Genomic DNA, 57,671 nt, shown 5'->3' on the forward strand with positions numbered 1-57,671 from the left:
TATGACGAGAACGCGGTCTGGTTGAGCGACCTCAAGCCCGCCCTTGGTGCTACCCGGTTCCCCTTCGACACCTGACCTCGGCTGCCTCCATCTCCCGGGTGATCGTTGCCTGGTTTTGGTCGCTATAGCGACCAAAACCAGGCAACGATCACCGAGGCGGAGGTAGGTGATGTCCAGGGACATCACGGTCACGGGCAGGTCTTGTAACTCGTGAGCTGGCACTCCGGCTGGGGTCGTGCAGGGTGACCGATCGGAGTCGCGGGCAGCCATAAGGAGGCTTGTTGTTGCCTGGGCAGCCATAAGGAGGCTTGTTGTTGCCTGGGCGGCAGTAAGGAGGCTTATTGTTGCCTGGGCGGCAGTAAGGAGGCTTATTGCCGCCCAGCGCCGGCGGGCGACGTTTCAGTCTTCCAGGGCCTCGAAGTCGTGGAGGATGTCGCCGAGGATCTCGACCGTGCGGTCCGGCGGCTCGGCCTGGACGCACAGCCGCTCCATGGTGGCGGCGTAGTGGTCCACGTCTTCCTGCTTGTCGAGGTAGAGGGCGCTGGTCAACTGCTCGACGTAGACGACGTCGGGTAGATCTTGGTGCGGGAACCGCAGGATGCTGAATGGGCCACCGGCGGCGGCGTGGCCACCGAAGCGGAAGGGGATCATCTGGATCCGGATGTTGGGGAGCTTCGTGGCGTCGATGAGGTTCTGCAACTGCCCGCGCATCACCGAGGGCCCGCCGATCGGCCGGCGTAGGGCGGCCTCGTCGATGACACACCAGAGCTGTGGGGCGTCGTCGCGGTTGAGCAACTGCTGACGGGTCATCCGTAGGTTGACGCGGCGCCGGATCTCTTCGGCCGGGACATGGCTGTGTCCGAGCAGGATCACCGCGCGGGCGTAGTCCGGAGTCTGGAGGAGGCCGGGGATGAACTGGACCTCATAGGTCCGGATCAGGGAGGCGGCTGCCTCTAGGCCGAGGTAGGACTGGAACCAGCTGGGCAGGATGTCGCCGTCGCGGTGCCACCATCCGGGTGTGTTGGCCTCTCGGGCCAAGCCGAGGAGGGCAGCTCGCTCGTCGATGTCGTCGAGCCCGTACAGAGTGAGCAGATCTTCGACGTCGCGCTCTTTGAAGCCGACTCGGCCGAGTTCCATCCGGCTGATCTTGGACTCCGAGGCGCGGATCTCCCACCCAGCGGTTTCTCGGCTGATGCCTTCGGCCTCACGCAGCCGGCGGAGGTGTGCGCCCAGCATCATGCGCAATACAGTTGGCCCGCCCGAGGGGCCACGTTCTGGCGACGCCGTGATCACGGTGTGCCCCCAATGTACTCATTTGCCCTACAGTGGCCGTTTCGCCACTGACCCGGTCGCATTCTACGGTTCCACGAGCAGCAATGGAAAGAGCGACGGGTTCCGGCCTGTCGTGCCGTCCCGCGCTACCGGTGGGAGGTGAGCGGTGATCGTCGCTATTGGTGCACCAGGTTGTCGAAGTCTCCGCCCTTGGCGCCTTGGATGAAAGCCACGACCTCATCGAACGTATAGATCAAAGCTGGCCCGTGTGGGTCGCGTGAGTTTCTGAGTGCGATGCCGCCGCCCGGCAGCTCGGCCATCTCCACGCAGTTGCCACTCGGATTGCTGAAGCGGCTTTTCTGCCATATGGCCGTGGTCAGTTCGGCTGCGGGCATGCCGTTGTACGGCTGGGTCATCGAACCCACTCCCTGTTGTGGCGGTCAAGACCGCGACGTCGGGCGAGCCGTCTCGCGGCTCCGTCGCGCGATCACTGAGTCGTCTTCGATGCAAATGCACGTGCAGAAGAGGTTGCATCTGCACGCCATAGCGAGCATGATAGCGCACATGAACCTGCAAGGGGCGGGAACGCTCCGATCGGCTCCTCGATGGCATGTCGAATCCCCTCCATGCCAGCGAGTGAAGAGGCGGACGTGCCGTGGCGCGGCTGCCGGGATGCGAGTCCCGGCTGCGACGCGGTACGTACGCTTGATCGTTTCGGTCGGCTCTGCCAGTAACAACGGGGCATAACTATGGATATGGCTTCGTACGTCGCCATCGGCATGATCGTCGCGTTGTGGCTCGGCGCCGCCGCGTTCGCTCGGTCGCGCGCGACTCGTGACAGAAGGAGATTGAAGGACGCAGGTGCACGGCAGGGCACGGGCGTCGCAGCACTCACCGGATCCGACGAGATCCCCGAGGAGCTGCCGGCGTCCCGATGACACCGGCCCGGTACCGGCCAGGAGGCACTACTAAAGATCCCCGAGTTCGCCACCATCCCCCGGGTTGACGGGCTCGGCCGCGAGTTCCCGGCACGTCGTCGAGATCGATCAAGGAATCTCCGGCGAACCGGAGCCTCACGGCTCGGAGATCCATACTAGGGCTGGCCGCCGGCACCGGGCCGGCTGATGCTCTCCACCCCTACACTCATGGCAACCGCCGCCTCGTCCGCTATCAACCTGCGATCGACCGGGCGGGGCGGGACGTCATCGTCGCTTGGGGGTTCGGTGGTCACGTGGCAGGCGGCCAGGCTGCTCGGGCTCGCGCTACTCCTCGGCTCCTGCGCCACCAGCGCCGGCGGTAGCGACGCCGACGCCGAGTTCTCGGTGGCGATCTACGAACCCGACCACCTCACCCCGCACCGGATGGGCAGCGCTTACAACCCGATCGCGGCCCTGTACGCGCCGCTAGCCCGATTCGGTCCGGGCACCGAGCTGATCTATGTCCACGCCGACTCGATCACCAGCGACGACAACATCACCTGGACCATCCTCCTGCGTGACGGATGGACCTGGCACGACGGCACGCCGGTGGTCGCCCAGGACTACGCGAACGCCTGGAACGCCACCGCCTACGGCCCGAACGGCTGGCGGAACAATGGCCAGCTTGCCGTCATCGAGGGCTACGACGCTCTCAATCCGGCCAGCGGCGCACCGGCCACGACCACCATGACCGGTGTCCGCGTCGTCGACGACACCACCCTTGAGGTCCAGCTCACCCGCCCGGACAGTCAGTTCCCGTACCGGCTCACCCAGCCGGCTTTCTACCCGCTGCACCCCATGGCGTTCGACGACCCCGATGGATATGACGTGCGGCCGGTGGGCAACGGCCCGTTCCGAATGGACGGCGAGTGGAGCCCCAGCGAGGACATCTCGATGGTCCGCTTCGACGAATATCGCGGCGACGCGGCCCGCGCCGGCCGGCTCACCTTCCGGATCTATCCGGACGCCACCACCGCCTACACCGAGGCGATGGGTGATCAAGTCGACATCGTGCTGGTACCGCAGGAGAAACTGCGGCATGTGGAACGTGACTTCGGTGACCGGGTCGTCTCGTTCCAGGCGGTCCGCGTCGAATGGCTCGGCTTCCCGCTGTGGGACGACCGATTCCAGGACGTGCGAGTACGGCACGCGATCTCCATGGCGATCGACCGAGACGAGATCAACACCGCGCTCTTCGGCGGCGCCTACGAGCCGGCCAGTTCGCTGCACGGACCCAACACCATCGGGGGCGGAACCGAAGGACTATGTGGACGGCACTGCGAGTTCCATCCACGCGCGGCCAACCAGCTCCTGGCCCAGGCCGGCGGCTGGGACGGCCCGCTGGAGTTGTGGTATCCGGGCGACGTCGGTTACGACGACACCTACGAGGCCATAGCCAACCAGATCAGGCAGACCCTCGACGACGTCGACGACGTCCGGCTCCGTGCCTTGCCCGGGTTCGCGCCCTTCATCGAGAGCCTGGAGGAGCACACCGCGGACGGACCGTTCAGGGGCGCCTGGGGTTCGCTGTACCCCAGCATGCAGAACCAGTTGAGTGCGGTGTGGGCCTCCACGGGCGACGCCCGGGCGGCGACCGGCGGGTACACGAACCCTGGGGTGGACCGGCTGATCGCGGCCGGTGACGCGGCCGCCACAACCGAGGAGGCGGCCGAGCTGTACCGGCAGGCCGAAAGCCATATCATGACCGACTTTCCGGCCGCGCCGCTGTTCTACGCGACGTACACCTTCGCACACAGCGAGAACGTCACGAACGTCGTCATCGGGTTCGGCGAGATCGAACTCGCCGACGTCGAGGTGGTTGGAGCGCCGTAGCACGTGGGCGGTGCCGATTCTCGGGTATGTGGCTGGTATTCTCGCGGAGACCGACGTCCTTTAAATCCCGTCCCGTGAGGCGGGGAAGGGGGTCTAGACATTTATGTCTCGTGACCTGTCCGATTTCCGGACTGTCCTCAGCGAGGACGAGATCTCGCGGGCGTTGTCCCGCATGGCCCACGAGGTGGTCGAGCGCAACAAAGGCGCGGCCGACCTCGTCATTCTCGGCATTCCGTCCCGTGGTGTCCCGCTGGCTCAGCGGTTGGCCACCCGTATCGCGAGTGTCGAGAACGTCCCGATCCCGGTCGGTGCGCTCGATGTCACCATGTACCGCGACGATCTCCGGCTGCGACCAGCCCGGGCGCTGGAACGTACCGACATCCCGGCCGGTGGGGTCGATGGCCGGACCGTGGTCCTCGTCGACGACGTCCTGTACTCCGGGCGCACCATCCGCGCGGCGTTGACGGCGCTGGACGACATCGGCCGGCCCCACGCGGTCCGGCTCGCCGTACTGGTCGACCGCGGACACCGGGAGTTGCCCATCCGGGCCGATCATGTCGGGAAGAACCTCCCTACCTCGATGCGAGAGAACGTCAAGGTGCTTCTGGAGGAGGTGGACGGACGTGACTCCGTCCTGCTCGGCGACGTCTCGGCTACTCGAGCGGAGGGGACCCCATGATCCGTCACCTGCTGTCCACAGCCGACCTCTCGCGGGCTGACGCCCTGTTGATCCTCGATACCGCTGAGGAGATGGCACGTCTCACCGCGGGCCGGTCGGTGAAGAAACTGCCGACTCTCCGCGGCCGGACGGTGGTCAACCTCTTCTTCGAGGACTCCACCCGGACCCGCACGTCGTTCGAGGTCGCGGCCAAACGGTTGTCGGCGGACGTGGTGAACTTCTCGGCCAAAGGATCGAGCGTGTCCAAAGGGGAGAGTTTGAAGGACACCGCGTTGACCCTGGCCGCCATGGGCGCCGACGGTGTGGTGGTGCGCCACGCCGCCAGCGGCGCCGCGTACCGGCTGGCGACATCGGGCTGGATCGACGCCCGGGTCCTCAACGCCGGTGACGGCACCCACGAACACCCCACCCAGGCTTTGCTGGATGCCTTCACCATCCGCCGCCACCTCGGACCACTCGACGGCCGGCGGATCGTCATCGTCGGCGACGTCATCCACAGCCGGGTGGCGCGCAGCAACGTCGCTCTGCTGTCCACCCTCGGCGCCGACGTCGTCCTCGTGGCGCCGCCGACCCTGCTGCCGCTGGGGGTGGAGCAGTGGCCGGTCGAGGTGGCCTACGACCTCGACGGGGTACTCGCCGACGCCGACGCGGTGATGATGTTACGGGTGCAGCGGGAACGGATGAACGCGGCGTTCTTCCCGTCGGCCCGGGAGTACAGTCGCCGTTACGGCCTCGACGTCCGGCGATTCGCGCGGCTACCGGAGTCGGCCATCGTGCTGCATCCGGGGCCGATGAACCGGGGTATGGAGATCACCGCCGACGTCGCCGACAGTCCACGTTCGGTGATCGTCGAGCAGGTGTCCAACGGTGTATACGTCCGGATGGCGGCGCTGTACCTGATGCTGGCCGGGGCCGATGACGACGTCATGAGCGCGCAGGAGGGGGCCGCATGAGCGAGCACCAGACCACATTGATCACCGGCGCGCGGATACTCGGTGGTGAACCAGCCGACCTGTTGTTACGCGACGGCGTGATCGCCGGCGTGGGCCAGGGCCTGGACGATACCGGCGCGACGATCCTCGACGCCGCCGGGCTGGTGGTCCTGCCCGGACTGGTCGACCTGCACACCCACCTGCGCGAGCCGGGCCGGGAGGACGCCGAGACGGTCCTGACCGGCACCCAGGCGGCCGCGATGGGCGGTTTCACGGCGGTCCACGCCATGGCCAATACCGAACCGGTGGCCGACACGGCTGGAGTGGTCGAGCAGGTGTGGCGGCTCGGCCGCGAGGCCGGGTACGCGGACGTCCGTCCGGTGGGCGCGGTCACGGTGGGGTTGGCCGGGCAGCGGCTGGCCGAACTCGGCGCGATGGCCGACTCCGCGGCCGGGGTGCGGGTGTTCTCCGACGACGGTCACTGTGTGTCCGACGCCGTGCTGATGCGGCGGGCGCTGGAATACGTCAAGGCGTTCGACGGCGTCGTCGCCCAGCATGCTCAAGAACCCCGGTTGACCGAGGGCGCACAGATGAACGAGAGCGTACTGTCCGGGCAGCTCGGGCTACGCGGCTGGCCGTGTGTCGCCGAGGAGGCGATCATCGCCCGCGACATCCTGCTGGCCGCACACGTCGGCTCGCGGCTGCACATCTGCCACCTGTCCACTCAGGGATCGGTGGAGATCGTGCGGCTGGCCAAGCAGCGTGGGCTCCCGGTGACGGCCGAGGTCACCCCGCACCATCTGCTGCTCACCGAAGACCTCGTCGCGTCCTACGACGCCCGCTACAAGGTGAATCCACCGTTGCGCAGCGCCGACGACGTCGCCGCGGTGCGAGCGGGGCTGGCCGACGGCACCATCGACATCGTCGCCACCGACCACGCCCCACACCCGGTGGAAGACAAGGAGTGCGAGTGGGACGCCGCGGCGTTCGGCATGCTGGGTTTGGAGACGGCTATCTCCGTGGTTCAGCACACCATGGTCGATACCGGCCTGCTGAACTGGGCCGGGGTGGCGGAGCGGATGTCGTCCGCGCCGGCCCGGATCGGCCGGTGTGATACCGGCGACGACGCTCAGGGCCGCCCGCTGGCGGTGGGGGAGCCGGCCAACGTGGTGCTGGTCGACCCGTCGGCGTCGCGCACCGTCGATTCCACCGCGTCCGCCTCGCTGTCGCGGAATAATCCGTACGAAGGTATGAAGCTGCCGGGTGGGGTGGTGGCCACGTTCCTGCGTGGCCGGCCCACCGTCAGTGACGGGGCACTGGTGTGACCAACCGGTCCACCGCCGCGGGGAGGCGTGAGGCAGACATGAGCACCGGAGTGGCCGTAGCCATCCTCGGGGTTGTGCTGGTCGGGTCGTATCTGCTGATGTGGCGCGGCTGGCGGTCGCGGGCCCGGCGGCACGCGTCGCTACCGGACCTGCCCGGACCGCTGGCGGTGGCCGAACCCGTGTTCGGCCCGGTCGACGGCAGCTACCTGGGCACCACGACGGCCGGTGATTGGCTCGACCGGGTGGTGGCCCGCGGCCTTGGCCGACGCGGCGACGTGGCCGTCACGGTCACCGAGGCGGGGGTCACCCTCCGGCGGAGCACCGAACCCGACCTGGTGATCCCGGCGCCGGCGTTGCGGGCGGTCCGGATCGACCGGGCCGCGGCTGGTCGAGCGGTGCGCCGCCCCGAATACCTGATCATTACCTGGGCGCACGGTGACCACGAGCTCGACACCGCGTTGCGCCCCCACCATCAAGGCGACCTGACGAGGTTGCAGCCGGCTATCGCCGCGCTCGGTGCCCACCGAGCGCCGGAGCCGGACCTCTGAGAGTGACAAGAAAGTAGGACGTTGAATGACGACGCGTAACCCTGCGCTCCTCGTACTCGAGGACGGCCGGACATTTCGCGGCGAGTCGTACGGCGCACCCGGGGAGACCTTCGGTGAGGCGGTGTTCGCCACCGGCATGACTGGCTACCAGGAGACTCTGACCGACCCGTCGTACTACCAGCAGGTCGTGGTGCAAACGGCGCCCCACATCGGCAATACGGGGGTCAACGACGACGATCCGGAGTCCAGCCGCGTCTGGGTGGCCGGCTATGTCGTGCGCGACCCCGCCCGGCGGGCTTCGTCCTGGCGTGCTCGGCGGGGCCTGGAGGAAGAGCTGGCCGCCCAGGGCATCGTCGGGATCAGCGGGGTCGACACCAGGGCCCTGACCCGTCATCTCCGGGAACGCGGAGCCATGCGGGTGGGTATCTCCAGCTCCGAAACCGATCCGGAGGCGCTGCGCGAACGGGTGCTGGCCAGTCCGCCGATGGTCGGCGCCGACCTCGCCGGCGCGGTGTCCACCACCGAGCCGTACGTGGTGCCGGCCGACGGCGAGCGGCGGTTCACCGTCGCCGCCCTCGACCTCGGCATCAAGACGATGACGCCGCGCCGGATGGCCGAACGCGGCATCGAGGTCCATGTGCTGCCAGCGTCGTCGTCCATCGACGACGTGCTGGCCGTGCGGCCGGACGGGTTGTTCTTCTCCAACGGGCCGGGCGACCCGCAGACCGCCGACGGCCCGGTTCAGCTGCTCCGCGAGGCGCTGGGGCGGGACATCCCGTACTTCGGCATCTGTTTCGGCAACCAGGTGTTCGGCCGGGCGCTGGGCTTCGGCACGTACAAACTGGGCTACGGCCACCGCGGTATCAACCAGCCGGTGCAGGACCGCTCGACGGGCAAGGTGGAGGTCACCGCGCACAACCACGGTTTCGCGGTCGACGCACCGCTGGACCGGCCCACCGACACACCGTACGGACCGGCCGAGGTCAGCCACGTGTGCCTCAACGACGACGTGGTGGAGGGCTTGGCGTTGCGCGACGGCACCGGTGCGCTGAAGGCGTTCTCCGTGCAGTACCACCCGGAGGCGGCGGCCGGTCCGCATGACGCGGCGTACCTGTTCGACCGCTTCGTGACGTTGATGGAGCAGAGCGCAGCCACTGTGACGAGCCAGACCAACACCACGGACGGGGACCACTGATGCCGCGGCGCACTGATATTTCGAGCGTGCTGGTGATCGGCTCGGGGCCGATCGTCATTGGGCAGGCGTGTGAGTTCGACTACTCGGGTACCCAGGCGTGCCGGGTGCTACGGGCTGAGGGGCTGCGGGTGATCCTCGTGAACAGCAACCCGGCCACCATCATGACCGATCCGGATATCGCCGATGCCACGTATGTCGAGCCGATCACTGCTGAGTTCGTCGAGAAGGTGATCGCCGCTGAACGCCCGGATGCCCTGCTGGCGACGCTCGGTGGGCAGACCGCGTTGAACGCCGCGGTGGCGTTGCATGAGGCTGGGGTGTTGGAGCGGTACGGCGTCGAGCTGATCGGGGCGTCGATCGATGCGATCCAGCGGGGGGAGAACCGCGAGTCGTTCAAGCAGATCGTCGCCGACATCGGCGGTGAGACGGCGCGGTCGGCGATCTGCCACTCGATGGATGAGTGTGTGAAAGCGGTAGAAGACCTCGGTTATCCGGTGGTGGTCCGCCCGTCGTTCACCATGGGGGGCGCCGGTTCCGGGATGGCCTTCGACGAGGAAGACCTGCACCGGATCGCGGGTTCGGGGCTGGCGTTGTCGCCGACCACCGAGGTGCTCCTGGAGGAGTCGATCCTCGGGTGGAAGGAGTACGAGCTCGAGGTCATGCGCGACCGCGCGGACAACGTCGTCATCGTGTGTTCGATCGAGAACGTCGACCCGATGGGGGTTCACACGGGCGACTCCATCACCGTGGCGCCGGCGATGACGCTGACCGACCGTGAGTATCAGGTGATGCGGAACCAGGCGATCGACGTCATCCGCGCGGTGGGGGTCGATACGGGTGGCTGCAACATTCAGTTCGCCGTGGACCCGGCCACCGGGCGGGTGATCATCATCGAGATGAACCCGCGGGTGTCGCGTTCGTCGGCGCTGGCGTCGAAGGCTACTGGTTTCCCGATCGCGAAGATCGCGGCGAAGGTCGCTCTCGGATACACGCTGGACGAGATCCCCAACGACATCACCGGCGAAACGCCCGCGTCGTTCGAGCCGTCGCTGGACTACGTGGTGGTGAAGGTGCCGCGGTTCGCGTTCGAGAAGTTCCCGGCCGCCGACACCACGCTGACCACGCACATGAAGAGTGTGGGGGAGGTGATGGCCATCGGGCGGTGTTTCACCGAGGCGTTGCAGAAGGCGATGCGGTCGGTGGAGAAGTCCGGTGCGGCCTTCGACTTCACCTCCGATCCGGGGGAGCGGGGTGAGTTGCTGCGGCGGGTGGCTCGTCCTTATGACGGGCGGCTGCGCGACGTCGTTCTCGCGCTGCGGGCCGGGGCGAGCGTGGACCAGGTGTTTGAGGTGACCCGGATCGATCCGTGGTTCCTCGACCAGCTGGCGCTGTTGTGTGAGGTGGCCGACGAGGTCGGCGCCGTCGAGCACATCACACCGGAGCTGTTGCGGCTGGCCAAGCGGCACGGTTTCGCCGACGCCCAGCTGGCCGAGCTGCGGGGTTCCACACCGGACGTGATCCGGGGGGTGCGCGAGACGTTGGGGATCCGGCCGGTGTACAAGACGGTCGATACCTGTGCGGCCGAGTTCGCCGCCCGTACGCCGTATTACTACTCGTCGTACGATGAAGAGACCGAGGTGCTTCCGCGGGAGAAACCCGCGGTGATCATCCTGGGTAGTGGCCCGAACCGGATCGGGCAGGGGATCGAGTTCGACTACTCGTGTGTGCACGCGGCGATGGCGCTGGGTGAAGCCGGCTACGAGACGGTCATGGTCAACTGCAACCCGGAGACCGTCTCCACCGACTACGACACCTCCGACCGCCTCTACTTCGAGCCGTTGACCTTGGAGGACGTGCTGGAGGTGGTCCACGCCGAACGGCGGGCCGGTCCGGTAGCCGGGGTGATCGTGCAACTGGGCGGGCAGACACCGCTGGGCCTGGCGCGTGAACTGGAGGCGGCCGGGGTGCCGGTGGTGGGCACGTCGCCAGCGGCGATCGACTTGGCCGAAGACCGCGGTGCGTTCGGGCGGGTACTGCACGCGGCGGGGCTTCCGGCGCCGAAACATGGCACGGCGTCGTCGTACGAGGAAGCCCGCGCGATCGCGGCGGACATCGGATACCCGGTGCTGGTGCGGCCCTCCTACGTTTTGGGCGGGCGCGGCATGGAGATCGTGTACGACGACGCGTCGTTGTCGGACTACATCGCCCGCGCCACCGAGGCGTCGCCGGAACATCCGGTGCTGGTGGACCGGTTCCTCGACGATGCGGTGGAAATAGATGTAGATGCGCTCTACGACGGCTCGCAGCTGTACCTGGGTGGCGTGATGGAGCACATCGAGGAGGCTGGGATCCACTCCGGCGACTCCGCCTGCGCCCTGCCACCCACCACCCTCGGCCGCGACGAGCTGGTCCGCATCCGCGAGTCCACCGAAGCCATCGCCCGCGGCGTCGGTGTGCGTGGGCTGCTGAACGTGCAGTACGCGCTGGCCGGTGACGTCTTGTATGTCCTGGAAGCCAATCCGCGGGCGTCGCGGACGGTGCCGTTCGTGTCCAAGGCGACGGCCGCGCCGCTGGCCAAGGCCGCGGCCCGAGTGATGCTCGGAGCCACCATCGACGACCTGCGCGCCGAAGGGATCCTGCCGGCCGAGGGCGACTGCGTCGACCTCCCGGCCCGGGCGCCGGTGGCGGTGAAGGAAGCGGTCATGCCGTTCAACCGGTTCCGCACCCCCGATGGCCGCACGGTGGACACCCTGCTCGGCCCGGAGATGCGCTCCACCGGCGAGGTGATGGGGATCGACCAGCACTTCGGCACCGCTTTCGCGAAATCACAAGTGGCCGCGTTCGGTCCGCTGCCCACCACGGGCACCGTCTTCGTCTCTCTGGCCAACCGCGACAAACGCCACATGATCTTCCCGGTCAAACGGCTCGCCGACCTCGGCTTCACCATCCTGGCCACGGCCGGCACAGCCGACGTCCTGCGCCGCAACGGGGTCGAGGCGGACGTGGTCCGGAAACGGTGGGTTGGGCATGAACCCGACGGTTCGCCCACCATCATCGGCCGCATTCTGGCCGGCGACGTCGATCTGATCATCAACACCCCGAGTGGCACCACCACCGGCGGCAGCCCGCGCGCCGACGGCTACGAGATCCGCACCGCCGCCATCCAGGCCAATGTCCCCTGCGTCACCACCGTGCAAGGGCTGGCCGCCGCGGTCCAAGGCATCGAAGCGCTGCGGGCCGGCTCGATCGGCGTACGCTCACTACAGTCCTGGGCGGCCACGCTGGCCCAGCCTGCCTCGGACACCGCCCCATGACGCTGTACGAACGGATCTTCTCGTCGGCGCTGAGCCGAGTGGACGCCGAGCGGATCCACCACGCCGCGATGACGGGGATCCGCACCGCCACCACGGTACCGGGGGTTCGGCGACTGGTCTGGCGGCGCACCACCCCACGTCACCCAGCACTCGCCGTCGAGGCGCTCGGGCTGCGGTTCCCGGGCCGTCTCGGACTGGCCGCCGGTTTCGACAAGAACGCCGTGGGTATCGACGCGCTGGGTGCTTTGGGGTTCGCATTCGTCGAGGTGGGCACCGTCACCGGGCAGGCACAGCCGGGCAACCCGAGGCCGCGGCTGTTCCGGCTGGCCCGCGACCGCGCCATCGTCAACCGGATGGGATTCAACAACGACGGAGCGGCGGCCGTGGCGGCGCGGCTGGCCCGGCGCCGCCGTCGCCGGCGGTCGTTGCCGATCGTCGTCGGAGTGAACATCGGTAAGACCAAGGTGGTGCCGGACGCGGATGCGATCGCCGACTACGAGGCCAGCACCCGGCTGCTCGCTCCTTACGCCGATTACCTGGTGGTCAACGTCAGCTCACCGAACACTCCCGGACTGCGCGACCTGCAGGCGGTGGACCGGCTGCGCCCACTGCTGAGCGCGGTGCGCGTGCAGGCCGACGCGGCCACGGCCCGTCGGGTGCCGTTGCTGGTGAAGATCGCCCCCGATCTCGGTGACGACGACGTGCTGGCGGTGGCCGACCTGGTATTGGAGCTGGGCCTGGACGGTGTGGTGGCCACGAACACCACGATCTCGCGGGACGGTCTGTCGTCCGACCCAGCCGAGGTTGCGGCGGTGGGCGCGGGCGGACTGTCCGGTGCACCCGTCGCCAAACGGGCCCTGGAGGTGTTGTTGCTGCTGCGTAGCCGCTTCGACGAGGCGCGTGGGCGCGGCCGCCCGGAGGGTGAACCGGTGTTGATCTCGGTGGGCGGGATCGAGACGGCGAGAGACGCCTACGAGCGGCTACAGGCCGGAGCGACCCTGGTGCAGGCGTACACCGGGCTCATCTACGGTGGCCCGGCCTGGCCGGCGCGGTTGCAGCACGAACTCGCCCATCTGGTGGCCCACCATGAACCCACGCAACCCCGGTGATCGTTAGCGGATTTCGGCCCCCACCCCCGGTGATCGAAGTCAGGATCCGGTCGCGATAGCGACCGGATGTTGCTAACGATCACCGGGGGTGGGGGCCGAAATCCGCTAACGATCACCGGGGTTGCGTGGAGAACGAGAGGAGCGACGGAGACGATGGTGACGACATTCGGTACCCGGTTGCACGCCGCGATGGGGGAGCGGGGGCCGCTGTGCGTCGGCATCGACCCGCACGCCGCGCTGATGCGGGCCTGGGGGTTGACCGACGACGCCGACGGCCTGGAACGGTTCTGCCGGACGGTGGTCGAGGCGCTGGCTGGTGAGGTAGCGGTCCTCAAACCACAGTCGGCGTTCTTCGAGCGACACGGCTCAGCCGGCATGGGCGTGCTGGAGCGGGTGATCGCCGAGGCGCGGGCAGCTGGCGCGCTTGTGCTGCTGGACGTCAAACGCGGCGACATCGGCTCCACAGTTCAGGCGTATGCGGACGCGTACCTGAATCCTGCCTCGCCGTTGTGTGCCGACGCCGTCACGGCCACGCCGTTTCTGGGGTTCGAGTCGTTGCGGCCGCTGATCGACACCGCCCTCACCTATGGCAACGGTGTGTTCGTCCTCGCGCGGACATCGAACCCCGAAGGGCGCGAAGTGCAAGAGGCACGGGCGGCCGACGGGCGCAGCATCACCCGCGTCGTGCTGGACCACGTGCGGGCCGCCAATGCCGGGGCCGACCCGATGGGCAGCATCGGGTGCGTGTATGGAGCCACCACCACTCCGGACGGCACCGACCTCCGGGTCAATGGCCCCGTGCTCGCCCCCGGCATCGGTGCTCAGGGTGCCTCCGCGGCCGACCTGGCCGATCTGTTCGGACCTGCGATGTCGATGGTTGTGCCGTCGGTGTCGCGAGAAATCCTGCGCACCGGCCCCGACGCGGCCGCACTGCAAGACGCTGCACGTTTGATGAACCGCCAGGTCAGAAAGATGTCGATCAGGGATCGTAGCTGAACTGCCAGGGTGCGGCGCGACACGTCGCAGGAAAATAGGGTGTCGGTGCGTGCAGAAAGGGTGCGGACGGGTACGGTGGATCACGTTGCTGACCTGGTGGTTCAGCCGCTAGTGTCACGGATCGGAAGTCCGTGAGGCTAAGTTTCAATTGTTCGTCCGTTATCCGTTTCGACACAACAGAGGTGACCCGCTCGTGGCGCTCCCTAACTTGACTCCAGAACAGCGCGCGGCCGCTCTCGAGAAGGCTGCTGAGGCCCGCCGGGAGAGGGCCGAGGTCAAGAACCGACTGAAGAACGCTGGCGCCAAGCTCAGCGATATCCTGAAAGAAGGCGAGTCCAACGAGGTCATCGGCAAGATGAAGGTCTCCGCCCTGCTCGAGTCGCTGCCGGGTGTCGGCAAGGTTCGCGCTCGTCAGATCATGGAGGAGATCGGCATCGCCGAGACCCGCCGGGTTCGTGGCCTCGGTGCGAACCAGGTCGCTGCGCTCAACGAGCGCTTCAGCGGTTGAGCGGGGCCTCGCCCCACACGCCTGAGAGCCCGTGCCTGAACCCTGCCTGGATCAGGGCATCATCTCCGCCGCGGATCCGGCCGGGTACAGGAAGGAATCGCACTGGAGTTGTGCGGTGACCAACGACAACACGGCCGGCCGAGACACGCGGGCCAACGAGCCCAGCAAGGGTTCAGGCATGGGCTCCGATGTTCCGGACCCGGCCCGTAGAGTGGTAGTGCTCTCCGGGCCGTCGGCTGTCGGCAAAACCACCGTGATGCGGCGGCTGCGGGCCGAGTATCCGGAGCTGGCGATTGCGCCCACCGTCACCACCCGGCCGATCCGGCGGGGTGAGGTGGACGGCTCGCCGTACTATTTCGTCGACGACGAGACGTTCGATCGCAAGATCGACGCCGGTGAGTTCCTCGAGTGGGCCGTTGTTCACCGGCGTGCCCGGTATGGCACGCCGCGTGCGGCGGTGGAGGAGGCGCTCGCTGCCGGCCGGCCGGTGCTCATCGAGGTCGACCTTCAAGGTGCTCGGCAAGTACGGCATACCATGCCAGAGGCGTACTTCGTCTTCCTGGCTCCGCCGAGTTGGGACGAATTGGTCCGGCGGCTGGTGGGTCGCGGCACCGAGAGCGCGGAAGAGCGCGAGCGGCGCCTGGCCACGGCACGTGAGGAGCTGGCCGCGGAGGCCGAGTTCGATGCGACTGTCGTGAACACCGACGTCGGCAACGTGTGCCGCGAGCTGGTAGCATTGTTAGGTTCTTCCCCTAGTCATGCCCGGAGGCATTAGCGTGTCTGGATCCAAAGGTGTCGCAGAGGGCATCACCCATCCGCCCATCGACGAACTCCTGTCCAAGACCGATTCCAAGTACGGCCTCGTTATCTACGCTGCCAAGCGGGCTCGTCAGATCAATGCTTACTACTCGCAGCTCGGTGAAGGGTTGTTGGAGTATGTCGGCCCGCTCGTCGAGACCCGAGTGCAGGAGAAGCCGCTGTCGATCGCACTCCGTGAGATCGAGGCCGGCCTGTTGACCTCAGAAGAGATCGACCCGGCCGAGCTCGCCGCGGAGACGGCTACCCCCGAGTCGGCGGTAGCCGGGGTCACCGCGGCAGACTTCGCGGCCAGTGCCGAGCCAGAGCAGGAATGACCGCTGCGGCCGGAGGGCGGACCAACACCGCCCCCGGCACGGCTCGGCGGGTGGTCCTCGGCGTCAGCGGTGGTATCGCGGCTTACAAGGCCTGCGAGGTGCTGCGCCGGCTCAAAGAGAGCGGCTATCAGGTCCGGGTCGTGCCCACCGAGTCGGCGCTGCGTTTCGTTGGTGCACCTACCTGGGCGGCGCTGTCGGGCCAGCCGGTCAGTGCGAGTGTCTTCGATGACGTACACGAGGTAGCGCACGTCGCGCTGGGCCAGTCCGCCGATCTCGTGCTGGTGGTGCCGGCCACCGCCGATCTCCTGTCTCGTGCTGCCACCGGGCGGGCCGACGACCTGTTGACGTCCACGTTGCTTACGGCGCGCTGCCCCGTCGTGTACGCACCGGCGATGCACACCGAGATGTGGGAGCACCCCGCCACGCGGGCGAACGTGCACACGTTGCGCTCGCGTGGAGCCGTGGTCATCGAGCCCTCCTCCGGCCGGCTGACCGGCGCGGATACCGGCCCTGGCCGGCTTCCCGAACCGGCGGCCATCGTCGCCGCCGCGGTAGACGTGCTGGACCGGGGGGTCGCCGAGCCAGATCTTGCCGACCGGCACGTCGTCATTTCCGCTGGTGGAACCCGTGAACACCTGGACCCGGTGCGGTTCCTCGGCAACCGGTCCTCCGGTCGGCAGGGGTACGCACTCGCCCAGGCGGCGGTGAGCCGCGGCGCGCGGGTCACGTTGCTGGCCGCCAATGTCGCCCTCGACGACGTCGCCGGGGCCGAGATCGTCCGGGTGGGTTCGGCGGCTGAGCTGCATGATGCCGCATTGAAGGCGGCCGCCGATGCCGATGTCGTCGTGATGGCCGCCGCGGTGGCCGACTTCCGCCCCCGGACGGTTAACCAGACGAAGATCAAGAAGGTGGCGGGCTCCGACGATGCCCCCGTCGTCGAGCTGGAACGCACCACCGACATCCTGGCCGAACTCGTGCGTTCTCGCACCCGACCCGATCAGGTGATCGTTGGGTTCGCCGCGGAGACCGGCGATACCTCGGGCGGCGTCCTCGATCACGGCCGCGCCAAGCTGGCCGCCAAGGGCTGTGACCTCCTTGTGGTCAACGAGGTCGGCGTCGACCGCGGCTTCGAGTCCGAAGAGAACCAAGCCCACATTCTCGGCCGGGACGGATCGACCACGGACGTACCCCAGGGGCCTAAACTCGCCCTGGCCCACGTCGTATGGGACCTCGTCGCGGCCCGGCTTTCGCCGTAGCGGACGGCCCGGCTGTCACCGTAGTGGGCGGCACGGCGGACCGCTGAGCCGTAGGATCGGCGGCACGGGTAAGGAGGCTGGACATGGTGGCCCGACTGTTCACATCCGAATCGGTGACCGAAGGTCACCCGGACAAGATCTGTGACCAGATCAGCGACGCCGTCCTCGACGCGCTGATCGCCGAAGACCCGCTCAGCCGGGTGGCGGTGGAAACCATGGTCACCACCGGGCAGGTGCACGTGGCCGGAGAGGTCACCACCAACACCTACGTCGACATCCCGGGGATCGTCCGCCAGGCGGTTCTCGACATCGGCTACGACTCGTCGGCCAAAGGTTTCGATGGAGCGTCGTGTGGGGTGAACGTCGCCCTCGGGGCGCAGTCGCCGGACATCGCGCGAGGGGTCGACATCGCGTACGAGCGTCGGGTCGACGGCGACGACGACCCGCTCGACCAGCAAGGCGCCGGCGACCAAGGGCTGATGTTCGGTTACGCCTGCGACGACACCCCGGAGTTGATGCCGTTGCCGATCAGCTTGGCGCACCGGTTGGCGCAGCAGCTCGCGGCAGTCCGGAAGTCCGGCCAGCTCCCGTATCTACGCCCGGACGGCAAAACCCAGGTGACCATCGAATACGACGGTGAGCGTCCGGTGCGGGTCGAGACGGTTGTTGTCTCCACTCAGCACGCGCCGCTGGTGGATCTCGATGGCCTGCTCACCCCCGATCTCGTCACGCACGTGGTGGAACCGGTGCTCCAGGGATCGTCGGTGCCGTTCGACGGCTACCGGCTGCTGGTCAACCCCACCGGCCGCTTCGAGGTGGGGGGCCCGATGGGTGATGCCGGGCTCACTGGGCGCAAGATCATCATTGATACCTATGGTGGTATGGCCCGGCACGGCGGGGGAGCGTTCAGCGGCAAAGACCCGTCCAAAGTCGACCGGTCGGCGGCGTACGCGGTGCGCTGGGTCGCCAAGAACGTTGTTGCCGCGGGGTTGGCCCGGCGGTGTGAGATCCAGGTCGCCTACGCCATCGGCAAGGCTCACCCGGTGGGGCTCTTCGTCGAGTGCTTCGGGACCGAACGGGTGCCGGTGCCGGCCATCGAACGGGCGGTGCGGGAGGTGTTCGATCTCCGACCGGCCGCGATCATCCGCGACCTCGACCTTCTCCGCCCCATCTACCGGCAGACCGCGGCCTACGGGCACTTCGGCCGCGAGTTGGCCGACTTCACCTGGGAGCGCACCGACCGCGCCGACGCCCTGAAGGCCGCTACGGCCTGACAACCCGGAAAGCTGGGGTGGGGTAGGGATGGGGAGTGGCGCGTCAGGTGTACCGGGCGTGCGGTAGAAACGACGGGTGAGCGACGACGGGGACACCGGCCGGCGCGCCGACGGCGGGAGACCGAAGGGGGCCGACCGCGACGGCGCACACTCCGGTCAGCTGGCGCTGGCCGGTACGCCACGGCCCAAGCGCCGGCCGGTGCGGCCGGCGCAGCCGGTCGCGTCGCACCGTCCGGTGGCGCGGGTGCTCGTGGACATCGGCCTGGCCCATCTCGACCGCCCCTTCGACTACGCCGTACCCGAGTCGATGGCCGACGACGCCGTCCCGGGCTCCCGAGTCAGGGTGAGATTCGCCGGCACCGACCACGACGGCTTCATCCTCGACCGATCGGACAGCAGCGATCACAGCGGCCGGTTGTCGCCGCTGCGCCGGGTGGTGTCCCCGGAACCCGTCCTCACCGCACACGTGGCGAGCCTGGCGAGGATGGTCGCCGACCGCTGGGCGGGCACGGTGGCCGACGTGTTGCGGCTGGCTATCCCGCCCCGGCATGCCACCACGGAGAAACGCCCCAGCCCGCCCGCTGAGCCGGCTCCGACGCGGCCGGAGCCGGGCGCCTGGGTGGAACACAACGCCGGTCCGGCGTTCCTGGACGCGCTCGCCCGGCCGGCGTCGGCCCCACCGCGGGCGGTGTTGACGCCGGCGCCCGGTGCCGACTGGGCCGACTTGCTGGCCCGTGCGGTGGGCACAACACTGTCCGCCGGCCGCGGCGCGCTCGTTGTTGTGCCGGACGCACGTGACGTGGCCCGTCTGGACGCCGCTCTGACCGAACAACTCGGTGCGGGACACCATGCGGTGCTGGGTGCCGAGCCCGGGCCGGCCGAGCGGTATCGGCGCTGGCTCGGTGTGCTGCGCGGCTCGACGCCGGCGGCGATCGGAACCAGGTCGGCGATGTTCGCGCCAGTGGCGAACCTCGGATTGGTCGCGATCTGGGACGACGGCGACGACCTTCACGCCGAACCACGCGCCCCCTATCCGCACGCGCGCGAGGTCCTCGTGCTGCGGGCGCATCTGGGCGGCGCGGCGGTGCTGCTGGGTGGGCACATGCGCACCGCGGAAGCGCAACTACTCGTCGACTCCGGCTGGGCCCAGCCGGTCACCGCGGAGCGCACCACCGTCCGTCGTCGGGCCCCTCAGGTGCAGACCGTCGGTGACGAATTCGAGCAGCAACGTGACGAGGCCGCGCGGAGCGCCCGGCTGCCGTCGCTGGCCTGGCGGGTGGCGCGCACCGCCCTTCAGCACGGTCCGGTCCTGGTGCAGGTGGCGCGGGCCGGCTACGTTCCCGCGCTCGCGTGCGCCCGCTGCCGGGCTGCGGCCGGCTGCCCGGCGTGTGGGGGTGGTCTCCGACTGGACGGCTCCGGAGGTGTCCCGCGGTGCGAGAAGTGCGGCCAGACTGCGTCCGGCTGGCGCTGCGCCCAGTGTGGCCACGACCGGCCCCGGGCGGCTGCGGTTGGTGTGCGACGTACCGCGGAGGAGCTAGGACGGGCCTTCCCCGGGGTTCCGGTTATCCTCTCCCGGGGAGAACGGCGGCTGAGTTCGGTCAGCTCCGGCCCGTCGGCTGACGAGCCCGGCACGGCGCCGCCAGGCGGCGCCAACAGCGCTCCGGCCGCTCCGGCCGGTGTGCCGGGGCCAGCGAGGCCGGCTGGTGCGCCTGGGGCCGACGAGGGGCCTGTGGGGGCCGGTGTACGCGACGCCGTCGGTGCCGAGCCGGCCCTCGTGATCGCCACCCACGGCGCCGAGCCGGTTGCGGCCGGAGGGTATGCGGCGGCTTTGCTGCTCGACGGCGACTCGATGTTGACCCGGCCGGGCCTGCGCTCCGGTGAAGAGGCGCTACGCCGTTGGGTAAATGCCGCCGCGTTGGTGCGTGGCCGCGACGGCAGCGGCACCGGCGGCGGAGAGGTGGTGGTGGTTGCCGACCCGTCGGCCCGGCCGGTGCAGGCGCTGGTGCGTTGGGACCCCGCTGGTTTCGCCGTCAGAGAGCTGGCCGAGCGGGGTGAGCTGCATTTCCCGCCGGCCGCGCGGGTCGCCGAACTCCGTGGTGAACGCGGCGACGTCGCCGAGCTGATGTCCATAGCCGAGTTGCCGGAGCCGGTGGAGGTGCTCGGACCGGATCCGGTGCTGCCCCTCAGAGGGCACGACCCCGGCGTCGAAGAGACCGTGCAGGTGCTGATCCGGGTGCCACGGACGGCGGGTGCGGCCCTCGCGGCTGCGGTCCGGGCGGCCGCTGGAGTCCGGTCGGCGCGCCGGTCGGGCGGCCCGGTGCGGGTCCGGATCGATCCGGTCGATCTCGGTTAAGGGCGGCGGCGCCCACATCATCGGCGTCGCGCAGGTCGTCGGAGTGGCGCAGGTCGTCGGAGTGGCCCAGGTCGTCGGAGTGGCGCAGGTCGTCGGAGTGGCGCAGGTCGTCGGAGTGGCCCAGGTCGTCGGAGTGGCGCAGGTTGTCCGCGCCGGGTCGCGGTCAGGTGCCGGTGATCATCATCCGGTACTGTTTCACCGCGTCGGCGGGTGGTCCGTCGTACACGATGGTGCCGTCGGCGAACACCAGGACCCGCTCGTAGCTGAGTACCGCGTCGAGGTCGTGTGTCACCAGCACGATCTGTTGCGACAGTCCCGCCAGGAGTTCGGTGATCCGGCGGCTGTTGGCCAGATCCAGCAGTGTGGTGGGTTCGTCGCAGACGAGCACCTGGGGTTGGGTGACGAGGATGGAGCACAGGGCCAGCAGTTGTTTCTGGCCGCCCGAGAGCAGATGCGCCGGGTGATCGGCATGGCCGCCCAGGCCGAACGTGTCGAGATGCTCAGCCACCAGGCGGGCGGTGTCGTCTCGGCTCAGCTTACGCCGTCGCAGGCTGAACGCGACGTCTTCGGCCACGGTTGGCATCACGATCTGGGCGTCGGGGTCGGTGAAGACGAAACCGACCTGCCGACGCACCGCGGCGCCGTCGGTCCGGGTGCTCAGACCGTTCACCCGGACCTCGCCGTCGTCGGGAACCACGAGGCCGTTGAGCAGCCGGGCGAAGGTGGACTTTCCGGACCCGTTGGCGCCGATCACGGCCACCCGCCGTTCGGTCAGCGTCACCTGAACATCGCGCAGGACCCGCCGCTCGTCGTAGGCGTGGTTGACCTTGTCCACCTCGATCACGCCTCTACTGTAGGAGCCTGGTCATGAACTCCGGCTTCAGGCGGCCGCGAACCGGGCTTCGGTGAGGCGGTCAGCTGCCGCCTGGGTGCGACGGAACTCGTCGGGTGTCTGGCCGGTCCAGCGCTGGAAGGCGCGGCGGAACGCCCGAGCGTCGGCATATTCGAGACGCGCGGCGATGGATTGAACACTGAGCCGGGAGTCCCGGAGCAGGCGGACCGCGCCCGCATGTCGGGCCTGGTCGAGCTCCTGCCGCCAGGTGGTACCGCGCTGCTGGAGTTGGCGCTGGAGGGTCCGTGGGCTGACCGCCAACGAGTGTGCGACCGTCTCGAGGCTGGGTGTGCCTCGGCTGAGGGCACTTTCGATGGCAAGTTGGAGGCGGCCTTCCCATGCCGGTAGGTGTTTGGCCGCTTCCAGGCGCATCGTGGTGTGCCGCCGCAAGATCTGAAATAGGCGGGTATCCGCCCTGGGCAGTGGTGCCATGACATCGTCGGCTAGCAACGTCATCGTGTTCTCTCCACCGCCTACCTCGATCCGGCCTGTGCCGTATACGCCAGCCAGCTCGGCCCGGGTTGCGTTGGAGGGGTGCGCCAAGGTGAGACGGGCGGGGGTCAGTGGTGTCGGCCGTCCGTCGTTGAGCAGCCTCATCAGGGTGCGCAGCACGAACTGATCGATGAGCGACGCGACGTCGTCGGTCAGCTGGCCTTGGTACGGCCCGCGATACCGGATGACGAACTGGCTGCCGTCTTCCTCGGCGGACAGGACATCGCCGGGGTCGGTGACAACCGGGAACAGCTCGTGGGCCGCCTGCAACGATTCGTGCAGGTTCTCGCCGGTGGACAACAGGTAACCCCAGGAGTCGAAGTACCCGGCGGGGAAGGAATCGGCGACGAGGGCACCCGCGACCCGGGAATCTCCGGCGTAAGCCAGGAGGTCCCACAGCCGCATAGCCGATTCGGTCGGAATCCGGATCAGATCGTCTTTGAGAACGTCTGGTTCGAGTCCGGGCAGCCGGGCGAACTCGGTGGAGGGTACTCCCAAACGACGAAGAGTGTCGATGAGTAGGCGCACCACATACGGCGGCAAAGTACCGTCAAGCACCTACACACCTTACTCACTTGGCGCGAAATGTCCCCGTGATGTCGCTCACGGTCCCTCGGAGGGGTGTGCGGTCTCCCCGGTGGCGCCTGCTGTCCTCTCCGGCCGATTCAGTCCCAGAGCTGGCGCGTTGTGTCCCGCTGCCACCGGCGCGCGGCCACAGACCATGGATGACGTGAGGCCACGGATCACACCTGACTATGGGCCGGCCACCGAGGCCTCACCGATACCGATCCCTCTCAACGAAAGGTGCGAGCCGTGTCTCGTTTGCCCTTGATCCAGCAGGAGAACGCCACCGGCAAGGCCGCCGAATTGTTGGCTGGTGTGCAGAAAGCGCTCGGCGTCACGCCGAACATGACCAAGGCCATGGCCAACAGCCCGGCCGTGCTCAAGGCCTATCTCGAGTTCTCCGGCGCGCTGAGTGGCGGCAAACTGCCGGCGCCGGTCCGCGAGCGTATCGCCATCCTCGTCGCCCAGGAGAACGGCTGCGACTACTGCCTGTCGGCGCACAGCTACATCGGGACCAACCTGGCCGGTCTCGACCAGGCCGAAGTTGACCTGGCCCGCAAGGGAGGCGCTTCCGACGCCACCGCCCGGGCAGCGCTCACACTGGCCGCGGAGGTGGTGCGATCCCGCGGCGGGATCGACGACGCCGACCTGAAGACCGCCCGCGAATCCGGCCTGTCCGACGGCGACATTGCCGAAGTCATCGCTCACGTAGCGCTGAATGTGTTCACCAACTATTTCAACAAGGCGGCCGATGTGGAAATCGACTGGCCGGTGGTCCGTCACAACCACTAAACGAACTCCGGTGCGGACCCTCGACTAAAGGAGTAGTGATCGTGTCCCGACTTCCGTTGATCCAGCCGGAGGACGCCACCGGCCCGGCGGCCGAGCTGTTGGCTGGTGTCCAGAGAGTTCTGGGCGTCACGCCGAACATGGCCAAGGCGATGGCCAACAGTGCGGCCGTGCTTGATGCCTACCTCGAGTTCAATGCCGCCCTGGCCGGGGGTGTGCTGCCGCTCGACGTCCGGGAACGGATCGCACTGCTGGTGGCGCAGGAGAACGAGTGTGACTACTGCCTGTCGGCACATAGCTACGCGGCCAGTCGGGACGCCGGCCTCGACCCGGCCGAGCTACGCCGGGTCCGCACCGGGAGTTCGGCGGATCCGTGGGTGGAGGCGATCCTGGTGTTCGCCGCGGCGGTGGTGCGCTGCCGCGGCGACATCACCGAACAGCAGCTGCGGCAGGCCCGCTCGTCGGGGCTGACGGAGCAGGAGATCGCCGAGGTGGTCGGGCACGTGGCGTTGAACGTGTTCACCAACTATTTCAACAAGGCGGCCGATGTGGACATCGACTGGCCGGTGATCCGGCACAACCACTGAACGATAAATGCTGAAGGTGTTCCGCGGAGAGCAGGTAGAATCGTGGAGTTTGCGGGTGCGCCGATACTGTCGACGGTGATAGCCGTGCACTGGATCGGCCGCCCTGCCCATGCTGATGTATTCGGAGTGACGTTCCCACCATGATCACTGCCCATGAGGTCGAGGTGCGCGCCGGCTCACAGATCCTGCTGGCCGGAGCGACGTTCCGGATCGCGCCCGGCGACAAAGTTGGACTGGTGGGCCGCAACGGCGCCGGCAAGACCACGCTCACGCGCATTCTGGCGGGTGAGGGACAGGCGTTCGCCGGTTCGGTGACCCAGTCGGGCAGCGTGGGGTATCTGCCGCAGGATCCACGCACCGGCGACCCCGATGTGCTGGCCCGCGATCGTATCCTCGGCGCCCGCGGTCTCGACGTGGTCGTGGGCCAGATGCGCCGTGCGGAGCAGCAGATCGCCTCCGACAAGGAAGCCGAGCACGAGCGCGGGATGCGGCGCTACGCGCGTCTAGAGGCGGAGTTCCTGTCGCTGGGTGGTTACGCGAGCGAAAGTGAAGCAGCGTCCATCGCGGCCAGCCTGGGGCTCGAGGAGCGGGTGCTCGGCCAACCGCTGCGCACTCTCTCCGGTGGTCAGCGGCGGCGGGTCGAGTTGGCCCGGATCCTGTTCTCCGACGCCGGCACCATGTTGCTGGACGAGCCCACCAACCACCTGGACGCCGATTCCATCATGTGGCTGCGCGAATTCTTGCGCGCCTACAAGGGCGGCTTGGTGGTCATCAGCCACGACGTCGCACTGCTCGACACCACGGTCAACCGGGTCTTTCATCTGGACGCCACCCGAGCCGTGCTGGACGTCTACAACGTGGGCTGGGCGACGTACATCGAACAGCGCGAGACCGACGAGCGCCGCCGCCGCCGGGAGCGAGCCAACGCGGAGAAGAAGGCAACGGCGTTGAAGGCGCAGGCCGACCGGATGCGTTACAAGGCCACCAAGGCGGTGGCGGCGAAGAACATGGATCGCCGGGCCGAGCGGATGCTGGCCGGGCTGGAAGGCCAGCGCCGCTCCGACAAGGTCGCCAAGCTGCGGTTCCCCGCGCCGGCTCCGTGTGGCAAGACGCCACTGACGGCGAGCCGGCTGTCCAAGTCCTACGGCTCGCTCGAGGTGTTCACCGACGTCGATCTCGCCATCGACCGGGGGAGCCGAGTGGTGGTCCTCGGTCTCAACGGCGCCGGCAAGACCACGCTGCTGCGGCTGCTCTCCGGTGTGGAGAAGGCCGACACTGGTGAGGTGGAGCCAGGGCACGGTTTGCGACTGGGTTACTACGCGCAGGAGCATGAGACGTTGGACACATCGCAGACGGTCCTCGAGAACATGCGCACGGCCGCCCCGGACCTGCCAGATGTGGAAACCCGCAGGGTATTGGGCTCTTTCCTGTTCTCCGGTGAGTCCGTCGACAAACCCGCGTCCGTCCTTTCCGGCGGTGAGAAGACCCGGCTGGCGTTAGCCACGTTGGTGGTGTCGAGCGCCAACGTCCTCCTGTTGGACGAGCCGACCAACAACCTCGATCCCGCCTCGCGGGAAGAGGTGCTGGGTGCGTTGCGCACCTATGAAGGCGCGATCGTGCTGGTCACGCACGATGAGGGGGCGGTCCAGGCGCTGAACCCCGAACGTGTTCTGCTCCTTCCGGACGGCGTCGAAGACCTCTGGAACCCGGACTACGCGGATCTCGTCGCGCTGGCCTGAACCCCCACCCCGGCCCTCGCAGGCTCTCTCCGAGGGCCGTCGTCGCACCCCCGCTGACCTGCGACGCTATTCACGATGTGGGATTGATCTTGCGTTCGGGTGGCGAAAAACTGTAATGGGACGGATCATGGTCCTCTGTCATGAAGGACAACGAAAACGGGGAGGACGCGTGGCCGAGAAGTTGGTGAAAGGCGCGCGGATCAGCGGGGGGCAGCGTGACAAGCTCGCCACTGACCTGAAAAAGCAGTACGAAGGCGGTAGGAGTATCCGCGAGCTTGCCTCGCAGACAGGGCGCTCCTATGGCTTCGTCCACCGGCTACTTTCCGAATCGGGAGTAGAGCTACGTGGACGCGGTGGCGCAACTCGCGGCAAGGCTCGCAAGAAGTCTTGACGCACACGCCGTAGAAGGTCCGCGCGATTGAATCGCGATCTCGGACTTTTCGGGACCGTCCCGGAAAGCCAAGGGATGGTTGCGACCGAAGAGGTCCAAGATCGACCGGTTGGCACCGATTCCTGAATCTCTAGGCGCCGTCCGGACAGGTGATCATCTCGAGGAGCTGGCCGCAGCCTGCCTGCTGACCGGTCCAGCGCCGTGCTCCATGTGTGATGACGGCGCTGGACGGTCAGGGGCAGGCTGCGCCAGCTCCTCGAGGACAACGTGTCCGGAAGCGGAAGAAAGCTGCTCGCCAGCGTGTTGTTCAGCTGGCACGTTGGGCGCTGAGGAGGTTATGACCGGTGGTAATGGGTGGTGGCCCCATGGGCGGGGCATGGACGGCCTCACGGTCGTTCTCCCGAGATCGAAGTGTCGTCGAGCGTAAGCTGGCGCGCGGCACGACGAAACGGATCCTCGCCTACGCTCGGCCCTACCGACGACAGATCACCATTTTCTTGGTGACCACCGTCGCCTCGGCGGCCAGCGCGGCCGCGGTGCCACTACTGCTGAAGGTGCTCATCGACAACGGCGTGGTACCGGGCCGGCGCGACGTCGTCGTGTGGAGTGCGTTGATCGTCGCCGGGTTGGCGGTGCTCGACGCCGGACTCAACCTGATCGGCCGGTGGATGTCCGCCCGGGTCGGCGAAGGGCTGATCTACGACCTACGCCGCCAGGTGTTCGACCACGTCCAGCGGCAGCCCATCGCCTTCTTCACCCGGACTCAGACCGGCTCATTGGTGTCGCGGCTCAACTCCGACGTCGTCGGCGCTCAGCAAGCATTCACCGGCACGTTGTCGCAGGTGGTGAGCAACATCGTCACGCTGGTGCTGGCGCTCGGCGCGATGCTCGTGCTCTCCTGGCAGATCACCCTCGTCGTGCTGGTGTTGGTTCCGGTGTTTCTGCTGCCGGCGCGGTACATCGGCCGCCGGCTCGCCGACATCTCGCGAGAGTCGATGCAGCTGAACGCTGGTATGAGCCAGACGATGACCGAACGGTTCAACGTCTCCGGGGCGCTGCTGGTCAAGATCTTCGGCCGCTACCAGACGGAGAACGACACCTTCGAGCAAGCCGCCGCGCGGGTCCGTGACATCGGCGTGTTGCAGGCGCTCTACGCGCGGTATTTCTTCATCGGCCTGACCTTCCTCGCGTCGTTCGCCACCGCCGTGGTGTACGGGATCGGTGGCTGGCTCGCCATCGACGGCGCCCTCCAGGTCGGCACGCTGGTGGCGCTGGCGGCCCTGCTCACCCGCCTCTATGGCCCGCTCACCGCCTTATCCAACGTGCAGGTGGACATCATGACCGCCCTGGTGAGCTTCGAGCGGGTCTTCGAGGTGTTGGACCTCAAGCCTTTGGTGCGCGACGCACCCGACGCCCGGCCGCTGGTCGCCGGCGGTGCTCGGGAGCGGAGCTCCGGTGAGCCCGCGTCGGCGGAGCCGATGTCGGTTGAGTTCGACCACGTGTCGTTCCGGTACCCGGCGCCCGACGACGTCTCGCTGGCGTCGCTGGAGTCCGTGGCCCGGCTCAGCGGCGGCAACGGCAGCAACGACGACGTCCTGCACGACGTCTCGTTCCGCGTCGAAGCCGGCCAGATGGTCGCCCTCGTAGGAGCTTCGGGGGCCGGCAAAACCACGATCACCCACCTCGTGTCGCGGCTGTACGATCCCACCTCCGGCCGGGTCAGCGTCGGCGAGCACGACGTCCGTACGGTGACGCTGGAGTCTCTGCACGACGTCGTTGGTGTAGTCACCCAAGACGCCCACATGTTCCACGACACGATCCGGGCCAACCTGCTGTATGCCCGGCCGGAGGCCGACGAACCGGACGTCCGGGCGGCACTCGACGCGGCCCAGATCAGCGAGCTGGTCGACAGCCTGCCCGATGGCCTGGACACCGTGGTCGGCGACCGTGGCTACCGCCTCTCCGGCGGCGAGAAGCAGCGTCTGGCGATCGCTCGGCTGCTGCTGAAGTCACCGAGCGTCGTGGTCCTCGACGAAGCCACCGCCCACCTCGACTCCGAGTCGGAAGTGGCGGTACAGGACGCCTTGCGCACCGCCTTGACCGGGCGGACGTCGTTGGTGATCGCCCACCGGCTATCCACTATCCGCGACGCCGACGTCATCCTCGTGGTAGAGGGGGGCCGGATCGTCGAGCGCGGCACCCATGAGGAGCTGGTCCACGCCGGTGGCACGTACTCCGACCTGTACCAGACCCAGTTCGCCCCGGCACAGCCGACTGTGTGAACAGGTGGCTCATAAGGTGGTCACATGTACCAATCGCGTCGACGTATCGGGTGGCTGGCCGTCGTGCCGCTCACCCTGGTCATAGGAGCCTGCGGCAGCGACGACGACGCCAGCCGGGCCGCCGATCCGGAATCGGCAGCGACGACGGAGAATCACCCCGAACCCGACGGCGACTCCGATGAGCGCGGCTCGCCCGGCGACGCTAGTCCGACCGACGGTCACACCGATGGCGGCCCTCCCGACGGCGACCAGGACGGAGATGACCAGGGCGGAGATGGCCAGGACGGAGATGACCAGGGCGGAGACGACGGCGACGACGTCGGCGGCCGCAATGGCGCCGACGACGAAACCGTTCCTGGCGAGAACGAAGCACCCCCGCCCCGGGTACCCGAAACTTGCCCGGACGAGGTGGTGGCCGCGGGCGGTGACATCGCTGGCGGGTTCGAGCACGTCGAGGTTGGGCCGGTCGAGGGGCTGGACGTCTTGACCTGTGAGTGGCGGGCCTCGAACAACAGCATCGCCACCATCGAGGTGAGTTTCTCCGGTGAGTTGTTCGGCACCGACCTCGGTGAGCTCGACGACGCACGCGAGGTGACCGTGGCCGGCGTCGACGGCTACGTCATGCACTTCGACGAAGGCACGGTGAACATGTTCCAGTTCCATGCGGAGAACCTCTACGTCACCGGTGGCTCGATCGAGGTGGAAGGTATCGACGCGGACGACGTCCTCGAGCTGGCCGAGGCCGCCATCGAGGCGTTGGAGTCCTGACACCCCGGGGGATTGCCTGTTGTCAGGTCTGGTGCGTGGAGGTGAACTCGGCGAAGCCGACTGGTGGCCGGCCCAGCACGTCGGCCACGTCGGCGGTGCACGGTGCGGCATGGCCGGCGGCGATGGCCGCGAACAGCCCGCACAGCGTGTCGACGTACTCGTGGTCCCAGCCGAGCGCGAGTGTCCGGGCCCGGAACTCGGGTTCGGCCACCGGCTGGTAATCGAGGATCGGCAACCCCGCCTTCGCGGCCAGCCGTGCCAGCTCGGTGAACGACAGGCTCTCCGGCCCGGTGAGGGTGTATTCACGCCCGTGGTGGTCGGCCACGAGTGCGGCGGTGATGACGGCGGCGATGTCGCGGGCATCGATGAAGCTCACCGTCGCCGCGCCGGTCGGCAGCGACAACCGGCCGCCGTGGGCATCGGCCAGATCACGCAGCGGCCCCTCCGTGAGGTTCTGATAGAACCAGTTGGGCCGGACGACGGTCCAGCGCATCGAGCTGTTCTGGAGACGCAGTTCGACGGCTCGCTGGTCGACGTCAGCGGGTGCGTACTGCATGCCGAGGGCCGTCATCAGGACGACGCGGCTCACACCGCGCTGCTCGGCGAGGTCGAGGAAACCGATGACCTGCTGGCCTAGGCCGGACACCGACCGGTGCCCGTCGTCGCCGCCGGGCAGGACGAGAAACACCTGGTCGACATCGTCCAGGGCGGCGTCCCAGCCGGCCGGATCGGCCCAGTCGAGGGGGACGTCCGTTCGCCTGGTGGCTGGGCGCACCGCGACACCCCGCTGGGTCAGTCCGTCGAGCACATGGCGGCCGACCTTGCCGCTGGCGCCGGTGACGAGTGTGGTCATGACCGGACCTCCAGGGTCGTGGCGAGTTGATCGAGCAGGACGTCGCGGAACGGGTCGGTGTCCGGCCGGGGTTGGCCAAGCACTCGCGGGAAGAGCAGCCCGTCCAACGCCGCGACGAGGACGTCGACGACGGCGGCGGGATCATGGTGTGGGGTGAACATGCCCGTGTCCCGGCCGTGGGTGATCGCATCCACGAACGGCTGGCGATACCGGGCCTGCAAGGCCACGCTGTGCTGCCGTAGTTCTTCGTCGTGTGCCGCGGTGGTCCAGAACTCCATCAGCATCCGCCACACGGGGACCGGGGTAGCGATCCCGCGTTCGACGAGTGTCACCAGACGCTGCCATGGATCAGCGACCTCCTGGCTCATCCGTTCCATGGTGGCCACTTCGTGGTCGGTGGAACGCTGGATCGCCTCGATGAGCATGTCGTCCCGGGAACCGAAGTAACCCTGGAGCGTGCTCACCGCGACGCCGCTGGCCTCCGACACGTCGGTGAACCGGGTCTGTTGGTAGCCGCGTTGGGCGAGCACAGTGGTCACCACATCGAGCACGGCCGCGCGCCGCTCACCGCCAGCACGTCGTCGTCGAACATCTGTCATACCGGCACCGTATCACTGGACCGTATGACGATACGGTCCAGTGATACGGTCCGTCGGTACGGTCCAGTGATACGGTCCGTCGGTACGGCCAAATGATACGGTGCCCGCTGGTGAACTCAGTCCGCTTGATGACCTTTCGGACGGCGAGCCCGGGCCCCGCGGTTAGATGGGTCGAACGCCTTCTCCGTGACGTGGCTGATCGCGTTCTCGATCCCCCCGACCCGGTCGGCGAGCAGGCCGATGGCACCGACGGCGCGGCTCATCGGATCGTCCTCGTCGCCGCCGAGCGCCTGCGCCCGGAGGAATCCCGCCTTGACCTCGGCCCACCGTTCGGACTGCTCGGGTGTGAGCCGCCCCCGCAGTTCGGCCAGCTTCAGCAGGTTGGCCTCCGCGCCGGAGGTGAGGGTCTGCGCCTCACCAACATAGTGGTCGTCGATCATCGATTCGAGTTCGTCCTCGTTCATGACCGGCACCACCCGGGCCGCCATCGCGTTCATGTTCCGGTAGGAGCCCTGTAGCTGGAACGGTGGCTCGGTCCGGGATGCGTCGGCCTGCGCGGCCGAGGCGATGTAGGCCTGGTTGTTGGTCAGCACAACCTCCTGCACCCGTTGCATCTTCCGCAGCACCGCCAAGATTTGATCCAGCTCCACCGGTGAATACGGGTGGGTCAACTGGTCCGGCTGGGCGGTCTCGTCACCACGGGCGAGCCGGACGAGAACGTCGACGTCGGCCTGTTCCCGGCCGGCCAGCGGCGCCAGCACCGGATTGGCGGTCAGGGAGTTCTCGACGTAGCTCAAGGCGAACAGGTCGTCGCGGCCGGACAAAACGTCACCGAGGTTCCACACGTCGGCCCGGTTGGCCAGCATGTCGGGCACCCGGAACCGCTTGCCCTCCTCCGTATAGGGGTTACCGGCCATACATACGGCGAAACGTTTGCCCCGGAGGTCGTAGGTGCGGGTCCGGCCGTTCCAGACACCTTCCATCCGCCGCTGCGCGTCACACATCGAGATGAACTTCTGCAGCAGCTCCGGATTGGTGTGCTGAATATCGTCGAGGTACAGCAACACGTTGTTGCCCATCTCGAGCGCAAGGTTGATCTTGTCGACCTCTTGCCGGGCAGTGGCGTTGGGTGCCTCGGCGGGATCCACCGACGTCACGGCATGTCCCAACGACGGGCCGTTGACCTTCACGAACACCAGCCCGAGCCGGCTGGCGACGTACTCCATCAGGGTCGTCTTGCCGTACCCGGGAGGGGAGATGAGCATCAGCAGGCCGCTCTGGTCGGTACGGCGCGACTCACCCGTGGTCCCCATCTGTTTGGCGAGGTTGTCGCCGATCAGCGGGAGATAGACCTCGTCCAGCAGCCGGTTGCGCACGAAACCGCTCATCACCTGCGGTTTGTACTCTTCCAAGCGCAGCACGTGCCGCTGCTGCTCGATCAGGGCGGTGCGCTGGCGCTGGAAGGAGCGGTAGGCCGGGATCCGCTCGGTACGGAACCGCCGAGCGCGAGCCAGCAGTTCGTCCAGCCGGAACGTCAACGTCCGGTTGTTGATCCGCGGATGGGTACCGAGCAAGCCACTGACGCTGGCCGACAGCGACGCCGCGGATTCGTGCCGGGTCGCCGCGCTGCCCGTCAGCTCCACCGCGACCGCCTCCGGCAGATCCACCGCGGAGACGTCGCCGTCGCTGGCGGCCAGGTAAGAACTCAGCCAGGCGTACACGAGCTGATGCCGGGCGGCGAGGTCCGAGCCGAGCGCGCGCAGGTCGTCCTCGAACGCCTGGCGTGAACCGGCGCCGGAACGTCGGCTCAGCGCCCGCCGGAACCCGTCGAGCAGCTTCTTCGCACCGGCGCTGGTCACGAAGCCCGACGACGGGTCGGCCAACTCCTCGAACAGATACTCACCGGCCAGGCCCCGGTCGGCGTCGTCAACCTCGCCCAGGCCGGCGGCGGTGAAGAACTCCGTCACCGCGCCGTCCAGCTCCGCGGACAGCGACTCCACGGCCTCGGACCGGTGGAACCGGAACGTCGCCCGGGCTTTGTGCAGCGAAACGGCCCGAGTGGTCCAGCTGGCCCTGGCCTCGTCGGTGGTGCCGAAGGTCCAGAACAGCTGGGCGGCGGCTCGGGCGGCCGGCGGATAACGCAACAGGCCCGCGGCCGCGTGTAGGCGAAGCAACGCCTCCAGGATGGCGGCCGCGTCGTGGTCGTGTACGCCGCGTTCGTAGCCTTCGTCGTACCGGCTCTCCGCAGCCTGCCGGACCGTGGCCAGCAGGCCATCCTCCCCAACGGCAGCCTCGTGCAGCTTGTCCAGCGTCAGCCCGGAACCGTCGGACTCGTCCTCCGCCGCGGCCAGGATAGCCGCGGCCAGATGCTCGGCCCGGTACACCTCGGGTGACTCGGACACCAGCAGCTGATCCCAGAACGGCTTGGTCTTGTCGAACTCCGGGTCGTCCACCGGCGCGTGGAAGTCGGTCCCGGTGACGGAGAACGTCATCCCGCCGTCATGCGGCACCAGCGTCAGATCGATCGGCTGGGTGTTGACCGCGAACCGGTGTGGGCCGAAGCGGATGGTCTCGCCGCCGTCGTCGTACAGATCGAGCCGGTCCCGCAGCGACCGGGCGGCCTCTTGCTGGGCCGCCTTGATCCGGCCGGCCAGCTCCTCGGCGCGCACCTGATCGCCCAGCTCACGCAGCTCGGCGCCCACCTTACGCAGCCGCGCCACCATGGCGTCGGAGGCGAAGTACGTGTTGACCTCGTCCACCGAACCCAGCGACGCCACCCGGCGGCGCACGTTGGTGAGGATCCGTTCGGCGGAGTCGGTCAGCCGGTCCGCCCGCCGGGTGCGCTCGTCTACCAGCGCCTGCTTACGCGACGAGAACGCCTCGTAGATGTCGTCGCGTTTGGTCTCCAGCTCGGCGAGGAAGTCGTCGAACTCGGTGAACCGTGCCTCCAGGTTCTCCACCTGGAGCAGCAGCCGGCCCAGTTGGTCGTCACAGGCCTCCGGCGTGTTCGCCACCGCCAGTGCACCCGTGATGGCCTGGCCGAGCAGCGCGAACTCGGCGGCGAACTCCGCCCGGCCCTCGGTGGCCAGCAGGTCGCGCCGCCGGCCCTGAAGGGTGGCCCGGGCCCGGTTCAACGCGCCGAGCACCTCACCGATCCGTTCCAGGATCGCGGTGCGTACGGTGGCGTCGGCGATGTCCAACGAGCCGATCACCTCGGTCACCGTCTCCAACGCCTGTGACTGCTCGTCGAGCTTCGTGGCCACTTCGGTCGCGTCGGCGACCGACGGGATCGACTCGGCCTGCTCGACAAGCTGGTCGACCTCGGAGTGGTAGCCGGCGAAGGCATCCTCACCCTGCAGGAACTCAACTGCGCGTTGAGCGGCCGAGCCCAGCTCCTCGTCGAGATCGGCATCGAGCCGGTCGATGCGGCCGGTGTCGACGTAGCGCATGTCGCGCAACGTGACCAGGTGGCCCCTGGCCTGGCGTAGTTGGGCCAGTTGAGCCACCCACGCCGCCGCCGCTCGCGGCGCCTCACCCCGCACCCGGCGCACCAGCGACGCGATGTCGGCGGCAGCCTCGTCGACGGCGGTGCGAGCTTGGGTGGTCAGCGCCTGGACGTTCTCGAACTCGTCGAGTACCTGCTCGGCGGTGGCCCGGATGTCGGCCACCGGGGTGCGTAGGTCGGATAGCTCCTGTTCACCCAACCAGTGGTAGCTGTCGAAAGCCCGCGTACAAGCCGAGATGATGGCCTCGAACACGGCCGCCGACGGTGCCATCTCGCCGATCATCCGGGTGATCGACAGGCAGTCCGAGATGCCGCGGACCAGTTCGGCGTTGCCGACCCGCTCCAGCGGGCCGGTACCCACCGGCTGTGCCGCCGCGTACGTGTCCGATTGGAACGGGGTCTGCCACACCTGGAGGGGGTGGACCCGGGTCGGCTCCTCCGACGTCGCCCGCAAGATCACCAGGGTGCCGTCGTCGAACAACGAGTACCCGTGGCAAGGGATCGGGTTGGCGACCTCCTTGCGGATCACGTTGTACGGCAGCAGCAGCGACCGGCCCTCTTCGCGGGCGTGGAAGACGTAGAGCACATCTTCGCCGTTGGGGGAGCGGATGGTCCGTTTGAACTCGAGGTCGGTGACGTCGGTGTCGAACGTGCGGCTCTCACCCGTACTCAGGTAATAGCCGTCCGGGAAGATGATGCCGTGATCCTCGGGAAGCTGCTGGCAGGCCTGCCCGATGCCGTCGAGCCGAGTGACACTTCTGGTCCTGGTGTTGAAGACGAGGTGCCGCCAGACGGTCTCGTTGTACGGCCTGATGCGCAGCAGCACCAACGGACCCAGCCGGGCGTAGAACACGTCGGCGTCGGCCAGACTCTGCAGCGGGTCCTCGACCTGCTCGGAGTAGATACCCTCGCCGCTCTCGGTGTTGTCCTCCACCTTGATGGTGAGATGGCCGCCGGTGGTCTCCACGAAGACGACGTCCTCGATGGAGATGTGTGGATAACGGCCGGTGACGTGGTTGTCGCGGGTGGTTTCGATCCACTCGAAGTCGTGTGAACGGGGATAGACGTGGTCCCGCTCGCCGCGGTTGTCGAGGTAACGGATGTCGCCACCACGATCGACCTGCCAGCGCAGCACCCGCAGGTCGTCGATGCTCGGACCGGTCTGGAAAACCGCGAGCAGTTTGTCGTCGGTGCGTCGCAGCTGGAGCAGCCGGGTCTCGCGGAAATACCGGTACATGTCGGCGAAGTCCCGGTGGAACTTCTGCCCGTCGAGCAGACCGGGCAGATCACCCGGCTCCGCGTCGTCGAACCGGAACGATCCCGGCTCTGCGTCGTCGTCGGCCGACCGGGCGAACCGATGCAGCGAGAAGACGTCGTCGACACTCGTCTCCGGCTTCATCCCGATGAAGACGTTGTAGCCGAACAGCATCAACCCGCCGTCGCCCTCGGCTCCCGAGCCGAGGGCGCCCAACGAGATGATGTCGCGCGGCACACAGTTGTTCTCCGTACGGATCCGTTCGGTACCGATCAACGCCAGCTGCGTGCCGCCGAACACCTCGATCCGGCGGGTGTTGAGTGCCTCGGCGCGCGACGCGAGCTGGGTGGCCTGGTCGCGCAGCCGAGTCCGGAGCACCTCGTAGGTGCCGACGTCCAGCCCGGCCTGTTCCTGATCCGCGGGGGCCGGGGTGCCCTCAGCGGTGTCGGTCGCGGTCTCGGACACGTCGGATTACTGCTTCGAACCGGTCAGGGCGGCCACCGGCTGATCGGCGAAGCCCAAGGTGCGGGCGGTCTCGAGCAGTTGCTCTAGCTTGGAGCGGTTCGGCCCGCCCTTGTTGATCAACTGCATCAGCAACGCCGACACCGTGAGGTTCTTCAGATCCTCGGTGTCGACGCTACCCAGCAGCGACATGATGTCCTCGACGACGTTGGAGGACCCATTCAGCCAGGGCTCGGCGATGGTGCTCGCGACATCCGAGTGGTTAACGAAGCTGTCGACCCCCTTGCCCAGCGAGATCGAGTTGACGATGCGGTCGAAGAAGACGCTCTCGCCGCCGACGATGTTGATGTCGGCCTGCTCCAGCCCGGTGGCCAACACCTTGGCCTGGGCCTCGGCGACGTCGCGCTGGACGTTGAGCCCGGCCAGGCGGACGTCCTTCTCCATCTCCAGGCGCAGCCGGAACTCTTCGTGCCCGCGGCTGGCCTCGTCGAGTGCGGCCATCGCCGCGGCCTTCTCCTTCAGACCCTCAGACTCGCCCTTCAGCTTCTCGCGGATCGCTTCGGCTTCGACGAGCGCCTTCTCCCGGGCCGCGGACGCTTCGGCCCGGCCGACCTTCTCGATGACCTCGGCGTCGCGGTCGCGCACCTGGACCTCGGCGAGGCCGGCTGCGGCAGCTTCGGCCTGAGCCCCTTCGGCCAGCCGGATCTTGGCCTGGGCGTCGAGCTCCGCGGCCTGCTGACGGGCCTCGGCGAGCGTGAGCTCCTCTTGGGCCTTGTGCTTGGCAGCCTGCTCCGCAGCCTCTGCCGACTTGATGTCTTTGACCAGGTTCTTCTGGGCCTCGGCCTCGGCAGCGATCACCGTGGCCTGACGCTCCCGCTCGGCCTCCTCGACCGTACGGACCCGCTTGATGTTCTCTTCCTGCTCGGCGACCGTCTTGTCGACGGCGACCCGCTCGCGGACCACTTCGGCCACCGCGCGCTTCTCGGTCTCGACCTCTTTGGTCTTGGCGATCGTGGCGAGCTCGGTCTCCCGGTCACGGGCGACGACCTCGAGCATCCGGTCCTTCTCGATCTTCTCCGTCTCGACGGCGACGACACGTTGCCGGTTGAGCTCGGCGACGGCGATCTCGCGGGCCTTGTTCTCGCTCTGGACGCCGACCTGCTCGTCGGTGCGGATGTTGGCGCTTTCGGCCTTGAGCCGCTCCTCGGCCTGGACCCGGGCGGTCTCGGCTTCCTCGCGGGCGCGGAGGGTGTCGACCTCGCGCTGCTGAGTGGCCTCGGCGTCGGCCTGCCGGCGCTCGAGCTCCAGGATGGTCTCGCGGGCTTCGACGTTCTGCCGGGTGATCTCCTTCTCCCGGCCCCGCTCGAAGTCGTTGGTGCGGACGTGTTCCTGCGCGGTGAGCTCGGTGATCTTGCGGATACCCTGCGCATCCAGGATGTTCTGGGTGTCGAGCTGCGACATCGGTGTCTGCTCGAGGAAGTCGATGGCCGCGTCCTCGAGGCTGTAGCCGTTGAGGTCGGTGCCGATCACCCGGATGATCTGGTCGCGGAACTCGTCGCGTTGGGTGTAGAGATCGACGAAGTCCATGTGCTTGCCGACAGTCTTCAACGCCTCGGAGAACTTGGCGTTGAACAGTTCCTGCAGCGTCGTCTGATCACTGGCCCGTTCGGTACCGATCGCCTGAGCCACCCGGATGACGTCTTCCACGGTCTTGTTCACCCGCACGAAGAACGTGATCTTGATGTCCGCCCGGATGTTGTCCTGACAGATGAGGCCCTCGTGGCCGGTGCGCTCGATGTCGATGGTCTTGACCGAGATATCCATGAACTCGGCCTTGTGGACGATGGGCAGGACAACCGCACCGGTGAAGGTGACGTCGACCCGCTTGACCTTGGAGATGATAAGTGCGCGACCCTGTTCCACTTTGCGGAACAGCCGCGTCACGACGAAGATCGCCGCGAGCGCGACGATCAGGATGACGGCTAACAACACACCAAGACTGGTGCTCACGGTATCCATCTATACATCCTTTGTTCCTGCGGCATCGGCCGTCCAGCAGGTGTGGCCGGCGGGCTGATCGATCTTCAGGTGATATTCGCTTGTGGTCGAACGTTTCTGTTCTGGGTGGGCCTGGCGGCTCAGAACGGCCTTCCGCCAGGGTCGAGTTCAGCGGCGAACGGCGAGACCCAGAAGAACTCGCCGTCCGTGTCGTAGTCGAAGATCAGAGCGGTGCTGCCGGCCGAGAACTCGTCCTGGCCAGTCTGGCGGACCTGAATGATGGCGGTGGAGCCATCGTCGGCGGTAACCTCCGCCTGGCCGGTGCCGGCGCCGAGGGGGGCGGTCCGGATGACGCAGATCTTGCCGACGAAGTCGCCCCGAGACGATTCTCTGACCCTGGGCAGGGTGCGTCGCACGAACATGATCACGAACGATGTGATGATCCATGCCAGGGTGATGGCCAGCGCCACGGCCACGATGCCGAGCCCGACCATGGCCGGTGTGGGGAGGTCCAACTCGCCGATCGCCACGGTGCCTACCATTCCGAAGAACCACGCGAACGCGATCAACAAAGACGCCGCGATAGTGACCGGCACGCCATCCAGCTTCGCGGCCGCCAACAGATCGCCGGCGGCGCCGCCGTCATCCCCGTCGAACATGTCGACGCCGAGGCCACCCACCAGGACGACCAGCCAATAGACCACGACCACCACCAACATGAAGCTGAACACGACGGCGGGGAGGGACAGCGCGGTCTCGATGAAGTCAGTCACCGCGTGAGATCCCCCCTTCCCGTCGACGCACGGGTCACGGGCTGGGAGTATAGCTGTCCCGGCCGAGGTGGTCTCCCACTGCCCGCGTCCCGGTTCACTATGAACTCACCTGCCGCTATATCGGCGCTATACGCGCTCGGCGTTCCTTCAGCGGGCACCGTCGCGGTCAGCCGTCGTTGGCGGCCCGTTGAAGAGCCCCCGGCTGATCCGCCGCGTCCGCTTTGTCTGCCTCGGCGTCGGCGTCGGCGTCGGCGTCGGCGTCTGCTTCGGCGTCTGCTTCGGCGTCTGCTTCGGCGTCGGCGGCGAGTTGGCGGCGGCCACGTGCCTCGGCCCGTACCAGCAGAACGAAACCGGTCAGCCCGATGGTGGCGAAGATGAACCACTGGATGGCATAGGACAGGTGCGGACCAGCGTCGGTGGTGGGGGGCGGGATGGCCAGCAGTTCGTCGTCGATCGGCGCCACCGCCTCCGCCCAGGCCGGGTGGAGACGATATGGAACCGCGGCGTCGAGGTCGGCGACGTTGATCGAGCGGATCACGCCGAGGTCGGGGTCGAGGTCGGCGGCACGAACGTCTTCGCTGGCCCGGAGCCGGACCTCGACAGTCACGTCGCCGGTGGGGGGTGGTGGGGCCTGCGGGACGTTGTCGGTGGACGGATAGAACCCCCGGTCGACGAGAAGTGCGTCGCCGGAGGGCAACACCAGCGGTGTGACGACGTGCACGCCGCGCTGGCCGTCGAGGGGCCGCAGCCGGAGCAGAAGCTGGTGTGCCTCGTCATAGCTGCCGGTAACCTCGGCTCGCCGCCACTCGTCGCTCGGATCGAACGGGTCTCCTGGGCTGGACAGAGACTCGAGGGTGGCCGGTGTGGTGATGGCGTTGGTCTCGATGATCTCGTTGCGCTCGGCACGATGCTCGTTCCGGTCGAGCTGCCACAACCCGAGCCGGACGCAGACCGCGACGAGGAGCAGCCCGGCCAACGTTCGGACCAGCCAGCGACGCGTCGCGAGGAACCTGTACACGAATCGACCGTAGACCATAGCCTGGGAGACATGCTTGCCGACCGGTATGGGCGTATCGCGACAGATCTCCGAGTCTCATTAACTGACCGGTGCAACCTCCGATGCACCTACTGCATGCCCGAGGAGGGGCTGGCTTGGTTACCCAAGCCGGAGCTCCTTACCGACGACGAGGTCATCCGGCTGGTCCGGATCGGCGCCGAACGGCTCGGCATCCGCGAGGTCCGGTTCACCGGAGGTGAACCGCTGCTGCGCCGCGGGCTGGTCGACATCGTGGCTGCGTGTGCACAACTCGATCCTCGCCCGGAACTATCGCTGACCACCAACGCCGTAGGACTGACCCGGGTGGCCGCCACCCTGGCCGAGGCCGGGCTGGATCGCGTCAACGGCTCGCTGGACACCCTCCGCGCCGACCGTTTCGAGCGCCTCACTCACCGGCGCCGGCTCGACGACGTCCTCGCTGGTCTGGCGGCGGCCGACGCCGCCGGGCTGTCGCCGGTGAAGGTCAACGCCGTACTCATGCGCGACGTCAACGACGACGAAGCCCCCGACCTGCTCGCCTGGGCACTGGACAACGGCTACGAACTACGGTTCATCGAACAGATGCCGCTGGACGCCCAGCACGCCTGGAACCGCGCCGACATGGTCACCGCGGGCGACATCCTGGCCGCACTTCAGGAACACTTCGAGTTGACCCCCGACACCCCCGAGGAGCGGGGGAGCGCCCCGGCGGAGCGGTGGCTGGTCAACGGCGGGCCGGCCCGCGTCGGCATCATCGCGTCGGTGACCCGGCCGTTCTGCGGCACCTGCGACCGCACCCGGCTCACCGCCGACGGCCAGGTGCGCACCTGCCTGTTCGCCCGCGAAGAATCCGACCTCCGGGGAGCTATGCGGGCCGGCGCCAGCGACGAAGAGCTAGCCGAGCGCTGGCGGATCGCGATGGCCGGCAAAGCGGCCGGGCACGGTATCGACAACCCCGAGTTCCTCCAGCCCGACCGGCCAATGTCCGCCATCGGCGGCTAGCTCCCCCGTTGTGCACCTGATCTCCGTTTTGTCACCTGATCTTTTTCCCTGGGGCGATCAGGTGTGCCAACCGCGGACGACGGCGCGGTGTGCTGCACCTGATCGCCTCCACCATGCGGACGCGCGGCGATCAGATGCGTCACCGCGGCCTGTCGGTCAGTTGATGCATCTGATCGTCTCGCCCGGTGTCGACCGCGCGGGATGCGAACAACGACGAACCACCCAACACCAACACCAACACCAACACCAACACCACGAGCACAACATCCCCGGCCGGACCCCGATGACCGACCCACTCGCTGGACCCCACTCGCCGGACCCCACTCGCCGGACCCGCCACCGATCGCTGACCGGACACCTGCTGCCGATCAGATGCACAACTCGCCCTCAAAGCGCCGATCGTGCATCTGATCGCCGCGCGTCCACATCACGGGACGCGATCAGATGCACCACACCGCGCCGACACCCGCCGTTGGTACACCTGATCGCCCAGGCAAAAAGATCAGGTGACAAAACGGAGATCAGGTGCACACGGCGGGGGCACGGCGTGGCGCGGGGCGGGCCGGATACACAACGTGGCCGCTCAGGCTGCTCCGGCGGCGGGCGATCCGGCCGATAAACGGCGACGCCGGGCAGCCACGGGGGAAGCCGCCCGACGCCGTCGCTACGCAGCGCACCGACGGGGGAATGCGGAACGTGCGCGTGGGGAGTATTACACGGGAAAGAGGCCTATCGGAAGGGTTAAACGTCGGGTTTTTGATCATTTACCAGTGGATTCTGCGTCCCTGCTGGTAGTTCGGCTGGCGCCGGAGGGGCGACCGACTGGATGGTTCCAGGTGCCGGACGGCTGGCGGCGTTGGCTACGACCACCGCGATGTAGGGCAGCACCACCGCGCCGGCGATGAAGAACCACCGCAGCCAGCCGGAGGTGACGACGGCCAGCGGCAGGCAGGCCAGCCGGATGCCCATCATCCAGAGGTAGCGGGTTTGGCGTGACCGCAGATCATGGCTCCGCCCGGCGGCAGCGGTGGTGACGGATTGCACCGGCTCTTCGCGTCGCCCGTGAGAACGGTGAATCCGGTTCATACGTGCAACGGTAGGAGGAGAATTGGCATCGGGCCACCGTGGTCCGCCGTGTGAGCACGAGGAGGACGAGATGAACCGCACCTACCGGATCACCGAGATCGTCGGAACGTCGACGGAGGGCGTCGACGACGCGATCCGCAACGGCGTTCATCGGGCGGCTCAAACGCTGCGACACCTCGACTGGTTCGAGGTCACCGAGATCCGCGGCCAGTTGGTCGACGGCGAGGTCGAACACGTGCAGGTGGGCATGAAGGTCGGCTTCCGGCTCGAAGACTCGTAGGTACCCGCCGCGCGGACCGCTCCGAGCCGATCAGGTAGCGTCGGCGGGTCTGGACCTGAGAGGAGCGCTAAACGTGAGTCGGTCTGTTCTGGTCACCGGCGGCAACCGCGGCATCGGGCTAGCTATCGCTCGGGCGTTCGCCGCTGCTGGCGATGCCGTCACCATCACGCATCGAAGCGGCGAGCCACCCGAGGGCCTGGCCGGGGTCCGCTGCGACGTCACCGACACCACGTCGGTGGAGAGCGCGTTCGAGACGGTCGAGGCCGCGCAGGGGCCGGTCGAGGTACTCGTGGCCAATGCCGGCATCACCCGCGACACCTTGTTGCTGCGGATGGGGGAGGACGACTTCACCGACGTCGTCGACACCAACCTGACGGGCGCTTTCCGGGTCGCCAAGCGGGCCTCGCGCGGGATGCTGAGGGCCCGCAAGGGCCGCATCGTCTTCATTTCCAGCGTGGTTGGCCTGCTCGGCTCGCCGGGCCAGGTCAACTACGCGGCCAGCAAGGCCGGTCTGGTCGGGATGGCCCGGTCGATCGCCCGCGAACTCGGTAGCCGGTCGATCACGGCCAACGTCGTCGCCCCCGGGTTCGTCGAATCGGACATGACCGACGCGCTGCCCGAGGAGCGGCGGGCCGAGATCCTCGGCGGCATCCCGCTCGGGCGGTATGCCTCGGCCGACGAGGTAGCAGGTGTGGTTCGCTGGCTGGCCAGCGACGAAGCAGCATACGTGACCGGTGCCGTGATCCCGGTCGACGGCGGACTCGGAATGGGGCACTGACATATGGGAATCCTCGACGGCAAACGGGTACTGGTCACGGGTGTGCTGACCGAATCGTCGTTCGGCTTCCACGTGGCCAAGCTGGCCCAGCAGGAGGGTGCGACGGTGGTGTTGACCGGCTTCGGCCGGCTCAGCCTGGTGGAGCGGATCGCCAAGCGGCTGCCCGAGCCGGCTCCGGTGTTGGAGCTGGACGTTCAGGACGACGAGCAGCTGGCGTCGCTGGCCGACCGGCTCCGGGAGCACGTCGACGGGCTCGACGGGGTGGTGCACTCGATCGCGTTCGCCCCGCAGACCGCGTTGGGCGGTTCGTTCCTGGAGGCCGGGTTCGACGACGTCTCCACCGCGGTGCACGTCTCGGCCTATTCGCTGAAGTCGCTGACCATGGCGACACTGCCCCTCATGCCCGACGGTGGGTCGGTGGTCGGCATGGACTTCGACGCTCAGGTGGCCTGGCCGGGTTATGACTGGATGGGTGTGGCCAAGGCGGGCCTGGAGGCGACGTCCCGTTATCTAGCCAAGTACCTGGGTGAACGGGGTGTGCGGGTCAATCTGATCTCCGCTGGCCCGGTCAAGACGATGGCCGCCCGGTCGATCCCCGGGTTCGACCAGTTCGAGGGGGTGTGGGACGCCCGGGCGCCGCTGGGATGGGATCTCAGCGACCCCGAGCCGGCCGCCCGGGGGGTTGTGGCGTTGTTGTCCGACTGGTTCCCGAAGACGACGGGTGAGGTTATTCACGTCGACGGTGGAGTGCACGCCATCGGCGCGTAACACCGGCTAGCGGGAGCGAGTGGTCGCGAGGCGGATCAAGGTGGCGAGCGCGGCCCGGCCGTCGTCGTCGACCTCGGTGTGGTCGAGCGCCCGTTCGGCTTCCGAGATCAACCGCGTGATGCGGTCCTCGACTCGGCGGACGGCGCCGGTGTCGACCAGCACCTGGCGTAGGTCGGCCACGCCGTCGTCGTCGAGGTCCGGTGTACCCAGGAGGGTGGCGATCGTCTTGGTCTGCCCGGTGTCAGCCTGTTCGCCAGCGTAGGCGACTAGCAACGTGCGCTTGCCCTCGCGGAGGTCGTCACCGGCCGGCTTGCCCGTCTCGGCCGGGTCGCCGAAGACGCCGAGGATGTCGTCGCGCAGCTGGAAGGCTTCGCCGAGTGCGCTGCCATATCGTGCGTACGCGGCGATCAATGCCTCCGATGCGGCGGCGATCCGGCCGCCGAGAACCAACGGGTGCTGCACCGAGTACCGCGCGGACTTGTGCATGATCACTCGACGGGACCGTTCGGCCTGTTCGACCGGCGGCGTCGACGTGTCCGTCTGCGCCAGGATGTCCAGGTACTGGCCAGCGCCGACCTCGGTCCGCATCCGCTCGAACACCCGCCGGGCCTGGGTCCGCGCCTGGTGACCAAGAGGTGCCTGGGCGAATAGTTCGTCGCTCCAGCCGAGCAGGAGGTCGCCCAGGAGGATGGCGGTGGCGGTGCCGTACCCGGTGGCGTCGCCGTCCCACCCGTGCCTGCTGTGGTGGGCTGCGAATCGGCGGTGCGCCGACGGCTGGCCGCGGCGGGTGTCCGAGCCGTCGATCACGTCGTCGTGTACCAGGGCGGCGGCCTGGAACAATTCCAGCGCCGAGCCGGTGACGAGCACGGCGGTGTCGTCGCCGGACCCGCCGGCCGCGCGCCAGCCCCAGTAGCAGAACGCCGGGCGGAGCCGTTTGCCGCCCTTGAGCAGGTGGTCGGCGGCGTCGACGAGCGGCAGTAGCTCGTCGCCGATGGAGCTGAGCAGCGTGCGCTGCTGCTCGAGGAAGCCGTCGAGGGTGTGCTGGATCCGTGGTCGCAACGGTGCGACGGGGTCGGCCGGGGTGATCTGGCCGAGCCGGTCGGGTGGCTCCACGGGGCCGATCGGGGAGGACGTCACGGATGCCAGGGTATGCTGCGGGCCGACCAGACTGACCATGCGGTTTCAATCCCAGAGCGTGAGATCCGGTGTCCGGAACATGAGCGGCCTCGATTATCGTGGGCGATATGTCTCAAGGATTGCCGACGACCACAACAGGGAAGACGACGACTATCCGAGAGCTGCTGGCCGCAGGAGGGCGGTCGTACTCGTTCGAGTTCTCAGCCCCGAAGACTCCGGAGGCTGAGCAACTGTTCTGGCGGACCATGCGGGAGTTGGAGCGGCTACAGCCGACGTTCATCTCCGTCACCTACGGCGCCGGAGGAACCACCCGCGAGTCCACAGTGCGGGTCACCGGTCAAGTCGCCATGGACACCACGCTGACCGCTATGGGTCATCTCACCGCCGTCGATCATTCGGTGGCCGAATTACGCCACGTCATCGGCCAGTACGCCGATGTGGGCATCCGCAACATCCTGGCGCTGCGGGGCGACCCGCCCGGCGACCCCCAGGCCGACTGGTCTCCACATCCCGAAGGGCTGCGGTACTCCGAGGAGCTCGTGCAGCTGATCAAATCGGTCGGAGACTTCTGTGTCGGCGTGGCCGCGTTCCCGGAGAAACACCCCCGGTCACCAGACTTCGAAACCGACGTACGGTACCTGGTCGGTAAGTTCCGCGCCGGAGCCGATTTCGCGGTTACCCAGATGTTCTTCAACGTCGATGACTACCTGCGCCTGCGTGACCGCGCGGCGGCCGCTGGCGGCGACAAGCCGATCGTGCCCGGAATCATGCCGGTGACCAACGTCAAGCAGATCGAGAAGTTCGCCGCGTTGTGCGGGGCCGCATTCCCAGCCGACCTGGCCGAACGGCTCTACGCCCTCGGTGACGACCGGACCGCGGTGCGTGCCCTCGGCGTCGACTATGCCACGCAGATGTGCGAGCGGCTCATCGCCGAAGACGCCCCAGGATTCCACTTCTACACGCTGAATCGGTCGCCGGCCACCCGTGAGATCTACGAACGGCTCGGCCTGGCCACGGCCCTCACCCCGGCCTGATCGAAAGTTGCCGGGCCACGCAGGCCCCTGCTTGGGCATCTGATCTCCGTTTGGGCACCTGATCTCCGCTTGGGCATCTGATCGTCGCCGTGAGACGTCAGATGCCCAGCGGGGCTGGGATGAGTCAGGGCCGGCCGACGAGGTCGGCCACGAGGGCTGCGGAGATGGCGACCATCGGCAGGCTGGCGCCTGGATGTGCTCCCGCGCCGGCGAAGAACAGGCCGTGAACGGGGGAGCGGTTGGCTAGTCGCCGTCTGGTCACGCCGGATCCGTGCCACGGCGGCCCGTAGACCCGGCCACCCGGGGCCCCAAGGGTGCACTCAAGGTCGTACGGCGAGCGCACCCGCCACGTCAGGGCCTGGCTTTTGAGGTCGACGCCACGGGCCGCGGCGAGGCCGAGCAGCTGGTGTGCGTGGGTCTCCGCAGTGCCTGGCGTGCTCCAGTCGGTGAGCTGCGGCTCCGGGCCGTGAGCCGAGCAGTCGGCGTGCAGGGCCACGCCACAGGGCCGGTCGGACTGATGGTCGGCGCGGTAGTTGAGGGTGACGTTCGGGCCGTCGTCGGTGAGCAGGACCGTCCGTTCCGGAAAGTCGGGCCGGGAGCGCAGCGACATCATGATGCTGAACACGGACCGCCCCTCCGCGGGTGGCGCGGTCCAGCGCCGCCCCCGGAGCCCGTCGAGGTCGAGTTGTCCGGCCGGCACGGTGGAGACGACGACGTCGGCCGGGATCGTCTCTCCGCCGGCTAGTTCGACCGACGAGACGGATCCGGCGCGGGTGGCGACCCGTTCGGCCGGTGCCTCGAACCGGATCTCGCCGCCTCGCTCGCCAACGCGGCGCTGGAGTGCGTCGATGAACACCCGCAGCCCGCCACGGACCGTCCATGTGCCGAACGTCTGCTCCACGTAGACCAGAGCGGCCAGAGCTGCCGGCGCCTGAGCCGGAACGCTGCCGAGGGTGGTGGCGTACGAGTCGAGCACCAGCTGAAGGTGAGGGTCGCGAAGATGTTGTGCTCCGAACTCGCGCAGACTGCGGCCACGGTGCAGGGCGCGGCGGGCGCGAGGGTGCAGGCGTAACCAGAGGAGATCCCGCAACGACGGGCAACGGTCGATCAGCCGCGGGCGTAGGACCTCCCACATGGTGCGGGCTTCCTGCACCATCTGGTCCCATTGGGCACCGACACCCTTGCCGAGTGTGTGGTCGATGGAAGCGATCGTCTCGGCACGGCTGGCGTTGGGCAGGTCGAGGATCTCGCCATCGGGAAAGACATACCGGACGGACGGGTCCAGTGGGACGAGGTCGACCTCACGTTCCAACGGCCGTCCGGTCTTCCCGAACAGGTCGCGGAAGACGGCGGGCAGAGTGAAACAGGTAGGACCGGTGTCGACGGGGACGCCGTCGAGGGTGTCCGCGCCGATCTGGCCTCCAGCGGCGCCGTTGCGTTCCAGGATCGTGACCTGGTGTCCGAAATCGGCCAGTCTGATCGCGACGGCGAGGCCTGCCACTCCCGCGCCGACGACAACAATTCGTGCCACGGGGGGTGAGCCTATGCCCGAGGCTTGACGGGCTGTCGGAGGGGGGTGCTAGGGTCTTCATTAGTCGAACATTCGTTCGATCACTGGTAGGGGAGGGAACTGATGACGACGAAATACGACCAGGTCAGAGGTGTGGCTATGGGAGCCCGGCCGTCGGGCCGGCTCCGGCCGCCGATGGGCCATGCCACCCTTGATCTGGTCGATCAGGCGCGTTCGTGCCTGGCGGATGCGGGTATGGCTGGCAGCGCCAATGAGCGGTTCGCGGCGGCTCATCTGGCGGCGCTGCGCACGGCGGCCGCCGTGTTGGCTGCGCGGGCTCAGCCGGTGTCGCGACGCTCGCGTGCCGGGGGAGGCCGGCGGCGCGGGCACGGGCCCCGCAACGTGTGGGAGCTGCTGCCATCCGTCGCGCCCGAGCTCACCGAGTGGGCGTCGTTCTTCGCCTCGAAGGCGGGACAGCGAGCGGCAGCCATGGCCGGATTGTCCGGCGCGGTCACGATGCGGGAAGCGGATGACTTGATCCGCGAAGCGGAGGCTTTCCTCGGGGTTTCCTGCTTGCTGCTCGGCCTGCCCTATCGGGAGCCGGTCGACACGGGCACCTCCGGCCAGGCTCCGCCTCCGGCATGATCTGGGCGGCGCCGTGGTCTGGGTGGCGTCGTGGTCTGGGTGGCGTCGTGGTCTGGGTGGCGTCGTGGTCTGGGTGGCGGCATGGTCTGGGTGGCGGCATGGTCTGGATAGTGGTGCCGAGTGCCCGGGGACGGTTCTAGATCGGTTACCCGGGCCGGTGTGGGGAAGTTTTCGAGCCGGTGGTGACGTTGTGTCTCAGAGGGCCTAACCATCCGTCGCTGTGATCGAGGAAGTGGCTGACATGCCGGATGCTCTATACGAGTTGGTCGATGATGCACCGGAACTCGAATCGCCGGTGCTTCTGTACCACCTCAACGGGTTCGTCGACGCCGGGCACGCTGGCGGAGGTGTGGTCGACCAGTTGCTGGACACGCTCGAGCAGCGCGAGCTGGCCCGCTTCGACACCGACCGCTTGGTCGACTACCGCGCCCGGCGGCCAGAGATGCACTTCGCCCAGGGGGCGTTCCAACACTATGAGGCGCCGGAGCTGACCCTTCGGGTGCTGTATGACGATGTCGGCGCACCGTTCCTGCTGCTGTCCGGCCCGGAGCCGGACGTGATGTGGGAAGGTTTCACAGCGGCCGTCGCGGAGCTGATCGAGCGGTTCGGGGTGCGCCTGACGGTGGGTTTCTACGGCATTCCCACAGCGACGCCGCACACCCGGCCGATTGGTATCAGCGCGCACGCCACCAAGCGACACCTGGTGCCGGACGAGCAGCTGCTGGACATGGAACTGCGGGTGCCGGGTAGTGCCGCGGCGCTGCTGCAATACCGGCTTGGCCAGGTTGACCGAGATGCGGTGGGCCTGGTCGCGCAGGTCCCGCACTACCTGGCCGAGTCGGAGTTCCCGCAGGCGTCGTTGAGTGTCCTGCGTGCGGTGAGCGCAGTAACAGGTCTCCTGCTGCCTACCGCGGCACTGGGCGAGGCTGCTGAACTCGCCGCGCGGGCGGTTCAAGAGGAGATCGACGGCAACGAGCAGGTCGCCCGAGTGGTGCGAGCACTGGAGTCCCAGTACGACGCGTACGAGGGTGCCGGCTCGCGGGGCAGCCTGTTGGCCGAGCCCAAAGCAGTGCCGACGGCGGACGAGATCGGTGCCGAGTTCGAGCAGTTCCTGGCCGACCTGGATCAACCAGACAACCAATCAGACGATCAATCAGACGATCAATCAGACGACGAGCCAGACGACGAGCCAGACGACGAGCCAGACGACGAGCCAGACGACGAGCCAGACGACGAGCCAGACGACGAGCCAGACGACCAGCCAGACGACGAGCCAGACGATCCACCCAGCTGAGGGTATTCGAGCCGAGGGTATTCCCATCCCGGTGCGCGAGGCTGCAAGGTGCCGGGGTTACGCTCGATGTCGTGCAGCGTGACGCTCTTCCGTTCTATCGGGTCATGGCCTACGTCTCGGGCGTGTTTTTGCTCGTCTTGTGTGTGGCCATGTTCATTCGGTATGGACCACCGGACGACCCGTCGATGAGCGCGGTGGTGTCGCCGATTCATGGATGGTTGTACGTGGTCTACCTGATCGCGGTTGGACTGCTGGCGTACCAGCGGCGCTGGACGGGCTGGGCGGTGGGGCTGATCGCGCTGGCCGGAACGGTTCCGTTGGCGTCGTTCTTCGCCGAACGTTATGTGGTCAAGAGAGCACGCGTGGAGGCTCGGGTGCGCTGACCCGCTCGTGCGGCGACGGCGACGTCATCGCCGAGTCGGGTGCGCGGTCCGGCCCGGGCTGATCTGGATCGGGCTCGGTGTCCTGCCCGTCGCCGTTGCGGCGGGCGCGGATGCCCGACCTGATCGCCGAACCCCAGAACACCAGTGCGGCTAGGCCGAATACCCACCACTGAGCCCAGTAGGAGAGGTTCTGCCAGGGGTTGACGTGCCGGATGGGGGCCACTTCGTTGATGTCGAGTCTGGCGATCCCCGCAGCGGCCGGTTCCTCAGAGGTCAGCAGCAGATAGCCGTGCACTGACGCGGCCGCCGGCACGCCGATGGTCTCGGCGAGGCTCTCCGGGGAGATGTAGGCGAGTTCGTCATCGTCGAGTATTTGGTCATGACGCATCGTGGCGTGTTCGGGAATCTCGGCGGGCAGCAGGTGGCCGGTCACGGTGACCGGCGGGTCCGGGGGTGGTCCGGCGTCGGCGCGCTCGGCCACCCATCCCTGTACCACCGGCAGGATGGTTCCATCGGAGGTCTCCAACGGCATCAGGACGAACCAACCGAGCGCGCCGTTGTGGATCCGGCCGGGCACGAACCGGCGTTGTTCGCTCAGGTAGGTTCCGGTGGCGACGGCGGCGCGGTCGGCGGCGGCGTCGTCGATGGCCTCGCCGGCGCGGACGAGTTCCTCGACGGCTACCGGTGGCCGATCGCGATCATCGTGCCTGGTCTGGCTGTCTTGGAAGGCGCCCAACTGCCACCATCCGGCGAACACGCAGAACGCCACGGCCAGCACGAAGAAGGTGTGGATGGCCAGCCAGCGGGGCGTGAGCAGGAACCGGAACACGCCTTCCACCGTAGCCGGTGGCGTGGACGGGGCCACCGCAGGCCACCGGCGCCGCGTGATCGGAACACTCTCTGTCTACTGTTGTTGATCAATACGAATGTTTTCCCAGAGATTGACAAGCCAGTTGATGATGGTAAAGCCGTGAATGCCGCAAAAGCGGATCAAATGCCGCAGGGTGCTGGCATTGCCGCCGACACCTGGGCTGTGCGGTAACGTCATGGGCAGGTTGGGCAAAGCAGAATCGAACCGTGCGAGTAGGCTTCGTGGGGTCAGGGTGGAATCTCACGTCGAGGTGCCTCAAGGGTGGAACTGCCGTGATGGAGATGAGATTGCAGATGTCTCGACCGCACCCGTTGACGGCGATGAAGGAGCGGGAGTGGTCGCAGGCTTGGGACGAACAACAGCGCATCGTCGATGAGCAGCTGAAGTCACAGCGTGGTAGCTGGCTGCCCAATGTCGTCGAACGACGCCGCTGGGGTGCGCTGCGGTGGACCTCTGGTCGCCCGGGCCATGCGGCCAACTCCGGCCGTGCCGTCGCCGAGACGTTCGTGGTTATACGTCCGGACCTTCATGACGACGAGTCGGCCGAGCGTGTCGTCGAAGCCTTGGAGGATCCCGCGCCGACGTTTCGGATCCTCGGCTTCGGGCTGCACCGTCATCACCTGATCGGGGTGGGGGCCGGTGCGGCAGCGGTTGCGGTGCTCGCCGGTGTGGTCGCCGCCGTGGCTGGCCTTGGCGCTATCGGCCTCGTGCTGGGGGTGCTCGTCGGAGCGTTGGCCGGTGGAGGCGGTGGTGCCTTCGCCGCGCAGGCCTACATGGAGCGACAACGAGCCGCTGTGCTCGGCGACGAAGACCTCGCCAGGCTGGTGCTGGGCCGGTACGCGTCGAAATCGTGGACCCGTCTCGTGGAAGCCGCCTCCGCACTGGAGGCCGCACTGCCGCGGGACAGGGGTGTCCGCCTCGACGACCCCGACACCCAGACGGTGGAGGCCATCCACATCGCCATGTGGGAGGCATCAGGCTTGCTGCTCGGATCATCGGACCACACCGGCGTCGACGTCCTCGCCGAAGGGGTGGAACGGCTAGAGCGCGCACACCGGGGGCCGTGACGGTAGAGCGGTCAGGTCGCTGCGCTACCCGGGGCCGGCAGGCAGATGCAGGCCGAGCACGGTGTTGATGGTGTCCGCCTCGGCCACCGGCTTGTCCGGGCGGTGGCGCACCACGCGGGCGAAGCGCAGCGCCACGCCGGCGGGGTAACGCGGCGAGGTCTGCACTCCGTCGAAAGCGATCTCGGCCAGCAGCTCCGGGCGGACGTGGACCACCCATTGGTTGGTGGCGCCGTCGGCCAGCCTCAGCAGCTGCTCGGTCTGCCACGTCAGCATCTGGTCGGTGAGGCCCTTGAATGTTTTGCCGAGCATGACGAAACCATCGGCCGGGCCGAATCGTCCTTCCGGGTCGCGGGCCCCGAGATGCAGATTGGACAGCCACCCCTGCCGTCGGCCGCTGCCCCACTCGGCGGCTAGGACAACGAGGTCGAGAGTGTGTCGCGGCTTAACCTTCAGCCAGCTCGCGCCGCGCCGGCCGGCCTCGTACGGGGCCTCCAGAGATTTCGCGACCACGCCCTCGTGGCCCTGCCGCACCGCCTCGGCGTAGAACGCCTCAGCCTCGGCCAGCTCCGAGGTGACCAGCCTCGGGACCCGTAACGCGGCGGGAACGACGTTGTCGAGGGCCGCCCAGCGCCGCGAGGCAGGCTCGCCAGGGAGGTCGGCACCGTCCAGATGTAGACAGTCGAACAAGAACACCGACAGCGGAGTCTGGGCTCGCGCGTGGTCGACGTCGGTGCGATGCCCGATCCGTGCCGCCGTCCGCTGGAACGGCAGCGGACGGCCGCCGTCATCGACGGCGATCGCCTCGCCGTCGAACACCGCGGCCGCGACCGGTAGCTCCAGCGTGGCTTCCACCAGCTCGGGCACCCGGGCGGTGATGTCGTCGAGAGTGCGGGTGAACACGGCGACATCACCGCCGTCGCGGTGGATCTGAACGCGCACACCGTCGAGCTTCCACTCGACCCCGGCCGTGCCGAGCCTGGTCATTGCCTCCGGGAGGTCGCTGGACGGCGAGGCGAGCATAGGTTTGATCGGTGACCCGACAGCCAGCCTGAAGCGGTCCAGGCCAGCCTGGCCGTCGGCGAGGGCGGCGGCCGCCACTGGCACGAGTGCACCGGCAACCATCACCGCGCGCCGAACATCCGTCGCGGATAACCCGGCGGCGGCGGCCACAGCGTCGGTGAGCACGCCGTCCAGTGCACCTTGCCGCACTTCACCGGTGACCAGGCCGGCGAGGAGCCGCTGTTCGGCCGGGGTGGAACGGGTGAGCATCGCGTGCAGCGCCGACCGTTTAGCCGTGGTGGATCCCGGACCGGACAACTCGGAGATCCGGCTGAACTCGGCGTCCACCTCGTGCAATGTGAGTTCGGGATGGTCGGCTGGTGCAGGCATCGAGCGGACCGCGGCGTAGCCGAGGCCGGTCCGGCGCTGGCGCAGCTCGCCGGCGAGATAGCTGGCGGCGATCTCCGCCTCGCTGGGTGTCGCCTGGCGCAGACAGTCAGCCAACAGCTGGATCTTGGCGAGCCTGCCGCTGGTGGCTGCGACGGCACGGGACGTCTCGGCCACGTCGAACAACCGCATGTGTCCAAGTGTGCCTGCCCCCACCGACAACGTCAGGTGGACTGAGCGTCGCTGCCGAGCGTCAGCTCGACGGTGCCCTCGTCACCGTCGCGTTCGTAGGTGAGGGTGACCTCGTCGCCGGGCCGGTACGAACGAGCCGCGGCGATCAGCGTGATGTGGTCCTGCACCGGTCGGTCGTTGATCTTGGTGATGAGATCGCCGTCCTGCAAGCCCGCCTCGGCAGCGCTGCCGCCCGATTCGACCCGCCCGATCAACGCCCCCGGACGACCGTCTTGCGGCGTGCCTACCTCGACTCCGATCCGCGCGTGGGTGGCGGTCCCGGTCTCGATCAGCTCTTCGGCGATCGGCCGGGCCTGGTCGATGGGGATGGAGAAGCCCAGGCCGATGGATCCAGCCTCCATGCCGGTGGTAGCGATCGCGCTGTTGATGCCGATGACCTCGCCGGCCATGTTGACCAGTGCACCACCGGAGTTCCCGCGGTTGATCGGGGCGTCGGTCTGGATCGCGTCGATGACGGTAGCGGCGTCGCGCTGATCGCCCACCGCGACCGGACGCTGCAACGCGGAGATGATCCCGCTGGTGACGGTGCCGTCGAGGCCGAGCGGAGAACCAATCGCCACCACCTGTTCACCGACGGACAACTCGCCAGAGCTACCCAGCTGGGCCGGAGTCAGCTCGTCGACGTCGGACACCCGGATGACGGCGAGATCGGTCAGCGGATCGGTCCCCACCACCTCGGCGTCGGCCGTGGTGCCGTCGGAGAACGTCACCCGAAGCTGGCCGTTCGCTCCGCCCGCGCGGGCGACGTGGTCGTTGGTGAGGATTTCGCCGTCGGAGGAGATCACGACACCGCTGCCGGTGCCGCCCTCACCCCCGAACTCGCCGCTGATCGTGATGGAGACGACACTGGGCAACACCTGATCGGCGACGCTCTCCACGCTGCCCAGCGAGACCGCCGGCTGCCGTTCGCCGTTGTCGGCTGAGCTGTTGCTGCCCACGACATTGCCCTGGGCCGGCTCGTCCGAGGAGTCGGTGAGCCAGGTGGCCACCGCCGCGCCGGAGCCGCCACCCACTAGCGCCCCGACGACCAGCCCGGTAACGAGCAGCCGTCCCCGGCCTCGGTGAGGTGTGGTCGACGACACCTCGGGTGCCGACAACACGGCCGTAGCGGATCGTCCTTCGTTGTCAGCGGGGCCGCCGGCCGGACCGTACCCGGCTAGACCCGGACCGGTCGCGGCTGCGCCGGCCGCTGGGCTGCCCTGCCACGGATGGGTTGCACTGGCTGGGCCGGCCGCACTGGCTGGGCCGGCTGGGCTTGGGTGGCCAGGCGGCCTGGACCAGCCGGCGGTACCTTGCCGGGGTGGGGGCGGCGGGGTGCCCGGCCCACTCTGGTCGGTGGGCTCGGCCGGCTCGGCCGGCTCGGCCGGCTCGGTCGGCTGGGACGGCTCGGTGGGAGGTGGGCTGCCGTGGAGGTTCTCGCTCATACCCATACGGTTCCCTGTCACTCTGAGAACATCCTGAGATTCACGCTAATGATTCTGAAGAAGCGGCCGGTATCCGCAGCGTGAGCCGGGCGCCACCGGAAGGTGCGCGGTCGGCGTCCACTCGACCGCCGTGTCGTTCGGCGGTGGTCCGGACGATGGCCAGCCCCAGACCAGAGCCGGGTCGGCCGCGTGCTTCCGACGACCGGTAGAAGCGCTCGAATACGTGGGGGAGGTCCTCGTCGGCGATGCCCGGTCCTTCGTCGCTGACCTGGAGCACACCTTGGCGCAACGTGACACTCACCGTGCCACCGGGCGGGCTGTACTTGGCGGCGTTGTCCAGCAGGTTGGTCACTGCCCGGCCGAGTAGCTGGGCTTCACCGAGCACCGGCCACGACGACAGGTCCGCGTCGAACGTCAGGCCCGGCGCGCGGCGTCGGACCCGGCCCAGGGCATCCCGGACGACGTCGGCGAGGTCGATCTGTTGCTGCGCGGCGGTTGGTGCGTCGTCGCGGGACAGCTCGACGAGGTCACCCATGAGTTGGGACAGCTCCTCGATCTGGGCGCGCACGTCGGTGATCAGCTGGGCCCGCTCGTCCGGTGGCAGGCCACCTTGGCGATCACTTTGGGCGAGGAGGTCGAGATTGGTACGCATGCTGGTCAGGGGGGTGCGCAGTTCATGTCCGGCGTCGGCGACGAGGCGGGTCTGGCGGGAACGTGCGTCGTCGAGCGCTGCGAGCATCGCGTTGAACGCATGTGCTAGCCGGGCGAGTTCGTCGTCACCTTCGACCTCGATCGGGTCCAACCGCTGGGTGGCGGCGACGTGTTCGGCCGCCTCGGTGAGCCGCCGGACCGGTCGCAGGCCGGCCTGAGCGACGGACACACCCGCCCACGTCGCGATGGCGATCCCGAGACCGCCCACGACGAACGACACCAGCCGCATCCGTTCCAGGATCCGTTCGGTCTGCTGGGTGGACTGGGCCAGCACGAGCGCGAGTTGTGGCCCGGCCGGTACCGCGACCACTCGGTGCGGCTCGCCGTCGACGGCGGCGGTGCGGAGGCTGTACTGCTCCACCCCCTGGGCCACGGCCAGCTCGGGTTCACCCACGGGTGGTGGGGTCTGCTCACCTTGGGGGACCCACGCGGTGCTCTGCTGGCCGTCGACGTGCACGATGGCGATGCGCATGTCGGCGGCGAGGAACGCCTCGGCCGGTAGCCGGTCGAGGGTGAAGCGGTCGCCGAGCGGTGAGGTGACGACGTCGTGGGCCCGTTCCAGTAGTGTCTCGTCGACGGTACGGGTCAGTTGCGACGAGACGGTGAGGTAGGCCGCCAGCGCGGTGAGCGCGACGGCCATACCCACGGTCAGCGCCACGAGTGCTCCGACTCTGGTCCGTAGCGAGAGCCGGCGCAGCAGCCGGCCGGACTCGGGTGTGGGGGCCGCACGGTCCGCACCGTCCGTGCGAGACCGATCTTTACCTGGGGGGTCGCCGTCCCGCGGGCTGCCGGGTGATGTCGGCCGGCGGTGGTGAACGGTGCGTCCCGGCGGGGGTGGTGGTGGCCCGGTGGGTGGCACCCTGGCCGCTGCCGAGCGAGCCGGGGGAGGCGGCGGCGGGTCGGTCACGGTGGATCCTCCCGGGCGACGTACCCGACGCCGCGGACGGTGTGGATGAGCCGAGACTCACCTTCGGCTTCGGTTTTGCGGCGCAGGTAGCCGACGTACACCTCGAGCGAGTTGGCCGTCGTCGGGAAGTCGTAACCCCATACCTCTTCGAGGATGCGCTCGCGAGTCAGCACCTGGCGCGGATTGCTGACCAAAAGCTCGAGTAGGGAGAACTCGGTACGCGTCAAGCGCAGCTGGCGGACGCCTCGGCGGACCTCACGGGTGGCGGGGTCGAGTGTGAGGTCACCCAGCCGCAGTGGACCGGCCTGAGGATCGTCGGCGTGGGTGGAGCGGCGCAGCAGCGCACGCAGGCGGGCCAGGAGCTCCTCCAGGGCAAACGGTTTAGGCAGGTAATCGTCGGCGCCGGCATCGAGGCCGGAGACCCGGTCGGAGACGTCGTCGCGGGCGGTCAGCATGAGGATCGGCACGTCGTTGCCGGATGCGCGTAACGCGCGGCAGGTGGCCAGGCCGTCGAGACGAGGCATCATGACGTCCAGGACGACGGCGTCGGGTTGGTCTGAGCTGATCTGGCGCAGAGCGTCTTCGCCGTTCTCGGCAAGCCGAACCTGGTAACCGTTGAACGCCAGCGACCTGCGCAGCGACTCTCGCACGGCGGGTTCGTCGTCGACGACGAGTATGTCCATGGCACTCAGTGTGCCTCGCCGACGTGAGAAACGGCTGAGAGTCCGCCCGACCCGCCCATCCCTTCCGTTCATGGCGGCGATTCATGGCGGAGATGGGGCGAGATCGGCGTCGTCCACGGCGAAAGTGCGGACCGGACCGGGGGGTGTGTCGGCCGTCTCGAACCGCACCGTGACCCGGCCCCGCCCGCTGCCCCAGACCCAGCCGGCGCCGTGCTGGGTGTGGACGACGTCCATGCCGGGCACCCACCGTTGATCCGTGTGAACCGCGGCGTCGAGCTGGCGGTCGAGTTCGGGATCCGGTGGGGCGGGCTCCCGGGTATCGGTCGCGGCGGCGAACAGGTCGTCCTGAACCCAGTCGGACAGGCCCGAGACGCCCACGCCGAGCAACCGGACGCCATTGGTGGCGTCGATCTCGTCCAGCAACCGCAGCGCCAGCCTGGTCACCGCCCGGGAATCGTCGGTGGGGCCGGGCAAGGTAGCTGACCGCGACAGGGTGGTGAAGTCGTGCAGGCGCACCTTCAGGGTGATGGTACGGCCGGAGTGACCGGCGCTGACCATCCGGTCCGTCACCTTCTCGGACATCCTGGTGACCAGGGCGGACAGTAACGCGCGGTCGGTAACGTCATGGTCGAACGTGTCTTCGACGCTGATGGATTTCGAGGCCCGCTCGGAGCTGACCGGGCGTGGGTCATGTGCTCGGGCGAGTTGGTGGAGCGAACGGCCATGGGCGTCGCCGAGGAGGTCGACGAGGTCGGGTTCGGCGA

52 protein-coding genes (1 of these 52 running past the window's edge) are annotated in these 57,671 nt (G+C 68.1%); 31 read left to right on the forward strand and 21 right to left on the reverse strand.

Annotated elements, in window-relative coordinates:
- Positions 1–399 precede the first annotated feature (399 nt).
- Both G8760_RS18280 and G8760_RS18285 read right to left on the reverse strand, forming a co-directional pair.
- On the reverse strand, positions 400–1,239 hold the full coding sequence (locus tag G8760_RS18280) for a helix-turn-helix domain-containing protein (RefSeq protein ID WP_166353850.1): 840 nt from the start codon (positions 1,237–1,239) through the stop codon (positions 400–402).
- 209 nt (positions 1,240–1,448) lie between these two features.
- Positions 1,449–1,688 (reverse strand): DUF397 domain-containing protein, encoded by a 240-nt coding sequence (locus tag G8760_RS18285; protein ID WP_166353852.1) that lies wholly within the window; start codon positions 1,686–1,688, stop codon positions 1,449–1,451.
- A 339-nt stretch (positions 1,689–2,027) separates the two neighbouring features.
- On the opposite strand from G8760_RS18285, the gene G8760_RS18290 reads away from it, so the two are divergent.
- The 11 genes from G8760_RS18290 (at position 2,028) to mihF (ending at position 14,688) form a co-directional block, all read left to right on the forward strand.
- Positions 2,028–2,210: a hypothetical protein gene (locus G8760_RS18290; RefSeq protein ID WP_166353853.1), complete on the forward strand. Its 183-nt coding sequence runs from the start codon at positions 2,028–2,030 to the stop codon at positions 2,208–2,210.
- Between the two features lie 207 nt (positions 2,211–2,417).
- The gene (locus G8760_RS18295) at positions 2,418–4,082 is read left to right on the forward strand and encodes a peptide ABC transporter substrate-binding protein (protein WP_166353854.1); all 1,665 of its coding nucleotides are present in this window, start codon (positions 2,418–2,420) and stop codon (positions 4,080–4,082) included.
- A gap of 103 nt (positions 4,083–4,185) precedes the next feature.
- Positions 4,186–4,761, forward strand: coding sequence for a bifunctional pyr operon transcriptional regulator/uracil phosphoribosyltransferase PyrR (gene pyrR / locus G8760_RS18300; protein WP_166353855.1), 576 nt, complete (start codon positions 4,186–4,188; stop codon positions 4,759–4,761).
- Positions 4,758–5,714 (forward strand): aspartate carbamoyltransferase catalytic subunit, encoded by a 957-nt coding sequence (locus G8760_RS18305; protein ID WP_166353856.1) that lies wholly within the window; start codon positions 4,758–4,760, stop codon positions 5,712–5,714. Before pyrR ends, G8760_RS18305 begins: the two co-directional genes overlap by 4 nt.
- The gene (locus tag G8760_RS18310) at positions 5,711–7,018 is read left to right on the forward strand and encodes a dihydroorotase (RefSeq protein ID WP_166353857.1); all 1,308 of its coding nucleotides are present in this window, start codon (positions 5,711–5,713) and stop codon (positions 7,016–7,018) included. The genes G8760_RS18305 and G8760_RS18310 overlap by 4 nt, the downstream gene beginning before the upstream one ends.
- 38 nt (positions 7,019–7,056) lie before the next feature.
- Positions 7,057–7,566 carry a PH-like domain-containing protein gene (locus G8760_RS18315; protein ID WP_166353858.1) on the forward strand — a complete coding sequence of 170 codons (510 nt, stop codon included), beginning with the start codon at positions 7,057–7,059 and terminating at the stop codon, positions 7,564–7,566.
- 25 nt (positions 7,567–7,591) lie between these two features.
- Positions 7,592–8,761: a glutamine-hydrolyzing carbamoyl-phosphate synthase small subunit gene (carA, locus tag G8760_RS18320; RefSeq protein ID WP_166353859.1), complete on the forward strand. Its 1,170-nt coding sequence runs from the start codon at positions 7,592–7,594 to the stop codon at positions 8,759–8,761.
- Positions 8,761–12,075: a carbamoyl-phosphate synthase large subunit gene (gene carB / locus G8760_RS18325; RefSeq protein WP_166353860.1), complete on the forward strand. Its 3,315-nt coding sequence runs from the start codon at positions 8,761–8,763 to the stop codon at positions 12,073–12,075. The genes carA and carB overlap by 1 nt, the downstream gene beginning before the upstream one ends.
- The gene (locus tag G8760_RS18330; protein ID WP_166353861.1) at positions 12,072–13,184 is read left to right on the forward strand and encodes a quinone-dependent dihydroorotate dehydrogenase; all 1,113 of its coding nucleotides are present in this window, start codon (positions 12,072–12,074) and stop codon (positions 13,182–13,184) included. The genes carB and G8760_RS18330 overlap by 4 nt, the downstream gene beginning before the upstream one ends.
- A 153-nt stretch (positions 13,185–13,337) precedes the next feature.
- Positions 13,338–14,180 carry an orotidine-5'-phosphate decarboxylase gene (pyrF, locus tag G8760_RS18335; RefSeq protein ID WP_166353862.1) on the forward strand — a complete coding sequence of 281 codons (843 nt, stop codon included), beginning with the start codon at positions 13,338–13,340 and terminating at the stop codon, positions 14,178–14,180.
- 193 nt (positions 14,181–14,373) lie between these two features.
- Positions 14,374–14,688 carry an integration host factor, actinobacterial type gene (gene mihF / locus G8760_RS18340; RefSeq protein ID WP_166353863.1) on the forward strand — a complete coding sequence of 105 codons (315 nt, stop codon included), beginning with the start codon at positions 14,374–14,376 and terminating at the stop codon, positions 14,686–14,688.
- 51 nt (positions 14,689–14,739) lie between these two features.
- Here the strand turns inward: mihF and G8760_RS30610 are convergent, their stop codons facing one another.
- Positions 14,740–14,868, reverse strand: a complete 129-nt coding sequence (locus G8760_RS30610) for a hypothetical protein (protein ID WP_281355168.1) — start codon at positions 14,866–14,868, stop codon at positions 14,740–14,742.
- Between G8760_RS30610 and gmk the strand changes: the two genes are divergently transcribed.
- The 5 genes from gmk (at position 14,867) to G8760_RS18365 (ending at position 20,704) form a co-directional block, all read left to right on the forward strand.
- Entirely contained in the window at positions 14,867–15,463 is a 597-nt protein-coding gene (gene gmk, locus G8760_RS18345) for a guanylate kinase (protein WP_166354157.1), read from the forward strand. The two genes, G8760_RS30610 and gmk, sit on opposite strands and share 2 nt — an antisense overlap.
- Before the next feature lies 1 nt (position 15,464).
- Positions 15,465–15,821 carry a DNA-directed RNA polymerase subunit omega gene (gene rpoZ, locus G8760_RS30320; RefSeq protein WP_425502356.1) on the forward strand — a complete coding sequence of 119 codons (357 nt, stop codon included), beginning with the start codon at positions 15,465–15,467 and terminating at the stop codon, positions 15,819–15,821.
- Positions 15,818–17,077, forward strand: a complete 1,260-nt coding sequence (gene coaBC / locus G8760_RS18355) for a bifunctional phosphopantothenoylcysteine decarboxylase/phosphopantothenate--cysteine ligase CoaBC (RefSeq protein ID WP_166353865.1) — start codon at positions 15,818–15,820, stop codon at positions 17,075–17,077. The genes rpoZ and coaBC overlap by 4 nt, the downstream gene beginning before the upstream one ends.
- Before the next feature lie 83 nt (positions 17,078–17,160).
- On the forward strand, positions 17,161–18,351 hold the full coding sequence (metK, locus tag G8760_RS18360; RefSeq protein WP_166353866.1) for a methionine adenosyltransferase: 1,191 nt from the start codon (positions 17,161–17,163) through the stop codon (positions 18,349–18,351).
- 76 nt (positions 18,352–18,427) lie between these two features.
- A complete protein-coding gene (locus G8760_RS18365) occupies positions 18,428–20,704 on the forward strand; it encodes a primosomal protein N' (RefSeq protein WP_207782485.1) in 2,277 nt (758 codons plus the stop codon).
- Between the two features lie 163 nt (positions 20,705–20,867).
- On the opposite strand, the gene G8760_RS18370 is transcribed toward G8760_RS18365, so the two are convergent.
- On the reverse strand, positions 20,868–21,548 hold the full coding sequence (locus G8760_RS18370; protein ID WP_166353867.1) for an energy-coupling factor ABC transporter ATP-binding protein: 681 nt from the start codon (positions 21,546–21,548) through the stop codon (positions 20,868–20,870).
- Positions 21,549–21,584: 36 nt separating this feature from the next.
- Positions 21,585–22,646, reverse strand: a complete 1,062-nt coding sequence (locus tag G8760_RS18375; protein ID WP_166353868.1) for an AraC family transcriptional regulator — start codon at positions 22,644–22,646, stop codon at positions 21,585–21,587.
- 270 nt (positions 22,647–22,916) lie between these two features.
- Here G8760_RS18375 and G8760_RS18380 point away from each other — a divergent pair, with 270 nt between their 5' ends.
- The 6 genes from G8760_RS18380 to G8760_RS18405 all read left to right on the forward strand — a co-directional run bounded on the left by G8760_RS18380 (position 22,917) and on the right by G8760_RS18405 (position 29,208).
- Positions 22,917–23,444, forward strand: a complete 528-nt coding sequence (locus G8760_RS18380; RefSeq protein ID WP_207782486.1) for a carboxymuconolactone decarboxylase family protein — start codon at positions 22,917–22,919, stop codon at positions 23,442–23,444.
- 41 nt (positions 23,445–23,485) lie between these two features.
- Positions 23,486–24,028 (forward strand): carboxymuconolactone decarboxylase family protein, encoded by a 543-nt coding sequence (locus tag G8760_RS18385; RefSeq protein WP_166353869.1) that lies wholly within the window; start codon positions 23,486–23,488, stop codon positions 24,026–24,028.
- A 140-nt stretch (positions 24,029–24,168) separates the two neighbouring features.
- Positions 24,169–25,767: an ABC-F family ATP-binding cassette domain-containing protein gene (locus G8760_RS18390; protein ID WP_166353871.1), complete on the forward strand. Its 1,599-nt coding sequence runs from the start codon at positions 24,169–24,171 to the stop codon at positions 25,765–25,767.
- A gap of 169 nt (positions 25,768–25,936) precedes the next feature.
- Positions 25,937–26,158, forward strand: coding sequence for a helix-turn-helix domain-containing protein (locus G8760_RS18395; protein ID WP_166353873.1), 222 nt, complete (start codon positions 25,937–25,939; stop codon positions 26,156–26,158).
- A gap of 365 nt (positions 26,159–26,523) precedes the next feature.
- Positions 26,524–28,440, forward strand: a complete 1,917-nt coding sequence (locus G8760_RS18400) for an ABC transporter transmembrane domain-containing protein (RefSeq protein WP_166353875.1) — start codon at positions 26,524–26,526, stop codon at positions 28,438–28,440.
- A 24-nt stretch (positions 28,441–28,464) separates the two neighbouring features.
- The gene (locus tag G8760_RS18405; RefSeq protein WP_166353877.1) at positions 28,465–29,208 is read left to right on the forward strand and encodes a hypothetical protein; all 744 of its coding nucleotides are present in this window, start codon (positions 28,465–28,467) and stop codon (positions 29,206–29,208) included.
- Between the two features lie 22 nt (positions 29,209–29,230).
- On the opposite strand, the gene G8760_RS18410 is transcribed toward G8760_RS18405, so the two are convergent.
- The 6 genes from G8760_RS18410 to G8760_RS18435 form a co-directional block, all read right to left on the reverse strand.
- Entirely contained in the window at positions 29,231–30,061 is an 831-nt protein-coding gene (locus G8760_RS18410) for an NAD(P)H-binding protein (RefSeq protein WP_166353879.1), read from the reverse strand.
- Entirely contained in the window at positions 30,058–30,660 is a 603-nt protein-coding gene (locus G8760_RS18415) for a TetR/AcrR family transcriptional regulator (protein WP_166353881.1), read from the reverse strand. Before G8760_RS18415 ends, G8760_RS18410 begins: the two co-directional genes overlap by 4 nt.
- Positions 30,661–30,776: 116 nt before the next feature.
- A complete protein-coding gene (locus G8760_RS18420; RefSeq protein ID WP_166353883.1) occupies positions 30,777–35,885 on the reverse strand; it encodes a DNA repair ATPase in 5,109 nt (1,702 codons plus the stop codon).
- A 6-nt stretch (positions 35,886–35,891) separates the two neighbouring features.
- On the reverse strand, positions 35,892–37,901 hold the full coding sequence (locus G8760_RS18425) for a flotillin family protein (protein WP_166353885.1): 2,010 nt from the start codon (positions 37,899–37,901) through the stop codon (positions 35,892–35,894).
- Between the two features lie 119 nt (positions 37,902–38,020).
- On the reverse strand, positions 38,021–38,653 hold the full coding sequence (locus G8760_RS18430; protein ID WP_166353887.1) for a hypothetical protein: 633 nt from the start codon (positions 38,651–38,653) through the stop codon (positions 38,021–38,023).
- A 166-nt stretch (positions 38,654–38,819) separates the two neighbouring features.
- The gene (locus G8760_RS18435) at positions 38,820–39,671 is read right to left on the reverse strand and encodes an SURF1 family cytochrome oxidase biogenesis protein (protein WP_246222602.1); all 852 of its coding nucleotides are present in this window, start codon (positions 39,669–39,671) and stop codon (positions 38,820–38,822) included.
- A gap of 30 nt (positions 39,672–39,701) precedes the next feature.
- On the opposite strand from G8760_RS18435, the gene moaA reads away from it, so the two are divergent.
- The gene (gene moaA, locus G8760_RS18440) at positions 39,702–40,691 is read left to right on the forward strand and encodes a GTP 3',8-cyclase MoaA (RefSeq protein WP_246222603.1); all 990 of its coding nucleotides are present in this window, start codon (positions 39,702–39,704) and stop codon (positions 40,689–40,691) included.
- Positions 40,692–41,432: 741 nt separating this feature from the next.
- Here moaA and G8760_RS18445 read toward each other — a convergent pair.
- Positions 41,433–41,777: a DUF3099 domain-containing protein gene (locus G8760_RS18445; protein ID WP_166353893.1), complete on the reverse strand. Its 345-nt coding sequence runs from the start codon at positions 41,775–41,777 to the stop codon at positions 41,433–41,435.
- A 70-nt stretch (positions 41,778–41,847) separates the two neighbouring features.
- On the opposite strand from G8760_RS18445, the gene G8760_RS18450 reads away from it, so the two are divergent.
- The 3 genes from G8760_RS18450 to fabI all read left to right on the forward strand — a co-directional run bounded on the left by G8760_RS18450 (position 41,848) and on the right by fabI (position 43,603).
- Positions 41,848–42,057, forward strand: coding sequence for a dodecin (locus G8760_RS18450; protein WP_166353895.1), 210 nt, complete (start codon positions 41,848–41,850; stop codon positions 42,055–42,057).
- Between the two features lie 73 nt (positions 42,058–42,130).
- Positions 42,131–42,835 (forward strand): 3-oxoacyl-ACP reductase FabG, encoded by a 705-nt coding sequence (fabG, locus tag G8760_RS18455; RefSeq protein WP_166353897.1) that lies wholly within the window; start codon positions 42,131–42,133, stop codon positions 42,833–42,835.
- A 3-nt stretch (positions 42,836–42,838) separates the two neighbouring features.
- Entirely contained in the window at positions 42,839–43,603 is a 765-nt protein-coding gene (gene fabI, locus G8760_RS18460) for an enoyl-ACP reductase FabI (RefSeq protein ID WP_166353899.1), read from the forward strand.
- A gap of 6 nt (positions 43,604–43,609) precedes the next feature.
- Here the strand turns inward: fabI and G8760_RS18465 are convergent, their stop codons facing one another.
- Positions 43,610–44,689, reverse strand: coding sequence for a polyprenyl synthetase family protein (locus tag G8760_RS18465; protein ID WP_425502359.1), 1,080 nt, complete (start codon positions 44,687–44,689; stop codon positions 43,610–43,612).
- Between the two features lie 158 nt (positions 44,690–44,847).
- Here G8760_RS18465 and metF point away from each other — a divergent pair, with 158 nt between their 5' ends.
- Positions 44,848–45,774 (forward strand): methylenetetrahydrofolate reductase [NAD(P)H], encoded by a 927-nt coding sequence (gene metF, locus G8760_RS18470; protein WP_166353903.1) that lies wholly within the window; start codon positions 44,848–44,850, stop codon positions 45,772–45,774.
- 124 nt (positions 45,775–45,898) lie between these two features.
- On the opposite strand, the gene G8760_RS18475 is transcribed toward metF, so the two are convergent.
- The gene (locus tag G8760_RS18475; RefSeq protein WP_166353905.1) at positions 45,899–47,305 is read right to left on the reverse strand and encodes a phytoene desaturase family protein; all 1,407 of its coding nucleotides are present in this window, start codon (positions 47,303–47,305) and stop codon (positions 45,899–45,901) included.
- A gap of 102 nt (positions 47,306–47,407) precedes the next feature.
- Between G8760_RS18475 and G8760_RS18480 the strand changes: the two genes are divergently transcribed.
- From G8760_RS18480 to G8760_RS18490, 3 genes are all read left to right on the forward strand, one after another.
- On the forward strand, positions 47,408–47,929 hold the full coding sequence (locus G8760_RS18480; RefSeq protein WP_207782488.1) for an SAV_6107 family HEPN domain-containing protein: 522 nt from the start codon (positions 47,408–47,410) through the stop codon (positions 47,927–47,929).
- 220 nt (positions 47,930–48,149) lie between these two features.
- Complete coding sequence (locus G8760_RS18485; protein ID WP_211198984.1) at positions 48,150–49,223, forward strand: proteasome assembly chaperone family protein; 1,074 nt, start codon at positions 48,150–48,152, stop codon at positions 49,221–49,223.
- Between the two features lie 71 nt (positions 49,224–49,294).
- Positions 49,295–49,606: a DUF3817 domain-containing protein gene (locus G8760_RS18490; protein WP_207782489.1), complete on the forward strand. Its 312-nt coding sequence runs from the start codon at positions 49,295–49,297 to the stop codon at positions 49,604–49,606.
- Here G8760_RS18490 and G8760_RS18495 read toward each other — a convergent pair.
- Positions 49,572–50,435, reverse strand: coding sequence for an SURF1 family protein (locus G8760_RS18495; protein WP_166353907.1), 864 nt, complete (start codon positions 50,433–50,435; stop codon positions 49,572–49,574). The genes G8760_RS18490 and G8760_RS18495 overlap by 35 nt on opposite strands.
- 75 nt (positions 50,436–50,510) lie before the next feature.
- The gene (locus tag G8760_RS18500) at positions 50,511–50,669 is read right to left on the reverse strand and encodes a hypothetical protein (protein WP_166353909.1); all 159 of its coding nucleotides are present in this window, start codon (positions 50,667–50,669) and stop codon (positions 50,511–50,513) included.
- 101 nt (positions 50,670–50,770) lie between these two features.
- Here G8760_RS18500 and G8760_RS18505 point away from each other — a divergent pair, with 101 nt between their 5' ends.
- Complete coding sequence (locus G8760_RS18505) at positions 50,771–51,544, forward strand: hypothetical protein (RefSeq protein WP_166353911.1); 774 nt, start codon at positions 50,771–50,773, stop codon at positions 51,542–51,544.
- A 24-nt stretch (positions 51,545–51,568) separates the two neighbouring features.
- Here the strand turns inward: G8760_RS18505 and G8760_RS18510 are convergent, their stop codons facing one another.
- The 5 genes from G8760_RS18510 to G8760_RS18530 all read right to left on the reverse strand — a co-directional run.
- Positions 51,569–53,122: an ATP-dependent DNA ligase gene (locus tag G8760_RS18510; RefSeq protein WP_166353913.1), complete on the reverse strand. Its 1,554-nt coding sequence runs from the start codon at positions 53,120–53,122 to the stop codon at positions 51,569–51,571.
- 32 nt (positions 53,123–53,154) lie between these two features.
- Positions 53,155–54,606, reverse strand: coding sequence for a S1C family serine protease (locus G8760_RS18515; protein ID WP_207782490.1), 1,452 nt, complete (start codon positions 54,604–54,606; stop codon positions 53,155–53,157).
- Positions 54,607–54,646: 40 nt separating this feature from the next.
- Positions 54,647–56,224, reverse strand: a complete 1,578-nt coding sequence (locus G8760_RS18520) for a sensor histidine kinase (protein WP_207782491.1) — start codon at positions 56,222–56,224, stop codon at positions 54,647–54,649.
- A complete protein-coding gene (locus G8760_RS18525) occupies positions 56,221–56,907 on the reverse strand; it encodes a response regulator transcription factor (protein ID WP_166353915.1) in 687 nt (228 codons plus the stop codon). Before G8760_RS18525 ends, G8760_RS18520 begins: the two co-directional genes overlap by 4 nt.
- 81 nt (positions 56,908–56,988) lie before the next feature.
- Positions 56,989–57,671 carry the 3' portion of a DNA polymerase IV gene (locus G8760_RS18530; RefSeq protein ID WP_166354173.1) on the reverse strand. 631 nt of this gene lie beyond the right edge of the window, so only the last 683 of its 1,314 coding nucleotides appear in the window; its start codon lies beyond the right edge, outside the window; its stop codon occupies positions 56,989–56,991.

It is taken from the genome of Phytoactinopolyspora limicola (assembly GCF_011320225.1).
In the GTDB taxonomy this organism is placed as follows: domain Bacteria; phylum Actinomycetota; class Actinomycetes; order Jiangellales; family Jiangellaceae; genus Phytoactinopolyspora; species Phytoactinopolyspora limicola.

What these genes read in the sequence shown, in the direction of transcription:
- G8760_RS18280 (WP_166353850.1), bottom strand. Translation starts at nt 1,239, where the DNA reads ATGATGCTGGGCGCACACCTCCGCCGGCTGCGTGAGGCCGAAGGCATC.
- G8760_RS18285 (WP_166353852.1), bottom strand. Translation starts at nt 1,688, where the DNA reads ATGACCCAGCCGTACAACGGCATGCCCGCAGCCGAACTGACCACGGCC.
- G8760_RS18290 (WP_166353853.1), top strand. Translation starts at nt 2,028, where the DNA reads ATGGCTTCGTACGTCGCCATCGGCATGATCGTCGCGTTGTGGCTCGGC.
- G8760_RS18295 (WP_166353854.1), top strand. Translation starts at nt 2,418, where the DNA reads ATGGCAACCGCCGCCTCGTCCGCTATCAACCTGCGATCGACCGGGCGG.
- pyrR (WP_166353855.1), top strand. Translation starts at nt 4,186, where the DNA reads ATGTCTCGTGACCTGTCCGATTTCCGGACTGTCCTCAGCGAGGACGAG.
- G8760_RS18305 (WP_166353856.1), top strand. Translation starts at nt 4,758, where the DNA reads ATGATCCGTCACCTGCTGTCCACAGCCGACCTCTCGCGGGCTGACGCC.
- G8760_RS18310 (WP_166353857.1), top strand. Translation starts at nt 5,711, where the DNA reads ATGAGCGAGCACCAGACCACATTGATCACCGGCGCGCGGATACTCGGT.
- G8760_RS18315 (WP_166353858.1), top strand. Translation starts at nt 7,057, where the DNA reads ATGAGCACCGGAGTGGCCGTAGCCATCCTCGGGGTTGTGCTGGTCGGG.
- carA (WP_166353859.1), top strand. Translation starts at nt 7,592, where the DNA reads ATGACGACGCGTAACCCTGCGCTCCTCGTACTCGAGGACGGCCGGACA.
- carB (WP_166353860.1), top strand. Translation starts at nt 8,761, where the DNA reads ATGCCGCGGCGCACTGATATTTCGAGCGTGCTGGTGATCGGCTCGGGG.
- G8760_RS18330 (WP_166353861.1), top strand. Translation starts at nt 12,072, where the DNA reads ATGACGCTGTACGAACGGATCTTCTCGTCGGCGCTGAGCCGAGTGGAC.
- pyrF (WP_166353862.1), top strand. Translation starts at nt 13,338, where the DNA reads ATGGTGACGACATTCGGTACCCGGTTGCACGCCGCGATGGGGGAGCGG.
- gmk (WP_166354157.1), top strand. Translation starts at nt 14,867, where the DNA reads ATGGGCTCCGATGTTCCGGACCCGGCCCGTAGAGTGGTAGTGCTCTCC.
- G8760_RS30610 (WP_281355168.1), bottom strand. Translation starts at nt 14,868, where the DNA reads ATGCCTGAACCCTTGCTGGGCTCGTTGGCCCGCGTGTCTCGGCCGGCC.
- coaBC (WP_166353865.1), top strand. Translation starts at nt 15,818, where the DNA reads ATGACCGCTGCGGCCGGAGGGCGGACCAACACCGCCCCCGGCACGGCT.
- metK (WP_166353866.1), top strand. Translation starts at nt 17,161, where the DNA reads ATGGTGGCCCGACTGTTCACATCCGAATCGGTGACCGAAGGTCACCCG.
- G8760_RS18390 (WP_166353871.1), top strand. Translation starts at nt 24,169, where the DNA reads ATGATCACTGCCCATGAGGTCGAGGTGCGCGCCGGCTCACAGATCCTG.
- G8760_RS18400 (WP_166353875.1), top strand. Translation starts at nt 26,524, where the DNA reads ATGGGCGGGGCATGGACGGCCTCACGGTCGTTCTCCCGAGATCGAAGT.
- G8760_RS18405 (WP_166353877.1), top strand. Translation starts at nt 28,465, where the DNA reads ATGTACCAATCGCGTCGACGTATCGGGTGGCTGGCCGTCGTGCCGCTC.
- G8760_RS18410 (WP_166353879.1), bottom strand. Translation starts at nt 30,061, where the DNA reads ATGACCACACTCGTCACCGGCGCCAGCGGCAAGGTCGGCCGCCATGTG.
- G8760_RS18415 (WP_166353881.1), bottom strand. Translation starts at nt 30,660, where the DNA reads ATGACAGATGTTCGACGACGACGTGCTGGCGGTGAGCGGCGCGCGGCC.
- G8760_RS18425 (WP_166353885.1), bottom strand. Translation starts at nt 37,901, where the DNA reads ATGGATACCGTGAGCACCAGTCTTGGTGTGTTGTTAGCCGTCATCCTG.
- moaA (WP_246222603.1), top strand. Translation starts at nt 39,702, where the DNA reads ATGCTTGCCGACCGGTATGGGCGTATCGCGACAGATCTCCGAGTCTCA.
- G8760_RS18445 (WP_166353893.1), bottom strand. Translation starts at nt 41,777, where the DNA reads ATGAACCGGATTCACCGTTCTCACGGGCGACGCGAAGAGCCGGTGCAA.
- G8760_RS18450 (WP_166353895.1), top strand. Translation starts at nt 41,848, where the DNA reads ATGAACCGCACCTACCGGATCACCGAGATCGTCGGAACGTCGACGGAG.
- fabI (WP_166353899.1), top strand. Translation starts at nt 42,839, where the DNA reads ATGGGAATCCTCGACGGCAAACGGGTACTGGTCACGGGTGTGCTGACC.
- metF (WP_166353903.1), top strand. Translation starts at nt 44,848, where the DNA reads ATGTCTCAAGGATTGCCGACGACCACAACAGGGAAGACGACGACTATC.
- G8760_RS18480 (WP_207782488.1), top strand. Translation starts at nt 47,408, where the DNA reads ATGACGACGAAATACGACCAGGTCAGAGGTGTGGCTATGGGAGCCCGG.
- G8760_RS18505 (WP_166353911.1), top strand. Translation starts at nt 50,771, where the DNA reads ATGTCTCGACCGCACCCGTTGACGGCGATGAAGGAGCGGGAGTGGTCG.
- G8760_RS18510 (WP_166353913.1), bottom strand. Translation starts at nt 53,122, where the DNA reads ATGCGGTTGTTCGACGTGGCCGAGACGTCCCGTGCCGTCGCAGCCACC.
- G8760_RS18515 (WP_207782490.1), bottom strand. Translation starts at nt 54,606, where the DNA reads ATGAGCGAGAACCTCCACGGCAGCCCACCTCCCACCGAGCCGTCCCAG.
- G8760_RS18525 (WP_166353915.1), bottom strand. Translation starts at nt 56,907, where the DNA reads ATGGACATACTCGTCGTCGACGACGAACCCGCCGTGCGAGAGTCGCTG.